The sequence below is a fragment of the Nocardia sp. NPDC059236 genome (assembly GCF_042754085.1).
In the GTDB taxonomy this organism is placed as follows: Bacteria; Actinomycetota; Actinomycetes; order Mycobacteriales; family Mycobacteriaceae; genus Nocardia.
Window position 1 is genome coordinate 115,343 of the sequence record NZ_JBHZAF010000021.1, and the last position, 46,503, is coordinate 161,845.

The 46,503-nt window shown below is 67.4% G+C and carries 61 protein-coding genes, 1 tRNA gene, 1 other RNA gene and 1 pseudogene (1 of these 64 running past the window's edge); 50 read left to right on the top strand and 14 right to left on the bottom strand.

All coding sequences use genetic code 11. From position 1 onward, the window contains the following. From ACFXIV_RS38380 to ACFXIV_RS38390, 3 genes are all read right to left on the bottom strand, one after another. Positions 1-608, bottom strand: the start of a protein-coding gene (locus ACFXIV_RS38380; RefSeq protein WP_379401759.1) for an acyl-CoA synthetase. It extends 1,054 nt beyond the left edge of the window; 608 of the gene's 1,662 nt are visible here — the first part of the coding sequence; the start codon lies at positions 606-608; its stop codon lies off the left edge, out of view. Between the two features lie 229 nt (positions 609-837). Beyond that, positions 838-2,499, bottom strand: a complete 1,662-nt coding sequence (locus ACFXIV_RS38385) for an acyl-CoA synthetase (protein WP_379401758.1) — start codon at positions 2,497-2,499, stop codon at positions 838-840. Positions 2,500-2,851: 352 nt separating this feature from the next. Then, positions 2,852-3,688, bottom strand: coding sequence for an SDR family NAD(P)-dependent oxidoreductase (locus ACFXIV_RS38390; protein WP_379401757.1), 837 nt, complete (start codon positions 3,686-3,688; stop codon positions 2,852-2,854). Between the two features lie 165 nt (positions 3,689-3,853). On the opposite strand from ACFXIV_RS38390, the gene ACFXIV_RS38395 reads away from it, so the two are divergent. Then, complete coding sequence (locus ACFXIV_RS38395) at positions 3,854-4,660, top strand: SDR family oxidoreductase (RefSeq protein ID WP_379401756.1); 807 nt, start codon at positions 3,854-3,856, stop codon at positions 4,658-4,660. Positions 4,661-4,679: 19 nt separating this feature from the next. Here ACFXIV_RS38395 and ACFXIV_RS38400 read toward each other — a convergent pair whose 3' ends face one another. The 3 genes from ACFXIV_RS38400 to ACFXIV_RS38410 form a co-directional block, all read right to left on the bottom strand. Further along, on the bottom strand, positions 4,680-5,591 hold the full coding sequence (locus tag ACFXIV_RS38400; RefSeq protein ID WP_379401755.1) for a serine hydrolase: 912 nt from the start codon (positions 5,589-5,591) through the stop codon (positions 4,680-4,682). Between the two features lie 352 nt (positions 5,592-5,943). Continuing rightward, the gene (locus ACFXIV_RS38405) at positions 5,944-7,194 is read right to left on the bottom strand and encodes an acyl-CoA dehydrogenase family protein (RefSeq protein ID WP_379401754.1); all 1,251 of its coding nucleotides are present in this window, start codon (positions 7,192-7,194) and stop codon (positions 5,944-5,946) included. 78 nt (positions 7,195-7,272) lie between these two features. Continuing rightward, positions 7,273-8,661 (bottom strand): acyl-CoA dehydrogenase family protein, encoded by a 1,389-nt coding sequence (locus ACFXIV_RS38410; RefSeq protein ID WP_379401753.1) that lies wholly within the window; start codon positions 8,659-8,661, stop codon positions 7,273-7,275. Between the two features lie 234 nt (positions 8,662-8,895). Between ACFXIV_RS38410 and ACFXIV_RS38415 the strand changes: the two genes are divergently transcribed. Continuing rightward, positions 8,896-9,156, top strand: a complete 261-nt coding sequence (locus ACFXIV_RS38415) for a hypothetical protein (RefSeq protein WP_379401751.1) — start codon at positions 8,896-8,898, stop codon at positions 9,154-9,156. A gap of 119 nt (positions 9,157-9,275) precedes the next feature. Then, positions 9,276-10,739 carry an ArnT family glycosyltransferase gene (locus tag ACFXIV_RS38420; protein ID WP_379401750.1) on the top strand — a complete coding sequence of 488 codons (1,464 nt, stop codon included), beginning with the start codon at positions 9,276-9,278 and terminating at the stop codon, positions 10,737-10,739. Positions 10,740-10,760: 21 nt separating this feature from the next. Here ACFXIV_RS38420 and hisN read toward each other — a convergent pair whose 3' ends face one another. Then, positions 10,761-11,546 carry a histidinol-phosphatase gene (gene hisN, locus ACFXIV_RS38425; RefSeq protein ID WP_379401748.1) on the bottom strand — a complete coding sequence of 262 codons (786 nt, stop codon included), beginning with the start codon at positions 11,544-11,546 and terminating at the stop codon, positions 10,761-10,763. A 117-nt stretch (positions 11,547-11,663) separates the two neighbouring features. Next, complete coding sequence (locus ACFXIV_RS38430; protein WP_379401746.1) at positions 11,664-12,260, bottom strand: NADPH-dependent FMN reductase; 597 nt, start codon at positions 12,258-12,260, stop codon at positions 11,664-11,666. 144 nt (positions 12,261-12,404) lie between these two features. Between ACFXIV_RS38430 and ACFXIV_RS38435 the strand changes: the two genes are divergently transcribed. The 9 genes from ACFXIV_RS38435 to ACFXIV_RS38475 all read left to right on the top strand — a co-directional run bounded on the left by ACFXIV_RS38435 (position 12,405) and on the right by ACFXIV_RS38475 (position 20,757). After that, on the top strand, positions 12,405-13,262 hold the full coding sequence (locus tag ACFXIV_RS38435) for a helix-turn-helix transcriptional regulator (protein WP_354840551.1): 858 nt from the start codon (positions 12,405-12,407) through the stop codon (positions 13,260-13,262). Positions 13,263-13,455: 193 nt separating this feature from the next. Next, positions 13,456-14,577 (top strand): peptide chain release factor 2, encoded by a 1,122-nt coding sequence (gene prfB, locus ACFXIV_RS38440; RefSeq protein WP_364608567.1) that lies wholly within the window; start codon positions 13,456-13,458, stop codon positions 14,575-14,577. Between the two features lie 3 nt (positions 14,578-14,580). Beyond that, positions 14,581-15,441, top strand: coding sequence for a mechanosensitive ion channel family protein (locus tag ACFXIV_RS38445; RefSeq protein ID WP_354840557.1), 861 nt, complete (start codon positions 14,581-14,583; stop codon positions 15,439-15,441). A 4-nt stretch (positions 15,442-15,445) separates the two neighbouring features. Then, positions 15,446-15,607 carry a hypothetical protein gene (locus ACFXIV_RS38450; protein ID WP_379401745.1) on the top strand — a complete coding sequence of 54 codons (162 nt, stop codon included), beginning with the start codon at positions 15,446-15,448 and terminating at the stop codon, positions 15,605-15,607. Between the two features lie 57 nt (positions 15,608-15,664). Then, positions 15,665-16,354 (top strand): cell division ATP-binding protein FtsE, encoded by a 690-nt coding sequence (gene ftsE, locus ACFXIV_RS38455; RefSeq protein WP_354840562.1) that lies wholly within the window; start codon positions 15,665-15,667, stop codon positions 16,352-16,354. Beyond that, positions 16,354-17,259 carry a permease-like cell division protein FtsX gene (ftsX, locus tag ACFXIV_RS38460; RefSeq protein ID WP_379401744.1) on the top strand — a complete coding sequence of 302 codons (906 nt, stop codon included), beginning with the start codon at positions 16,354-16,356 and terminating at the stop codon, positions 17,257-17,259. Before ftsE ends, ftsX begins: the two co-directional genes overlap by 1 nt. 140 nt (positions 17,260-17,399) lie before the next feature. Continuing rightward, positions 17,400-19,541, top strand: coding sequence for a DNA helicase RecQ (gene recQ / locus ACFXIV_RS38465; RefSeq protein WP_379401743.1), 2,142 nt, complete (start codon positions 17,400-17,402; stop codon positions 19,539-19,541). A 113-nt stretch (positions 19,542-19,654) separates the two neighbouring features. After that, positions 19,655-19,727: transfer RNA gene (locus ACFXIV_RS38470), tRNA-Glu, on the top strand. A 361-nt stretch (positions 19,728-20,088) separates the two neighbouring features. After that, entirely contained in the window at positions 20,089-20,757 is a 669-nt protein-coding gene (locus ACFXIV_RS38475) for a slipin family protein (RefSeq protein WP_379401742.1), read from the top strand. Positions 20,758-20,823: 66 nt separating this feature from the next. On the opposite strand, the gene ACFXIV_RS38480 is transcribed toward ACFXIV_RS38475, so the two are convergent. After that, positions 20,824-21,108: a putative quinol monooxygenase gene (locus ACFXIV_RS38480; protein ID WP_379401741.1), complete on the bottom strand. Its 285-nt coding sequence runs from the start codon at positions 21,106-21,108 to the stop codon at positions 20,824-20,826. Between the two features lie 226 nt (positions 21,109-21,334). On the opposite strand from ACFXIV_RS38480, the gene smpB reads away from it, so the two are divergent. Together smpB and ssrA are read left to right on the top strand one after the other, a co-directional pair. After that, on the top strand, positions 21,335-21,811 hold the full coding sequence (gene smpB, locus ACFXIV_RS38485) for an SsrA-binding protein SmpB (RefSeq protein ID WP_154787106.1): 477 nt from the start codon (positions 21,335-21,337) through the stop codon (positions 21,809-21,811). A gap of 114 nt (positions 21,812-21,925) precedes the next feature. Then, positions 21,926-22,298, top strand: a transfer-messenger RNA (tmRNA) gene (gene ssrA / locus ACFXIV_RS38490). A gap of 37 nt (positions 22,299-22,335) precedes the next feature. Here ssrA and ACFXIV_RS38495 read toward each other — a convergent pair. Further along, complete coding sequence (locus ACFXIV_RS38495; protein ID WP_379401740.1) at positions 22,336-23,508, bottom strand: tyrosine-type recombinase/integrase; 1,173 nt, start codon at positions 23,506-23,508, stop codon at positions 22,336-22,338. A 302-nt stretch (positions 23,509-23,810) separates the two neighbouring features. Next, positions 23,811-24,164: a helix-turn-helix domain-containing protein gene (locus ACFXIV_RS38500; RefSeq protein WP_379421403.1), complete on the bottom strand. Its 354-nt coding sequence runs from the start codon at positions 24,162-24,164 to the stop codon at positions 23,811-23,813. On the opposite strand from ACFXIV_RS38500, the gene ACFXIV_RS38505 reads away from it, so the two are divergent. Both ACFXIV_RS38505 and ACFXIV_RS38510 read left to right on the top strand, forming a co-directional pair. After that, entirely contained in the window at positions 24,122-24,439 is a 318-nt protein-coding gene (locus ACFXIV_RS38505; protein WP_379401739.1) for a helix-turn-helix domain-containing protein, read from the top strand. The two genes, ACFXIV_RS38500 and ACFXIV_RS38505, sit on opposite strands and share 43 nt — an antisense overlap. Continuing rightward, positions 24,436-24,639, top strand: a complete 204-nt coding sequence (locus ACFXIV_RS38510) for a helix-turn-helix transcriptional regulator (RefSeq protein WP_379401738.1) — start codon at positions 24,436-24,438, stop codon at positions 24,637-24,639. The genes ACFXIV_RS38505 and ACFXIV_RS38510 overlap by 4 nt, the downstream gene beginning before the upstream one ends. A gap of 510 nt (positions 24,640-25,149) precedes the next feature. Here the strand turns inward: ACFXIV_RS38510 and ACFXIV_RS38515 are convergent. Then, positions 25,150-25,344 (bottom strand): hypothetical protein, encoded by a 195-nt coding sequence (locus ACFXIV_RS38515; RefSeq protein WP_379421404.1) that lies wholly within the window; start codon positions 25,342-25,344, stop codon positions 25,150-25,152. A 101-nt stretch (positions 25,345-25,445) separates the two neighbouring features. Between ACFXIV_RS38515 and ACFXIV_RS38520 the strand changes: the two genes are divergently transcribed. The 27 genes from ACFXIV_RS38520 to ACFXIV_RS38650 all read left to right on the top strand — a co-directional run bounded on the left by ACFXIV_RS38520 (position 25,446) and on the right by ACFXIV_RS38650 (position 40,165). Next, positions 25,446-25,577, top strand: coding sequence for a hypothetical protein (locus ACFXIV_RS38520; protein ID WP_379421405.1), 132 nt, complete (start codon positions 25,446-25,448; stop codon positions 25,575-25,577). 79 nt (positions 25,578-25,656) lie between these two features. Next, complete coding sequence (locus ACFXIV_RS38525) at positions 25,657-25,968, top strand: hypothetical protein (protein WP_379421406.1); 312 nt, start codon at positions 25,657-25,659, stop codon at positions 25,966-25,968. Between the two features lie 63 nt (positions 25,969-26,031). Next, positions 26,032-26,307: a hypothetical protein gene (locus tag ACFXIV_RS38530; RefSeq protein ID WP_379421407.1), complete on the top strand. Its 276-nt coding sequence runs from the start codon at positions 26,032-26,034 to the stop codon at positions 26,305-26,307. Next, positions 26,304-26,720 carry a hypothetical protein gene (locus tag ACFXIV_RS38535; protein WP_379421408.1) on the top strand — a complete coding sequence of 139 codons (417 nt, stop codon included), beginning with the start codon at positions 26,304-26,306 and terminating at the stop codon, positions 26,718-26,720. The genes ACFXIV_RS38530 and ACFXIV_RS38535 overlap by 4 nt, the downstream gene beginning before the upstream one ends. Further along, the gene (locus ACFXIV_RS38540) at positions 26,717-26,911 is read left to right on the top strand and encodes a hypothetical protein (protein WP_379405250.1); all 195 of its coding nucleotides are present in this window, start codon (positions 26,717-26,719) and stop codon (positions 26,909-26,911) included. Before ACFXIV_RS38535 ends, ACFXIV_RS38540 begins: the two co-directional genes overlap by 4 nt. Continuing rightward, complete coding sequence (locus ACFXIV_RS38545; RefSeq protein ID WP_379405248.1) at positions 26,908-27,459, top strand: WhiB family transcriptional regulator; 552 nt, start codon at positions 26,908-26,910, stop codon at positions 27,457-27,459. The genes ACFXIV_RS38540 and ACFXIV_RS38545 overlap by 4 nt, the downstream gene beginning before the upstream one ends. A gap of 80 nt (positions 27,460-27,539) precedes the next feature. Then, complete coding sequence (locus ACFXIV_RS38550; RefSeq protein WP_379405246.1) at positions 27,540-28,277, top strand: hypothetical protein; 738 nt, start codon at positions 27,540-27,542, stop codon at positions 28,275-28,277. Continuing rightward, positions 28,274-28,870 carry a hypothetical protein gene (locus tag ACFXIV_RS38555; RefSeq protein ID WP_379405244.1) on the top strand — a complete coding sequence of 199 codons (597 nt, stop codon included), beginning with the start codon at positions 28,274-28,276 and terminating at the stop codon, positions 28,868-28,870. The genes ACFXIV_RS38550 and ACFXIV_RS38555 overlap by 4 nt, the downstream gene beginning before the upstream one ends. Positions 28,871-28,927: 57 nt before the next feature. Beyond that, positions 28,928-29,200: a WhiB family transcriptional regulator gene (locus tag ACFXIV_RS38560; protein ID WP_379405242.1), complete on the top strand. Its 273-nt coding sequence runs from the start codon at positions 28,928-28,930 to the stop codon at positions 29,198-29,200. Beyond that, positions 29,197-29,382, top strand: a complete 186-nt coding sequence (locus tag ACFXIV_RS38565; protein ID WP_379405240.1) for a DUF6011 domain-containing protein — start codon at positions 29,197-29,199, stop codon at positions 29,380-29,382. The genes ACFXIV_RS38560 and ACFXIV_RS38565 overlap by 4 nt, the downstream gene beginning before the upstream one ends. Next, the gene (locus ACFXIV_RS38570) at positions 29,379-29,639 is read left to right on the top strand and encodes a hypothetical protein (protein ID WP_379405238.1); all 261 of its coding nucleotides are present in this window, start codon (positions 29,379-29,381) and stop codon (positions 29,637-29,639) included. The genes ACFXIV_RS38565 and ACFXIV_RS38570 overlap by 4 nt, the downstream gene beginning before the upstream one ends. Further along, the gene (locus ACFXIV_RS38575; RefSeq protein WP_379405237.1) at positions 29,640-30,635 is read left to right on the top strand and encodes a hypothetical protein; all 996 of its coding nucleotides are present in this window, start codon (positions 29,640-29,642) and stop codon (positions 30,633-30,635) included. Further along, positions 30,632-30,913 (top strand): hypothetical protein, encoded by a 282-nt coding sequence (locus tag ACFXIV_RS38580; protein WP_379405235.1) that lies wholly within the window; start codon positions 30,632-30,634, stop codon positions 30,911-30,913. Before ACFXIV_RS38575 ends, ACFXIV_RS38580 begins: the two co-directional genes overlap by 4 nt. 2 nt (positions 30,914-30,915) lie before the next feature. Further along, on the top strand, positions 30,916-32,238 hold the full coding sequence (locus ACFXIV_RS38585) for an AAA family ATPase (RefSeq protein WP_379405233.1): 1,323 nt from the start codon (positions 30,916-30,918) through the stop codon (positions 32,236-32,238). A gap of 18 nt (positions 32,239-32,256) precedes the next feature. Further along, complete coding sequence (locus ACFXIV_RS38590; protein WP_379405231.1) at positions 32,257-33,009, top strand: hypothetical protein; 753 nt, start codon at positions 32,257-32,259, stop codon at positions 33,007-33,009. 15 nt (positions 33,010-33,024) lie between these two features. Beyond that, positions 33,025-33,537, top strand: a complete 513-nt coding sequence (locus ACFXIV_RS38595) for a hypothetical protein (protein ID WP_379405229.1) — start codon at positions 33,025-33,027, stop codon at positions 33,535-33,537. Further along, positions 33,530-33,919, top strand: coding sequence for a hypothetical protein (locus tag ACFXIV_RS38600; protein WP_379405227.1), 390 nt, complete (start codon positions 33,530-33,532; stop codon positions 33,917-33,919). Before ACFXIV_RS38595 ends, ACFXIV_RS38600 begins: the two co-directional genes overlap by 8 nt. After that, entirely contained in the window at positions 33,912-34,277 is a 366-nt protein-coding gene (locus ACFXIV_RS38605) for a hypothetical protein (RefSeq protein WP_379405225.1), read from the top strand. Before ACFXIV_RS38600 ends, ACFXIV_RS38605 begins: the two co-directional genes overlap by 8 nt. Then, the gene (locus ACFXIV_RS38610; RefSeq protein ID WP_379405223.1) at positions 34,270-34,680 is read left to right on the top strand and encodes a hypothetical protein; all 411 of its coding nucleotides are present in this window, start codon (positions 34,270-34,272) and stop codon (positions 34,678-34,680) included. Before ACFXIV_RS38605 ends, ACFXIV_RS38610 begins: the two co-directional genes overlap by 8 nt. Beyond that, positions 34,677-35,282, top strand: a complete 606-nt coding sequence (locus tag ACFXIV_RS38615; protein WP_379405221.1) for a hypothetical protein — start codon at positions 34,677-34,679, stop codon at positions 35,280-35,282. Before ACFXIV_RS38610 ends, ACFXIV_RS38615 begins: the two co-directional genes overlap by 4 nt. A gap of 20 nt (positions 35,283-35,302) precedes the next feature. Further along, positions 35,303-36,361: a hypothetical protein gene (locus ACFXIV_RS38620; protein ID WP_379405217.1), complete on the top strand. Its 1,059-nt coding sequence runs from the start codon at positions 35,303-35,305 to the stop codon at positions 36,359-36,361. Next, positions 36,358-36,624, top strand: coding sequence for a hypothetical protein (locus ACFXIV_RS38625; RefSeq protein WP_379405215.1), 267 nt, complete (start codon positions 36,358-36,360; stop codon positions 36,622-36,624). The genes ACFXIV_RS38620 and ACFXIV_RS38625 overlap by 4 nt, the downstream gene beginning before the upstream one ends. A gap of 2 nt (positions 36,625-36,626) precedes the next feature. Continuing rightward, the gene (locus tag ACFXIV_RS38630) at positions 36,627-37,007 is read left to right on the top strand and encodes a DUF6221 family protein (protein WP_379405213.1); all 381 of its coding nucleotides are present in this window, start codon (positions 36,627-36,629) and stop codon (positions 37,005-37,007) included. A 108-nt stretch (positions 37,008-37,115) separates the two neighbouring features. Further along, positions 37,116-37,931 (top strand): TIGR04255 family protein, encoded by an 816-nt coding sequence (locus ACFXIV_RS38635; RefSeq protein WP_379405211.1) that lies wholly within the window; start codon positions 37,116-37,118, stop codon positions 37,929-37,931. Further along, positions 37,928-38,587 carry a hypothetical protein gene (locus ACFXIV_RS38640; RefSeq protein WP_379405209.1) on the top strand — a complete coding sequence of 220 codons (660 nt, stop codon included), beginning with the start codon at positions 37,928-37,930 and terminating at the stop codon, positions 38,585-38,587. The genes ACFXIV_RS38635 and ACFXIV_RS38640 overlap by 4 nt, the downstream gene beginning before the upstream one ends. A 65-nt stretch (positions 38,588-38,652) precedes the next feature. After that, a complete protein-coding gene (locus ACFXIV_RS38645; RefSeq protein ID WP_379405207.1) occupies positions 38,653-39,600 on the top strand; it encodes a hypothetical protein in 948 nt (315 codons plus the stop codon). A 124-nt stretch (positions 39,601-39,724) separates the two neighbouring features. Then, entirely contained in the window at positions 39,725-40,165 is a 441-nt protein-coding gene (locus ACFXIV_RS38650; RefSeq protein ID WP_379405205.1) for a hypothetical protein, read from the top strand. Here the strand turns inward: ACFXIV_RS38650 and ACFXIV_RS38655 are convergent. Together ACFXIV_RS38655 and ACFXIV_RS38660 are read right to left on the bottom strand one after the other, a co-directional pair. After that, positions 40,146-40,571: a hypothetical protein gene (locus tag ACFXIV_RS38655; protein ID WP_379421409.1), complete on the bottom strand. Its 426-nt coding sequence runs from the start codon at positions 40,569-40,571 to the stop codon at positions 40,146-40,148. The two genes, ACFXIV_RS38650 and ACFXIV_RS38655, sit on opposite strands and share 20 nt — an antisense overlap. 130 nt (positions 40,572-40,701) lie before the next feature. Beyond that, positions 40,702-41,106 (bottom strand): hypothetical protein, encoded by a 405-nt coding sequence (locus ACFXIV_RS38660; RefSeq protein ID WP_379421410.1) that lies wholly within the window; start codon positions 41,104-41,106, stop codon positions 40,702-40,704. A gap of 249 nt (positions 41,107-41,355) precedes the next feature. Here ACFXIV_RS38660 and ACFXIV_RS38665 point away from each other — a divergent pair, with 249 nt between their 5' ends. The 7 genes and pseudogenes from ACFXIV_RS38665 to ACFXIV_RS38695 all read left to right on the top strand — a co-directional run. Beyond that, the gene (locus tag ACFXIV_RS38665; RefSeq protein WP_379405729.1) at positions 41,356-41,760 is read left to right on the top strand and encodes a hypothetical protein; all 405 of its coding nucleotides are present in this window, start codon (positions 41,356-41,358) and stop codon (positions 41,758-41,760) included. A gap of 20 nt (positions 41,761-41,780) precedes the next feature. Next, entirely contained in the window at positions 41,781-42,497 is a 717-nt protein-coding gene (locus ACFXIV_RS38670) for a MucR family transcriptional regulator (protein ID WP_379405731.1), read from the top strand. 398 nt (positions 42,498-42,895) lie between these two features. Next, positions 42,896-43,402, top strand: coding sequence for a hypothetical protein (locus ACFXIV_RS38675; RefSeq protein ID WP_379405733.1), 507 nt, complete (start codon positions 42,896-42,898; stop codon positions 43,400-43,402). 2 nt (positions 43,403-43,404) lie between these two features. Then, entirely contained in the window at positions 43,405-43,740 is a 336-nt protein-coding gene (locus ACFXIV_RS38680; RefSeq protein ID WP_379405735.1) for a hypothetical protein, read from the top strand. Between the two features lie 125 nt (positions 43,741-43,865). Beyond that, positions 43,866-44,201, top strand: coding sequence for a hypothetical protein (locus tag ACFXIV_RS38685; RefSeq protein ID WP_379405737.1), 336 nt, complete (start codon positions 43,866-43,868; stop codon positions 44,199-44,201). Between the two features lie 112 nt (positions 44,202-44,313). Continuing rightward, positions 44,314-45,759 (top strand): hypothetical protein, encoded by a 1,446-nt coding sequence (locus ACFXIV_RS38690; RefSeq protein WP_379421411.1) that lies wholly within the window; start codon positions 44,314-44,316, stop codon positions 45,757-45,759. Positions 45,760-45,769: 10 nt separating this feature from the next. Further along, positions 45,770-46,503 (top strand): annotated as a pseudogene (locus tag ACFXIV_RS38695) (hypothetical protein); the annotation flags it as partial.

The following is a 46,503-nucleotide window of genomic DNA, read 5'->3' on the forward strand; positions in this document are numbered from 1 at the left end:
GGCGGGGCCAGCGGCGCGGTGGACTGCCCGGCCGCCACCGACTCGATGGTCGGAATCGACGGGTCGGCATTGTCCTGCTCGTCGACCCAGGTCAGGATGCGCGGAATCTCGGCCGGAATGGCCGACATCAGATCGAAGAACTCGCTGTCGTGCAGCACCGCCTTGACGTTCTCGCGGGCGGCCACATCGGTGAACTGCGGCTTGGCGAAGCCGGTGTTCATCAGCACCGCGCGCACGCCCAGCTTGCCGGCGGCGACCAGGCTCAGCACCATGCCGCGGTGGTCGCGGGCCAGTACCCCGATCACATCGCCGGGGCCCAGGCCCTGGGCGGCGAGGCCGCGCGCGAAGGCATTGGACTGCTGGTCGAGCTGCTCGAAGGTCAGCTCACCGCGCTCGTCGACAATGGCCGCGGACTTGGGATTGGTGTTGGCCGCGTGCACGACCGCGCCCGCGAACGGACCGAACTTCAGCACATTGAGCGCCGAGCGCACCGCGTGATCGGGGCGCAGCGGATTGAAGAGTCCCCCTCGGACCATGGCATTGACGCTGAGCGCCGTATCGCCGGCCTTGCGTAGAACCGTGCCAGCCGATGGAAGGGCAAGTGACATGGGTACAACCTTCCGCGATCCCCCGCCGGACGAGTCGGCCGACGGACCGCAACATCGAGATCCAGTGCGGTGCTAACCCTAGCAAGCGCAGGCAGCCGGGGTGTGGCCGAGGTCTCCGTTACTCGCGGTTACGAATAAACCGCGCAGCTCGTGGTGGGGATCCCAGGATTGCCGCCGTGTCGCGGACGTCATCCGCGCTGTGCCGCCTGCTGACTCGGCGCTGTGCCGCCTACTGACTCGCGACGGGTGGCTCGTACTCCACGAGGACCCGGCGCAGCAGTTTGCCGGTGGCATTGCGCGGCAGATCGTCGAGGAAGAAGACGTCCCGCGGCACCTTGTAGCGGGCCAGATTGGCCTTCACATAGGTCTTGATCTCCTCGGGCGCGAGCTTCACGCCGGGCTCGGGAACGATGAACGCGCGCAGGCGCTTACCGAATTCGACATCGTCCACGCCGACCACGGCCGCATCGAACACGTCGGGGCGCTCCAGCAGCAGGTTCTCGACCTCCTGCGGGAAGACGTTCTCGCCGCCGGAGACGATCATGTCGTCGTCGCGGCCGTCGATGAACAGCAGTCCGCGATCGTCGAAGTGCCCGACGTCGCCGCTGGACATGTACCCGTCGACGACCTCCTTCATCCGCCCGTCGGTGTAGCCCTTGAACGGCGAGCCCGAGCGGATGAAGACTCGGCCCGTCACGTTCTTGGCGAGGACGCGCCGCCCGTCGTCGTCGAAGAGTGCCACCTCGCAGGTGAGCGGCGCTCGTCCCGCCGTCCCCGGCGCGAGGGCCAGATCCTCGGGCCGGGCGACCGAGGCGATCGCGCATTCGGTGGAGCCGTAGAGGTTGTAGAGCACCGGCCCGAACAGCTCGGCCGTGCGCACCGACAGCTCCGGCGACAGCGCCGAACCGGCGAGCACGATCCCGGTCAGCGAGGAGGTGTCGTACTGCTGGCGAATCTCCTTGTCCAGCTCCACCATTCGATGCAGCATGGTCGGCACCGCCACCAGCATGTCGGCGCGGTGCTCGGCGATCAGGCGCAGCGTCCGCTCGGCGTCGAAGCGGCGCGCCATCACCACCTTGTTGCCGAAGGCGCACGCGGTCAGCCAGGTCGCGAACCCGGTGGAGTGGAAGATGGGGGAGACGATGACCATCGTGCCCTGCTGCGGAAAGTCGATGCGGTCCACCATCTGCACCGTCGACAGTGGTCCGGTGCGTTCGCGCGGGGCGCCCTTGGGCAGGCCGGTGGTGCCCGAGGTGAGGATGATGAAGCCGCCCGGCTGCTTCGGCGCGGGCAGCGGCGTCGGTGCGTTGGCCGCGATGAGCTCGTCCAGAGTTTTTGTGCCGGAAGGTATTTCGGTGCCCTCGTCGACCCAGGTCAGTACGCGCGGAAGGTCCTCGGGCAGGGCGTCGAGCAGGCCGAGGAATTCGCTGTCGTGCAACACGACTCGCACGTTCTCGCGCTCGCAGACCTGGGCGAACTGCGGTTTGGCGAATCCGGTGTTCATCAGCGCCAGCCGCGCGCCGAGTTTGCCCAGCGCCGCCATGGTCAGCACCAGGCCCCGGTGATCGCGGGCCAGCACGCCCACAACGGTTCCGGGTTTGACGCCGTTGCGCTGCAATCCGCGCGCCAGCGCGTTCGACTGCTCGTCCAGCTCCCGGTAGGTGAGCTCACCCCGCTCGTCCGCGAGGGCCGGCCGGTCCCCGAACAGGCGCGCCGCGCGCCGTACCGCGGTCGCCGGCGGCCCGAAAACCCTGGCGTCCCTGAGCAATCGGACCGTCCCCACCGGATCGGTGGGATCGCTCAACCCCAGCTCCCGCAAACGCCTCAGGCCCTTGAGCGCCTCACCGGTGTGCGCCATGCGCTGCCGAGCCGAATGCAGAACCGAAGCCATGCGGACCACCTCCGTTGACGAGCCGTCCACCGCCCGGACCCGACGGCGGTAGCGTCACCGTAACAGCGGCTTGTGACGGCCGTTACACAAATTCGGTCACAACAGACACACAGCAACTCTGAGCGGATGGCCCTACTGTGTTCACCTGTTGATAGCTCGCTCGTAATCTGGGTCGCCCAGGCTGCGGGTTCCCCCTTCCCCGAACCGATGAGGTACCCCGTGGAAATTCTCGCCGCACTCGCCAACATCGTCGCCGCCATGAGCACCGGAAGCGCATCGCTGGCCGCGCTGTAATACGTCGCTCACGCGAACAGCCCGCCGACCGATCGGCGGGCTGTTCGCATATCCGGGCTCAGGCCTCGTCGAAGCCGGTGGTCAGGCCCAGGTGGGCGGTGGCGTCCAGCTCGGCGGCGACGGTGGCCAGCTTGCCGCGGATGGCGCCGACCGCATCCGGGCCCAGGGCCAGGCGCAGCGGGGCGTCCGCCTGGCCGACCACCGCGAGGACGGCGGCCGCGGCCTTGCCGGGATCGCCCTGCTGCTGCTGGTCGGAGGCGGGCAGGCCGTCGCGGATGGCGCCCACAGTGCCGGCGTAGTCCGGGATGGCGGAACCGATGGTGAGGGCGGCGGGCTTGGCGAAACCGGTTCGGAATTCCCCGGGTTCGACGATCAGCACCTGGATGCCGAGCGGATTCACCTCGGCGGCAAGGGCTTCACTGGCCAGCTCCAGCGCGCCCTTGGCGGCGCTGTAGGCGCCCACGCCCGCGAAGGACAGGAACCCGCCCATGCTGGTCAGCTGGACGATCGCGCCCGCGTGGCGCTCGCGCATCTGGGGGAGGACCAGCTGGGTCAGTCGCAGCGGGCCGAAGAACATGACCTCCATGGCGTCCCGCAGATCGGCCTCGGTGGTCTCCTCGATCGCGCCGACGATGCCGTAGCCCGCATTGTTGACCAGGACGTCGATTCGCCCGGCCTCCTTCACCGCCCGCTCGGCGGCGGCCGGGTCGCGCACGTCGAGGGTCACCACCTGCACCCGGTCCGGGTGCGCGGCAACCACGTCCGCCATGGTCTCGGGGCGACGCACCGCGGCCACCACCTCGTCCCCGGCGGCCAGCACGGCCAGGGTGAAGGCCGCGCCGAAACCGCTGTTCGCTCCGGTGATCAGCCAGCGGCGCGGGTCTTCTGTACTCATGTCGATCCTTTGCTGCGAGATCAGGCTATGCCCCGGGTCGGGGTCGATGACCAGCTTGCCCGTCGTTGGCCGGGATGTCATGCGCCGGGCCGGAATACGGTTCCACGACTGAGGGTTTGGGCCGATCCGAACTAATTCTCGTGCTGATCGCCGCAGAATCAGAAGATGAGCGACCTCTTCGATTTCTCCGGCCGGACGGTCTTCGTGGCGGGCGGTACCAGCGGCATCAATCTCGTTGTGGCTCACGCCTTCGCGCGGGCGGGGGCCTCGGTGGCGGTGCTCTCGCGCACGCCGGACAAGGTGCGGGCGGCGGTCGACTCGCTCGGCGAGTGCGGGGTCACCGCCCTGGGCTTCGCCGCGGACGTGCGCGACTACGAGGCGGTCGCCGAGGGCCTCGCCGCGACCTGCACCGAGCTCGGGGAGCTGGACGTGCTGGTATCGGGTGCGGCCGGGAACTTCCCCGCCGCAACGGAATCCATGTCGGCCCGGGCCTTCGGCGCGGTCGTGGACATCGATCTCAAGGGCACCTTCAATGTCCTGCGCGCCGCCCGCGAGCACCTGCGCGCGCCCGGGGCCTCGGTCATCACCATCTCCGCGCCGCAGTCGACCGTTCCGATGGCCCTGCAGGCCCATGCCTGCGCCGCCAAGGCCGGCGTGGACATGCTCACCAAAGTCGCGGCGCTGGAATGGGCGGCGGCGGGCATTCGCGTCAATGCGGTGGTCCCCGGCCCGATCGAGGACACCGAGGGCATGTCGCGCCTGGCCCCCACCCCCGAACTGTTCGACCTGGTGGCCAAATCCGTTCCCATGGGCCGCTACGGCACCGCCCAGGAGATCGCCGACTGCTGCCTCTGGCTCGCGTCTCCGCTGGCGTCCTACGTCAACGGCGCGGTCATTCCCGTCGACGGTGGCTGGTCCCTGGGCGGCGCCTCGGAGGTCTTCACCGCCATGCGAAACCTGCTGGCGGGCTGACGCTTCCGCCGCCCGGCGTTCAGTGCCCGCCCGAGGCGATCTGCTTCGGATCGATGAACGACTGCAGCGGCGACAGATGCGTATAGGTGTCGAGCAATGCCCGCCCCAGCGTGGCATGCGCCTCCACCACCGGATTCGTAGCCCCGTAGTTGTCCGCGTCCGGCGCCTGATCGGCGAAGAACGAGAACACCATCAGCGGCGCCCCCGCCGCATCGAACATGATCCCGGTATCGTGCCGCTTGTCATCGGACGCACCGTGTTTGGTGGCGAAGCGGGCCCGCTCATCCGAGGACATGTTGCGCCGGATCCCGTCGGTGTACCCCACCGCCGTCCACGTCATGATCCGCAGCACCGCCTGCGTCGACTCCTTCGACAACAACGTCCCCGACGCCAGCCGGAACAGCAGATCGTTGTTTTCCCGGGCCGTCGTATTCCCCAGATAGAACCGGCTCTCCCCGGGCAACGGCACCACCCGGGTCTCCTTGAAACCCAGCCGATCCAATGTCGCGTTGACCTGTTCCCCCGACACGAACCGCGACAGCAACCGCACCGCGGTGTTATCCGAAACCTGCAACATCGTGGTCAGCAGATTCGCCACCGTGAGCTGATCCCCGAACGCCGCCTGATTCAAATACAGCCCGCTGCCCTCGGCCACCATGTCGGCATCGAGAGTCGTGGTGTCGGACAGCTTGATCCGCCCCGCATCCACCTCACTCATCAGCGCCGTCATCACCGCCAGCTTCTGCACGCTGGCCCCCTCGATGACGAAGTCCGCGTCCTCCTCCACCACCGGAACCGGCTTCCCCGACCCCAAATCACTGACCAGGCAATGCCACCGCCCCCCGGCCACCTTCGTGATCGCCCGATACTGCGCATCGAATGCCGGCCCCACCACCGGCACCCCCGCCCGCGCCGTCCCCGCCCGCATCATCCCCCCAGCGACAATAGCGCCGGCCCCCAATAGCATCCGCCTACTGAATCCACGCACCGGCGAAACCTATCCGCGTAAATCACATTTCAGCAACTGCAACGCCGATACACCCAGCTCGAATCAGAGTATGGCTGCGATAGCCCCGGCCGGCCCGCTGGTGTCCGCCCGCCGACCGCGACGTTGGCCGTGCACATGACGGCCGCGCAAACCCGCACGGGCAGCGCCGACTCCATCCCAGTTATCGGCAGCCTGCTGAAGGCGCTCGGAATCTGACGCGGATCACGGCGTCCGGAACGAGAAAACCGGTGCGAGCCACGAATGCGGCCCGCACCGGTTCTTCTCGGGGGACTTGCTACTTCAGCTTGTCGCTCGACAGTCCGAGGACGCGGCGAGCCACGATGAGCTGCTGGATCTGCTGGGTGCCTTCGAAGATGTCGAGGATCTTCGAGTCGCGGGCCCACTTCTCCAGGAGGGTGCGCTGGGAGTAACCCGTGGTGCCGGCGAGTTCGACGGCCTTGAGGGTGACGTCGGTGCCCATGCGGCCGGCCTTGGCCTTGGACATGGAAGCCTCGAGGGAGTTGGGCTTCTTGTTGTCGGCCATCCACGCGGCGCGCAGCGACAGCAGGTAGGCGGCTTCCCAGTCGGCCTCCAGACGGAGGAACTCCGCGGCGGCGGCGTGCTGGTTGTTGGCCGGCTTGTCGTAGGAGATCTCGATGCCCGCGTCGGTGAGGACGGTGCGGAGCTCCTCGAGGGCGGCGCGGCCGACACCGACGGCCATGCCGGCGACCAGCGGGCGGGTGTTGTCGAACGTCTGCATGACGCCCGCGAAACCCTTCTCCACATTGACTTCCGGCGAGCCCAGGATGTTGTCCTTGGGGATGCGGCAGTCCTCGAGGCGGAGCTCGGCGGTGTCGGAGGCCTTGATGCCCAGCTTGTGCTCGAGGCGGGACACGGTGAGGCCCTTGGCATCCCGCGGCACCACGAACGACTTGATGGCCGCGCGGCCCAGCGACTTGTCGACGGTCGCCCATACCACGATGTGGGTGGCGCGCGAACCGGCGGTCACGAAGATCTTGGTGCCGTTGAGCACCCACTCGTCGCCGTCGAGCACCGCGGTGGTGGACACGGCCGCGGAGTCGGAGCCGAAGGACGGCTCGGTGATGGCCATGGCGGCCCACACCTTGCCGAAACGCGACAGCTGCTCATCGGTGGCGACCGCCGCGATGGCGGCGTTGCCGAGACCCTGGTAGGGGATCGACAGCATGAGGCCGACATCGCCCCACGAGGTCTCCAGCGCGTTCATCAGCGCGGACATATTGCCGCCGTTGGTGTTTCCGAGCAGCTCGGTGGCGTGCGCGTCCTTGGTGGACCCGGCGCCCTCGGTCTTGTCGCCGGCCTTGCGGCCACCGGTGGCGCCGGAGACGTCGGCCGAGCCGGAGTCGGACAGGCCCTCGACCATGGCGGCCATGGTGTCCAGCTCGACCGGGTATTCGTGCTCGGCCAGGTCGTACTTGCGCGACGCGGGACGGAAGATCTCCTGCGCGACCTGGTGGGCCTGGTTGGCGCTGGCCCGCAGCTTCTTGGGGAGTTCGAGATTGATCATGAGGTGGTCTCTCCGTTGAGGTTCAGCCCCGCGACGCGCAGCGTCTCGATTGAGGGTGGCGGCGGGGACGAGGCGGGCTCAGATGAGGACGATGCCTTCGGCCACGCCGACGCCGCGCAGATCGCGGTACCAGCGCTCGACCGGGTGCTCCTTGGTGAAACCGTGGCCGCCGAGCAGCTGCACGCCGTCGAGCCCGATCTGCATGCCCTTGTCGGTGGCCAGCTTCTTGGCCAGCGCGGCCTCGCGGGCGAAGGACAGCCCCTGCTCCGCGCGCGACGCACCCCGCAGCGTCACGAGCCGAAGACCGTCCAGCTCGATCGCCATATTGGCGACCATGAACGCGACCGCCTGGCGGTGCGCGATCGGCTCACCGAACGCCTCACGCTCCTTCACGTACGGAATCACGTAATCCAGCACGGCCTGACCGGTGCCGATGGCCAGCGAGGCCCAGCCCAGCCGGGCCAGCCGCACGGCGTCGGCGTACTCCTCGGCGCGCTGTGCGCCCTCCGAGTCGCCCAGCAGGGCGGTGGCGGGCACGGCCACATTGTTCAGCACCAGCCGGCCCAGGCCCGCGGCGCGCATACCCATGCTCGGGTCCGCCTCGATCACCACACCGTCGGTGTCGGACTCGACGATGAAGAAGGTGGGGCGGCCGTCCAGCTCGGCGGCGACGATGAACAGCTCGGCGTCACCCGCGGCCGGGACCAGGGTCTTCACGCCGTTGAGGCGGAAACCGCTGGGGGAGCGGGTGGCCTTGGTCCGCAGCGCGAACGGATCGAACAGGGCCTGCGGCTCGGCGACGACGACCGAGGCCTGCGGCACGTTCTCACCCGTGAAGGCGCCCAGGTAGGTCTGCTGCTGCGCGTCGGTACCCCACTGCGACAGCGCGATCGCGACACCGCTCGGCGCCAGGATCGGCAGCGCCAGGCCCATGTCGCCGTACGAAAGCGCCTCGGCCACCAGCGAATTGGTGACCGCACCCCGCTCGGACGCCGCGCCCTCGAGCTCCTCGGGCACGTTGATCAGGGTGATACCCAGCTCGGCGGCGCGCTCGAGCAGGTCGCGCGGGGCCTTGGCGGAATTGTCGGCCTCGTACGCGGCCGGGCGCAGGATCTCGCCGGCGAAGTCGCGCACCGTCTCGACGATCATCTGCTGCTCGTCGGTCGGGGTGAGGTCGAAGTAGTCCTTCTTGCGAGACTCGTTGGTGGGCAGCCGCTTCGGAGCGCCACCGCCGGCGACCTTCTCGAACACCCGGGTCGCCGCGCCCAGGGTGCGGAACCCGGTCTTGGTGCCCTCGTAGGTGATTCGTTCGATCGGCTTGCGCAGCTTGTACTTCTCCGCCAGCTCCGATCCCGTGATGGTCGTCATGACCCGCATCGCCGCGCCCATCCAGTCGCGTTTGACCGGGTTGAGGCCAACGGCGGAGGTATCCCGCTTCGTTGCGGTGTCTCGAGTGCTCATAATCACCAGTTTTCTATCGAGGAGGTGGGTGATCCTGCCCAGCAATCTTACTCCTGAGTAAGACTATCTTACTTCAGAGTAAGAACTGGCGTCGAGGATTGTCGAATCGGCAGGTCAGGGCGGTCGTTCGAACTTACCGACCGGTATCACTCGGATCTAGTGAAACAAATACGCTTCAGACGCGCCCGAGGTGGGCTAGGGTGTCGGCGCATAACCCGCTCCTGATGGAGGTTCGTACATATGAAGATTGCGCTCGGAACGGCGGGCATCATTGCCGCCGGTCTCTTCCTCGCCGCCCCCAACGCCAGCGCCGACGTGCAGCTGCAGCCGGTCGATGTGGGCATCACCGGCTCCGGTCTCGGCCTGGGCACCGGATCCGGCACGGGTGGCTGCATCAGCGGCGTCGGCACCGAGCTCGGACTCGGTTCGGTCGGTGTGGGCTCCGCTGCCCCCGGCGGTCCGTTCCTCGACTTCGGCTCGGTCTGCGTCCCGCTCGGCTGAGAGACAACGGCGTAGCGACGCTGAATAGTTAGAGCGTAGCAACGCGCCCGGTGGCGGGACCGCAGCCCGCGCCGGGTACCCCCCAGCACCGGTGGCCCGGAGATGCGACGATACGGGGGATGCGCGAACGGCCGGTCAACGCCTCGGGTGGCGAAACGTACTGGATAGCTGGAACTTTCGCGGTGCTGCTCACCGTGCTCTCCGGACGGTACGGGTACCACCGCGATGAGCTCTACTTTCTGGCCGCGGGACGGCGATTGGACTGGGGCTATCCCGATCAGCCGCCGCTGGTGCCGCTGCTGGCCCGCGCGATGTCGGCCATCGATCCGAATTCCGTACTGCTGCTGCGTCTTCCGGCGACGCTCGCGGCCACCACCGTGGTGATCTGCGCCGGACTCGCCGCCCGCGAACTCGGCGGCGGCCGGGTGGCGCAGGCGGTCGCGGCCGGGACCATGGCGTCGGCGGCCGTGGTGGCCGGCGCCGGGCACACCCTCAGTACGGCGGACATCGATCTCGCGGTGTGGTCGGTATTGATACTGCTGGTCCTGCATCTGCTGCGGCCCGACGCCGACCCGCGATGGTGGCTCGCGATCGGCGCGCTGGCCGGAATCGGGGTGCAGAACAAGGCCCTGATCGTGGTTCCCCTTGCCGCGCTGACCTTCTCACTGCTCCTGGTCGGACCGCGAGAAGTGTTCGCCACCAGGTATTTCCCGCTCGCCGTCGGGACCGCGGCGGTGATCAGCGCGCCCTATGTGGTGTGGCAGGCGCGCAACGGCTGGCCGCAGTGGGCGCTGAGCCGGGCCATCGCGGGCGGCTCCTCGGGCAGCTCGAATTCGCGAATCGGGTTCGTGCTCCTACAATTCGGGCTGATCGGCGTGCTGCTGGTGCCGCTGTGGACGTTCGGCCTGTGGTGGCTGTGGCGGCGCTACCGGGCCTTCGCCGTCGCCTACGCGATGCTGTTCGTCGGCTACCTGGTCATGGTCGGCAAGGCGTACTACCTCGGCGGGATGTATCCGCTGCTGGTGGCCGCGGGCGCCGTCGGACTGGAGGCGCGGCTGAGCGGGCATCGGATACGGCTCGCCGCACTGACTTTCGTCATCGCGTTGAATGCGGTGTTCTCGGCGGTGGTCTTCCTGCCCGTGCTCCCGATGTCCGCCCTCCGGGACCCGTCGGCTCTGCTCGCGATCAACAAGGAGGCGGGGGAGGCCGTCGGCTGGCCGCAGTTCACCGCGCAGATCGCCGATGTCCGAGCGCATTCCGCGCCCGATGCCGACCTGCTCACTGCCAACTACGGTGAGGCCGCCGCCCTCGAACACTTCGGCGGACGCTACAACCTGCCGACCCCGCACAGCGTGCACAACGCGTACTGGTGGTGGGGCCCGCCGCCGGGCGCGCACGAGGTGCTCGTCCTCGGCATGCCCGCCGACCGGGTGAGCCGCTTCTGCGTGGACCCGGAACCGTTGGGGCACTTGGACAATGGCCTGAACGTCCGCAATCTCGAGCAGGGGCGTGTGATCATCCTGTGCCGCACACCCCGCCGTCCCTGGTCCGAGATGTGGCCCGCCATGCGGCAACTCGGCTGAGGCTCGGACCTCCGGCCCGGATCAGGCCTGCAGGGCCGCCAGCACCTGGTCCTGCAGATGCGAATTGGTCGCCACCGCGCTCCCGCCGTGCGGCCCCGGCTTGCCGTCCAGCGCCGTGAAGGTGCCGCCCGCCTCGCGAATGAGAATGTCCAGCGCCGCCATATCCCACAGCGACAGTTCGGGTTCGGTGACGATGTCGACCGCGCCCTCGGCCAGCAGCGTGTACCCGAAGAAGTCGCCGTACCCGCGCACCCGCCACACCTCGTCGGTGAGCGCGATGAGCTTGGCCCGGCGCCCGATTGCCCGCCAGCCCGACAGGCTGGAGATCGCGAGGCTGGCCGCACCCAGTTCGGCGATCGCCGACACCGAGATGGCCCGAGGCTCACCCTGCTCGAAGCTGCTCCACGCGCCGTGACCGGTTGCCGCCCACCAGCGTCGCGCCAGCGCCGGCGCGCTGACCACGCCCACCACCGGCACGCCGTCCTCGAGCAGCGAGATGAGCGAGGCCCACACCGGCACCCCGCGCACGAAGTTCTTGGTCCCGTCGATCGGGTCGATGACCCACTGCCGGCCGCTGAATTCGACGTCCCCGCCGAACTCCTCACCGAGCACCAGGTCCCCCGGCCGCTCGACGGCGAGGATCTCCCGCAGCGTCCGCTCGACCGCCAGATCCGCATCCGACACCGGCGTCAGATCCGGCTTGGAATCGATCTTCAAATCGAGCGCCCCGAACCGCTCACAGGTGATCCCATCGGCCGCGTCGGCCAGCTTCAGCGCGAGTTCCAGGTCAGCGGAGTATCCGGTCACGACCCAGCACGTTAGTCCTCCCCCGTTAACAAGTGGTGTCCCACGTCCCGAACACCGAGTGGCACACCGGTGAGGTGAATTGCCCGTTTTCGTGCTCGCCGGTGTGCCACCCGCCGATCACGCGGGGACGGCGGCGGTACGGGCCGCGGTGAGGGCGGTTGCCCACCAGTGGAGTTGCTCGAGGAGGTGGGTGGCGGAGTCGTCGAATTCGGTGGGGTCGGGGAGGGTGCCGTCGGGGGCGAAGTGCAGGAAGTAGCGGGGGAAGGTGACGGTGGAGCGGACGGTGTGGGCGTTGAGTTCGTTGAAGACCGTGCGCAGGGACTCGATGGCCAGCAGGCCGCCGGTGCTGCCGCCGTAGCCGACGAAGCCGACCGTTTTGCGATCCCACTGCGTGAAGTGCCAATCGATCGCGGTCTTCAGCGAGGCCGGGAAGCTGCGGTTGATATCGGGCGTGACGACCACGAAGGCGTCGGCGCCGGCCAGTCGCTCGGCCAGCTCGGCGGTATTGCCGGGGCGCACCGGGTTCGGGTCCATGAGCGGCGAGACGGCGGGCAGGGCGTGCGGCAGCGGGTAGTCGGCCAGGTCGATGACATCCACCTCGAACTCGCCGTGGGCGCGGGCTCGCTCGGCGAACCAGTTCGCCACCACCGGTCCGAAGCGGCCCTCGCGGACGCTGCCGATGATCACCGCGAGGCGCAGGGGAGTGCTGGTCATTGTGGGTCTCCTTCGAGATTCGCCGCGGCCGGTCGGCCGCTCGGGATCAACTCTGCGAGCCCGGCCGAGCGCTAGGGAGACCACGCTGAGGGTGGTAGTGGCAGGGACACGATAAGAACCGCGCCCGTTGCTAGCGTCGAATACGTGAGTGAGAACGAGCTGGGCCTGTTCCTGCGGCTACGCCGGGAGGCGGTCACGCCCGCCGAAGTGGGCCTGCCGACGGGGCCGCGCCGCCGCACGCCCGGTCTGCGCCGCGCCGAATTGGCCACACTCGCAGGAGTTTCCGTCGAGTACCTGACCCGGCTGGAGCAGGGCCGCGACCGGCACCCGTCCGCGCCCGTGCTGATCGCGTTGGCGGACGCGCTGCGATTGACCCCGGCGCAACGGGTGCACCTGCTCAATTTCGCCAAGGCCGGGGATCCGAACTTCAACTGCCGCGGCGGTTCCGGGCCCAACCGGCGCATCCGCCCGGCCGTGCAGGCCATGCTGGATCAACTCGAACCCGCGCCCGCGGCCATCATGAACCGGCTCAGCGAGATCCTCGCGGTGACCGACGGCTACCGTGCCCTGTTCGGCCCGATCGGCCTGCTCGACGGCGGTCTGCCCGGCAGCTACGCCCGCTACGTCCTGTCCGACCCGCGCGCCCGCGACGCCTACCCGGACTGGGAACACAAGGCCGACAAGGTGGTCGCCACCCTCAAACAGGGCCCCGGCCGTGCCGATCCCCACGTCGATGCCCTCATGGACGAACTGGCCGCCACCGTCGGCCCCGAATTCACCCGCCGCCTCGACACCCTCCCCGGCCTTCCCGACACCAATGGCGTCGGCCGCCTCACCCACCCCGAGGCGGGTCCCCTGCGCCTGGCCTACGAAACCCTGAACCTCTCCGCCGACGACGACCAATTCCTCATGGTCTATCTCCCGGCCGACGACGCCACCGCCACGGCCCTGGACCGCCTCGTCGGCCGCCGCCCAGGCGGACTGCGCGCCGTCGCCGGGTGATTTGTCGGAATAGTGCCTGGTGGCGGGTTCTTGTCCCGTTCGAGAGGTGACCACTGATTTCGCAACGGTCGGGGTAACTCACCGGGTGCGTCCAAAATCGGGTTGGCTCCCAACCGCCGGCACGGGTGCCTAAGTGACTACGGCACTTGGCCGTCCGCTGAAGGCTCGGGGAGGCGGGGTAGCCTTGAACATCGTGCATCCTGACGTCTCCGCTGATCTGGCCGAACTCGACACGACTCTGAAGACCATCGAGTCGGTGCTCGACATCGACGAGCTGGCTCGCCGCATCGACGAGCTGGAGCAGCAGGCGGCCGACCCGGAGCTGTGGAACAACCAGGAACACGCGCAGAGCGTGACCAGTCAGCTCTCCCACGCACAGAGTGAAATGCGCCGGGTGCGCGACCTCCGCCAGCGGCTCGAGGATCTGCCCGTGCTCTACGAGCTCGCCGAGGCGGAAGAGGGTGCAGATCGCACGGCCGCGCTCGCCGACGCCGACTCGGAGCGGGCCAGCCTGCACGCCGATGTCGAGGCCATGGAGGTCCGGACCCTGCTCTCGGGCGAGTACGACAAGCGTGAGGCGCTGGTCAACATTCGCTCCGGCGCGGGCGGCGTGGACGCCGCGGACTGGGCGCAGATGCTCATGCGCATGTACGTGCGCTGGGCCGAGGGCCACAAGTACGCGGTCGAGATCTACGACACCTCGTATGCGGAGGAGGCGGGCATCAAGTCGGCGACCTTCGCGGTCAAGACGCCCTACGCCTACGGCACGCTGTCGGTGGAAATGGGCACGCACCGCCTGGTCCGCATCAGCCCGTTCGACAACCAGGGCCGCCGCCAGACCTCCTTCGCCGAGGTCGAGGTGCTGCCGGTGGTCGAGACCACCGACCACATCGAGATTCCCGAGAACGAGGTCCGGGTCGACGTCTACCGTTCGTCCGGCCCCGGCGGCCAGTCGGTCAACACCACCGACTCGGCGGTTCGCCTCACCCACATCCCGACCGGCATCGTCGTCACCTGTCAGAACGAGAAATCGCAGCTGCAGAACAAGATTTCGGCCATGCGGGTGCTGCAGGCCAAGCTGCTCGAACGCAAGCGCCAGGAAGAACGCGCCCAGATGGACGCGCTCAAGACCAACGAGGGCGCGTCCTGGGGTAACCAGATGCGCTCCTACGTGCTGCACCCGTACCAGATGGTCAAGGATCTCCGCACCGGTTACGAGGTCAACAACCCCTCCGCCGTGCTCGACGGCGACATCGATGCTTTCATCGAATCCGGCATCCGATGGCGCATGCGGGAGCAGGCGACCCAGGGGTAGGGCATGAGTTCGATTCTCGCCGCGGGCACCGGAGCCGATTTCGCGAACTGGCTGCGGTCCAGCGGTCTCGAGATCGTGCTGCTGGTCGTCGGCGCCATGTTGTTCAGTCGCGCCGCGACCTTCGTGCGCGACCGCATCACTCGCAAGATCGACGCCGGCTTCCGCAGCAGCGATTCGCTGGTGCGGTCCGAGGCGGCCAAGCACCGGCATGCGCTGGCGCAGGTCATCACCTGGGTGGTGCTGTCCATCGTCTACTTCCTGGTGTCGCTGGAAGTCTTGCGGCGCTTGGGTTTCGAGCTCGGCGGACTGGTCGCCCCGGCCGCGGTGCTCGGCGCCGCCCTGGGTTTCGGGGCGCAGCGGATCGTGCAGGACCTGCTCGCCGGATTCTTCCTGATCACCGAAAGGCAGTACGGCTTCGGCGATGTCGTGCGCATCGCGGTCACTGGCAATTCGACCGAGGCCGAGGGTACGGTCGAGGACGTCACGCTGCGCATCACGACGCTGCGTAGCGCCGACGGCGAAGTGATAACCGTCCCGAACGGTCAGATCGTGAAAGTGACCAACCTGTCGAAGGATTGGGCGCGCGCCGCCATCGACGTGCCCGTTCCCGCCACCGCCGACATCAACAAGGTCAACGAGATCCTGCGCGAGGTGGGGGCCAAGGCCTTCGCCGATCGCAAGCTCAAAGCACTGCTGCTGGACGAGCCGACCGTCATGGGTGTCGAAGATCTCACCGTCAACCAGATGAACATCAAGATGGTCGCCCGGACGCTGCCGGGCAAACAGTTCGAAGTCGGGCGCGAGCTGCGGGTCCGGGTGGCCGCCGCGTTGCGCCGGGAGGGTCTCAGTGTCGGTGCTGATTAAGAGAATGCGTAAGTCCACGGCGATCCTGATGGCCGTGTGGGTAGCAACATTCGTTCTGTATGTCTTCGTCAAGCCCACCCAACACGAGACCAACAGCACCCCGCCGATCGTGAACACCATGCTCAGCAACTATCTGCCAAACGCTTCCGGGCACGCGGGCCGCTGAGCCCGAGTCCGCGCGGTGTGGTCGGCCGTGGCGGGGTGCTGGCTACACTGGCTCCCCGTGATAACCCTGCGCAACGTCACCAAGTCGTATCAGACCTCGACGCGGCCGGCGCTGGACAACATCTCCGTCGATATCGAAAAAGGCGAGTTCGTCTTCGTTATCGGGCCCTCGGGCTCCGGAAAGTCCACGTTCATGCGGCTGCTGCTCAAGGACGAGAAGCCGACCACCGGTGAGGTGTGGGTCGCCGACTTCCGGGTCGACAGGCTGCCCGGGCGCAAGGTTCCCAAACTGCGCCAGCGCATCGGCTGCGTCTTCCAGGATTTCCGGCTGCTGCAGCAGAAGACCGTGGAACAGAACGTGGCCTTCGCGCTGGAAGTGATTGGCAAATCGCGAGCATTCATCAATCGCTCGGTGCCCGAGGCGCTCGACATGGTCGGCCTCGCCGGCAAGGCCGACCGGCTGCCGGGTGAGCTCTCCGGCGGTGAACAGCAACGGGTGGCGCTCGCGCGCGCCTTCGTGAACCGGCCACTGGTACTGCTGGCCGACGAACCGACCGGCAACCTCGACCCGGAGACCAGCCAGGACATCATGACGCTGCTCGAACGCATCAACCGGACCGGAACCACGGTGGTCATGGCCACCCACGACAACACCATCGTCGACGCCATGCGCCGGCGCGTGGTCGAACTCGACCGCGGGCGCATCGTGCGCGACGACGAGATGGGCGTGTACGGGGTGGGCCGGTAATGCGCGCGGGATTCCTGTTCAGCGAGGTCTTCACCGGCCTGCGCCGCAATGTCACCATGACCATCGCCATGATCCTCACCACCGCGGTGTCGCTGACCATGCTGGGCGGCGGTCTGCTGGCGGTCCGCATGGCGGACAAGATCCAGGACTACTACGTCCAGCGCGTCGAGATCCGGTTGTATCTCGACGATCAGGTCTCCAAGACCGATCCGGACTGCACCGGGCAGCCGTGCGCCTCGCTCATGGCGGATCTGAAGAAGCACGACTATGTGGCGAACGTGCAGTTCGTCAACAGCCAGGACGCGGTGAAGGAGGTCAGGGAGACCACCTTCAAGGATCAGCCCGGGCTCGCCGACGAGGTGAGCAAGGACGGGCTGCCCTCTTCGTTCCGGGTGAAGCTCGACGATGTGACCAAATACCGGTCCATCTATGACGATTTCTCCAAGCGGCCCGGCGTCATGACTGTGCTCAATGACATGGACATCGTGGACCGGCTGGTCAGCTTCTTCGTCGGATTGCGCAATGCGGCCTTCGGTTTGGCGGCGCTGCAGGCGCTGGCCGCGCTGCTGCTGATCGCGAATATGGTTCAGGTGGCGGCGCTGGCCCGCAAGACCGAGGTCGGCATCATGCGGCTGGTCGGCGCCACGCGGTGGTACACGCAGCTGCCGTTCCTGCTGGAGGCGGTGCTGGCCGCGCTGGTGGGATCGGTGCTGGCGGTGGGCGGACTGTTCGTCGCGCAACCGCTGGTGATCAACCGGGCGCTGGGGTCGCTGTTCAACGACCAGGTGCTGCCGCGGATCACGGGCGACGACATCGCGTCCGTCGCGATGATCGTCACACCGATCGGTGTCGGATTCGCCGCTCTCACGGCATATGCCGCGCTTCGGTATTACGTCCGCGAGTGAATGCCACGCTCTTCCTTTTTTGAGGGTGCCTGCATTCATGCAGGCACCCCCAAAGGCTTCTCCACTCCACAGGGTGCGAAGTTCGGGCCATTGGCCCCAACGGCATTCCGGTGTCGGGCGGTGTCCGTAGGATTGCGGGCGTGAGTGCGCCGGAGGTCGAGACCGTAGTCGGAAACCTGGATGACGCCGGAAGCGATCCGGCGCACCAGGTGCTGCGAAAGACGTTCGGGTACGACAGTTTTCGCGGGCCGCAGCGGGACATCGTCGACCAGGTGATCGCCGGTGGCGACGCCTTGGTGCTCATGCCCACCGGCGGCGGCAAATCGCTGTGCTATCAGATTCCGGCGCTGGTGCGGCCGGGCGTGGGCGTGGTGATCTCACCACTCATCGCGCTCATGCAGGACCAGGTGGACGCGCTCAATGCCGTCGGCGTGCGCGCCGGATTCCTGAACTCCACCCAGTTCCCCGACGAACGGCGCACGGTCGAGGCGCAATTCGTGGCGGGTGAGCTGGATGTGCTCTACCTCGCACCGGAGCGGCTGCGGCTGGAGTCCACCGCGCAGTTGCTGGATCGGGGCAAGATCTCGGTCTTCGCCATCGACGAGGCGCACTGTGTCTCGCAATGGGGCCACGACTTCCGGCCCGACTATCTGGGCCTGTCGATGGTGCACGAACGCTGGCCGGACGTGCCGCGCATCGCGCTCACCGCTACCGCGACCGAGGCCACCCGCAAGGAGATCGCCGAGCGGCTCGACCTCACCCGCGCCAAGCACTTCGTGGCCAGCTTCGACCGGCCCAATATCCAGTACCGGATCGAGGCCAAGAATCGGCCCGAACACCAGCTGCTCTCGTTCATCCAGACCGAGCACGCCGGCGATGCGGGCATCGTCTACTGCCTCTCGCGCAATTCGGTCGAGAAGACCGCGGCCTTCCTGACCGCCAATGGTGTAGAAGCCGTGCCGTACCACGCGGGGCTGGACAATCGCACCCGCGCGGCCAACCAGGCGCGGTTCCTGCGCGAGGACGGGCTCGTGGTGGTCGCCACCATCGCGTTCGGCATGGGCATCGACAAGCCGGACGTGCGCTTCGTCGCACACCTGGATCTGCCCAAGTCGGTCGAGGGCTACTACCAGGAGACCGGCCGTGCCGGGCGCGACGGGCAGCCGTCCACCGCCTGGATGGTGTACGGCCTCAGTGATGTTGTGCAGCAACGGAAGATGATCGACTCCTCCGACGGCGACGCCATGCACCGCCGCCAGCTGCAACTGCACCTGGACGCCATGCTCGCGCTCTGCGAAACCGTGCAGTGCCGCCGCGTCCAGCTACTGGCCTACTTCGGTCAGCAGGGTGAGCGCTGCGGCAACTGCGACACCTGCCTCAACGCACCCGAGGCGTGGGACGGCACTGTGCCCGCCCAGAAAGTGCTCTCCACCGTGCTGCGGCTCAAACGCGAACGCGGTCAGAGCTTCGGCGCGGGCCATATTGTGGACATCCTGATCGGCAAGCGCAATCCCAAGGTGGAGCAGCACGCCCACCATGAGCTGAAGGTGTTCGGCATCGGCACCGAGCTGCGCGATATCGAGTGGCGCGGCGTCGTCCGCCAGCTGCTGGCCCAGGGTCTGCTCGCCGTGCACGGCGACTACGGTGTGCTCACCCTCACCGACGCCAGCAACCAGGTGCTGTTCGAGAAGCGCCAGGTCATGTTCCGGCGTGAGCCCGAACGCGCCAAGGCCGCCCGAACCGCCAAGCCCGCCAAGGCATCTCGCCTGGCCGCCGGCGACCTGAGCCAGTCCGACACCGACCTGTTCGAAAAGCTCCGCGCCTGGCGCGCGGCCACCGCCAAGGAGCAGGGCGTCCCCGCCTACGTGGTCTTCCACGACGCCACCCTCCGCGAGATCGCCACCCGCAAACCCGCCACCCTGTCCGACCTCGCGGGCATCTCCGGCATCGGGGAGAACAAGCGCGCCAAATACGGTGAGGGCGTGCTGGAAGTGATCGCCGCCGGCGGTTCGAGCACCGAAGCATCAAGCTCCGCACCGGCTTCCGGCTCCGCGGTCGCCACGCCGACCGGCCGGTCGGCGGCCTCGTCCCAGGGATCTCGGTCCGCGGCCTCGAGTGCGAGCCCGCAATCCGCGGTCCCTGAGCGGCGCTCCCCGCGGTTCGGCGCGGCGCCGGCCGCTGCGCCGAAACCGAGCCCGGCCACCCTCACTCCCGCCGACGAGATCCCCTGGCCCGACGAAGCGCCACCGGACTTCGACGAGCTCCCGCCCGACTACCAGTGATCGGTGTCCGGAAATGACCTCGCGCACGTCCATTAGCAGGCGATTTGGTTGCTGGGCGGCGGCACGATAAGCTTTCGGAGCTGCCGCGGTCCACGGATCGCAGCGAGCGACCTGGTCCCGTCGTCTAGCGGCCTAGGACGCCGCCCTCTCAAGGCGGTAGCGCGGGTTCAAATCCCGTCGGGACTACTGAGAAAGGCCCTTCAGCAAATGCTGAAGGGCCTTTCTGCATCTCAGCGTCCATCCCGAGCCCGAAAATCATTGGCGTGCACCGCGATACCGTGGCTACCGTGGGTCCCGGTCGTTCGAGGGGTGCCCCGGAATCTCCGGATCGTATTCCCCGTTCGAGAGCGGCCACGTCATTCAGGTTGGCGCAGAACAAATCTGCCGGGGTTCGATTCCCTTCACCGGTACGCCTCGCCCGGTCGGGTGCGGTGCCGTGGCCCTGCGGGCTCCCCGACTTCGGTCGGGGGACGCCCCCGCCGCGGTCCCGTGACCGGGCGAGGCGTGTCCGGTCACGCCGAAACCACTGTGGGGGAAGGAGATACACATGTTCACGACGGTCATGGAATACAAGACGGTCATGGAATACCAGCGCACGCTGCGATTCGAGGACGGCACCCTGCGGGAGGTTCTCGGCCCCGGCCGGCACCGCTACAACAAGGAACGCTGCACCCTGGTCACGGTCGATATGCGCCCGCGTCTGCTGCAGGTCGGCGGCCAGGAGCTGCTGACCCGCGACGGTCTGTCGCTGCGCGTCAGCTTCGTCGGCGACTGGGTGGTCACCGATCCGGTGACCTTCATCACCGGCGCCCAGTCCGCGGAGACGGTGCTCTACACGACGGTCCAGGAGGTCGCTCGCGATCTCGTGGCCGCGCACACCCTCGACGAGCTGGTCGCCGACCGCACCCGGCTCGGCGCGGGCACCGAGCGCGTGGCGGCCGCCGTGGAACGCCTCGGCATTCGCGTCGAGAGCCTCCGCGCCAAGGACCTCATGCTCCCGGGCGAGCTCCGTAAGGCCGCCCTCGAAACGGTGCTGGCGCGCGAACGCGGCCGCGCCGAACTCGAGCGCGCCCGCGCCGAGGCTGCCGCCCTGCGCTCGCTGGCCAATACCGCGAAGCTCCTGGCGGACAACCCGGTCCTGCTGCGCCTGCGGACCCTGCAGGTCGCGGCCGCTCCGGGCACCAAGGTCGTCCTCGACTCGCGGGAGAATGTCTGAGCAGTACGAGCAGCGAAGGGCACGGCACCGCCGCGGCCGGAACGTCCCGCTCCGGCCGGGACCGGTTCAGGCCAGCGCGGTCGTGTGGTTCTGCTCCCACACCTGGATGTGCGGCCCGAACTCGCTGAGGAAGGCCTGCACGTGCGGAGTCGAGCCGTGAGCGTCCAGCGCCTGGCGTGAATCCCAGTGCTCGAAGCACAGGAACAGTGACGGGTCGTCCTGGTCGCGGTAGAACTCGTAGGTGTGGCAGCCCGGTTCGGCGAGGGTGGGCGCGGTCAGCGTCAGCATCGCCTGCGCGACCCGGTCGGCTGCCACGGGATCGACCTTGATGCGGATGAAAGCCGTATGCACGGAAGTCCTTTCGAGGAGAGTCGCTGTGAACTGGCTCACGCCAGCGCTGTTCTCATGACTAACACCGGGCCCGCCGGGACGGGCTGGGCGCGTCCCGGCCACCGGAACAAGATGCCAGCCGGCGTGGTTGAACAACGAGGCCCGATTCCGTCACCGTGCGGGTTCGGGACGGAGCATCCGTAAGCTGGTTGGGCAGTCCGGGCAGCGACGGGACGATAGAGGAGAAATGAAGGAAAAGGGGCGCAAGGTCATCGCCAGCAACAAGAAGGCGCGGCACAACTACGCGATCCTCGAGACCTACGAGGCCGGGGTCGCGCTGGTCGGTACCGAGGTGAAGAGCCTGCGCGAGGGCAAGGCCTCGCTGGTCGACGCCTACGCCTCCATCGACGACGGCGAGGTGTGGCTGCGCGGCCTGCACGTACCCGAGTACGGGCACGGCACCTGGACCAACCACGCGCCGCGCCGCACCCGAAAGTTGCTGCTGCACCGCCGCGAGATCGACAAGCTGCTCGGCAAGACCAAGGAGTCGAGCCTGACCCTGGTCCCGCTGTCGATGTACTTCTCCGACGGCAAGGTCAAGGTCGAACTGGCCCTGGCCAAGGGCAAGCAGGACTACGACAAGCGCCAGGACCTGGCCCGACGCGACGCCGAACGCGAGGTCACCCGCGAACTCGGCCGCCGCATCAAGGGCATGCGCGGCTGATCCCGGGAACCCCGGGCTGACGGCGCGTTAATGGAATGAACCAAGGTTTGTTCGGTGTTAGGATAGGTAGCCCGGTGAGAGCCGGGTAGTTCATCTGAATCGGTGAACACAGACGGGGCTGAACGGTTTCGACTGCGTACGTTGATTCAGGGGAAGCGTGTCGGTGCAGGCAGGAGACCACCGTATAAGCGTCGCTGTAACCCTATAAGCGCCGATTCTCATCAGCGCGACTACGCTCTCGCTGCCTAAGCAACGAAGCGTGTCTGTCAGCCCGGGTTCGCCCTCGACCCGGTCCCTGGCATCAGCTAGAGGGCTCTACCGTCCGACGCGGTCGCGGCGCCGGACGGGACACCTAACAGCGACTGGGATCGTCATCTCGGCTTGTTCGCGTGACCGAGAGATCCGAGCAGAGGCATAGCGAACTGCACACGGAGAAGCCCTGAAGATGCGGCGGAGGACCCGGGTTCGATTCCCGGCAGCTCCACTCAAGCCCCCTGATCTGGAATCCAGGTCAGGGGGCTTTTTCATGCGCCGACAATCCTGAGGTGTGGTGCCGTGGGCACATTTTGGGCACGCCGCTCGGCGGCGGCTCGGAAACCCGTGCCCATCCGGTCGGCCACCTCGTCGAGATCGTCGTCGAACAGGTGCCCGTAGTTGTCGAGTGTCATCGTCGCGGACTTGTGCCCGAGCTGACGCTGGATGGTCTTCACATGCGCACCGCTGGCGATCATGAGCGACGCCGCGGTGTGGCGCAGCTGGTGCGCAGTCACGCGGGGGAAGGTCGCCAGGCCGGTCTCGTTACCGTCATCGTCACGCGGCACCGACGCGGCGATGCACCGCCCGACTGCCTTCGAGAACCAGTGGGTTGTCGTCGGCGGGCGGATCGGCGTTCCATCCTCGCGTGACCATATGAGCCCGGTCGGGTTCTTCTGAGCCTTGACCGCCGGGCCCAGGAGCTCGGCGACCTCGACGGGCACCGCGATGGTCCGCTGTTCCCACGTTTTCGTCGTGCCGATCACACTGCGTGAGTTCACCTTCGACGCCGACCGGGCGATGCGGATGCGCCGGCGGTCGAGATCGACGTCTCGCGGGCGCAGGGCGGCCATCTCGCCCCATCGCATGCCGGAATAGGCGAGCAGCATGACGATCTCGGTCCCCTTGCTGCATTCATTCGCGAGGGTGGCCACCTGGTCGTGCGTGAGGTAGACGTGATCGACCGGCACCCGGCGGGGGAGCGGAACGCCCGCGGCCGGGTTCGCGGGGATTCGCCGCTCGTCCACGGCCTCATCGAGGACGGCCAGCAGGACGCCGTGGATGTCCTCGATCGTCGAGGGTGCGCGGTCGATTCCGGCGATCCAGTCCCGAATCTCGGGCCGGACGATCGAGGCGACTTGCCTTGTGCCCCAATATGGTTTGACGTGCACACGCCATATGGACTCGACGCGCTCTGACCACGAGTCCTTGGTGTGCACTTGCCGGGGTAGCCACTTCTCGCCGACGTCGGCGACAGTTGCCCGTCCCATCGATGGCGCGATGTATTCGCCGGTCATCTTCTGGACTTCGACTGTGGCCATGAACTTCTCGGCGTCGATCTTGCGTCGGAAGCCACGCTTCTTGGTCGGCTTGCCGTCCGGTTTCCTGTACCGGACCATGTATCGCTTGCCCTTGCTCGTCTCGTAGGGCTCAACGGTTGCCATGCGGACTACTCCGATCTACTCGATCATCGGTTGTGACAGTTGACCGTTCGGTTGTCGCCTGCTGAATGTTTGCCCAATTTGATTGCTTTACTTCCTTTTTAATGAAGCCGAATGTATGTTCGACCTCATGGCGTTGGGCTGGAGGGGATCTGGCCGGCCAGTCGTGGTGGGTTGGGAAGTAGCGAGGACGTGATCGTGTGGGTATGACGTTCGGGAATGACACCAACAGTCCGCTTGAGATCCCGCGGGTTGCCGAGGGGATTCTTGTGATGGCTGCGGAGCTGGGAGTGCAGCCCAGCCATCTACTCGCGCAAGCTGGCCTGGGCTGCGTCCAGAAATGCGCCCGGGGAGACGCCCAGCAGGCCTGATATTGCTACGAGCTGGTCCAGTGTCATTGCGCGCTCGCAGTTCTCCATGCGTCGAATGGTGTTGGTGCTCAATCCGGTTCGCTCGGCGAACTGTGTTTGCGTGAGGTCCATCCTTGCGCGCTCTGCGCGAAGGTGAGCCGCTACGGCACGTCGGGCCTGATCTACTGTGATGCCCGTTTGGGTGCGTCTGATCTCCATTGTGGTCATTTTGACCCCTGAATGGAGCGATTTCAAGTGCCCCGGTAGTGGAAAACCTGGAGCAAATTTCGCCCCGTTCGGGTTTGACATCGCTCCAATTGGGGCGCAAGATGGCCTGCGTGATGATCAACTACGCGGCACGGATTGCCGCAGGACTCCGAGCCGAAAGGGCCCGCCAGCGCCGCACGCGCAAGTCCATCGCTGCCCAGTCCGGCCTCAGTGTCGGAACGGTAGGCCGATTGGAGAACGGCGAGCGTTCCGCGACAGTTGAGCAGCTGATGGCACTTGCCAGCGCCCTCGATGTTCCGGCGACGGCACTGCTCCCTGAGCTGGCAAACGTCCGGGCGCAGCGCGGTGCGAAATGAGCGACGCCGGGCTCTCTCTAGCCACTTCGGCCGAAGTTGCCGCCACGCTCCGCACCACACCCGCCGCGCTTGCGCAGCTCCGCTACCGCGGCGAAGGCCCCGTGTTTCGAAAGCTCGGTCGTCGAGTGCTCTACCGCTGGGAAGACGTCAACGCATGGGTCGATGCCCAAGCGTCCACGAGCACCGGGCTGGCGTCCTGACCTGCCTGTCGGTGGGTCCTGCCGCCCTTGCGTCATTCAACTAGTTCCCAAATCCCAACGCAGACAGAGAGATTGCAATGGACTTGCTCGCCTGGATTTGCATACTGCTCCACCTGGCCCCGCGGCCGATTCCCGAAACCCTGCCCCTGCAAACCCCGATCGGATCGTGGCCGTTCGGAGCTGACGCGTGACCGGCATGGTGACCTTCGTGACCGTGTGGTCGCTGCTGTTCGGGGCGCTGATTCCGCTGTTCCGCCTGGTGGCCTCGGCGGGTAGGCGGTCGCGGTGAATCACACTCAGCCGTATATGGATGTGGACACCGCCGCGGTCCTCACCGAGGCCGATGTGCGTCGGATCGTACGTGAGGAGATCGCGGATTGGGACCGCCGCGTGGCCTTGGGTGTCGCGGAAAGTCTGGGCGCGACGTTCGGGGAGTTCACTGGTGGTGGAAACCGCGAACAGCTTCCCGTCACGGCGAAGCTGTTCGACGATCTCAAACTCGCGGGGTTGTCAGTCGGCCTGGTTGCGGCTGCGGATCTCCCCCTCGAGCCGGTGGACGGCCGCGATGAGTCCGGACAGTCCGGCCTGGACGCCCCCGAGCGTCCCGTGCTCGGCGATGGCAGCGTCCACCTTGGTCTTGATCTCGTAGGTGATCGGGGACTCGGCGGGATCGACGGTGCTCCAGTCGAAATGCTGGTTGGACATGAGTCTTCTCCTTCACAGGTTGGTGTATCGAGCACCCCAACAGTAGGAGAGCCCCCGGTCGTCGGAGCCGATGACGCTCCGGCGACCGGTGAGGGGGCGTCGTGAATCACACTCGCTCGCATCGTGTCCCGGACACGGCCGCCATCCTCGGCTGGGACTTCATCGCGCTGCTGATCGTCGCCAGCGGCTGGCTGACCGGCATGTGGCTGACCTGCTGGGGAGCGCCGCTGTGATCGACTCGCTCTGCGTCGCAATCGTTGCCATCGCCCTGGGCCTGGCTGGCCTCATCGTCGCGGGCGTGGGTGGTCGGCGATGAGCACCCACACCCCCTGGTACCTCGCCTACGAGGCTGGCGTCGAGGCACACGGACGGCTGCATCAGCCGCTGACCGCGCTGCCACTTCCCGAACCCCTCGAGCCCGAAGAGTTCGCGCTCGTCGCCGACATCCTCGACACCAGCGCGGCCATGGCCGGCCAAATCCTGGTGCCCCGCGTGATCAGGAATATCACCGGCGCTGTTCTGCAGCTGCTCGGCATCAAGTCGTCTCCGAGCCCGGTCTCGGGGTCCGGGTCGCCCGCCGCCGGTGATGACTGCCCGGCGGCGACTGCCCTGTCCAACCCCTGAAATGAAGCATCCCGCGAGCTCCAATCTCGCGGGATGCATTCCAGTGAGCGAAAGGAATGCTACATGGGAAAGCATCGCAAGCAGGGCAACCGTTGGTGGCCCCTGCGCCGCCGCGCCGATATCGCGGCGCAGATCGAGGAGCAGGCGCGCCGCGCCGCGGCCGAGGCGGTGACCGACCCGTTCGCCATCTACGACGAGCGGAACGAGAGGTACGTCGCCGCGGCCAAGGCCGAGCAGCAGTCGCTCGTTCGCGGCGGCGCGCTGAAGTCGGACTTCATGGATCCGGCCTGGACGGGCCGCGCTGGGCTGGCCGACAGCGGACAGGCGGTGACCTGGTGAATCAGGCACCGATCACCGTGGACCACTGGGCCTTTCAGGCCGCGATCCAGCCCGCTGTTTCCGAGTTCATGAATTCGCTCGCGCCGGACGCGCCTGCGCTGTGGTGGCACATGTTGTTCACCTGCGGACACCTCGAGCTGCGCGGAATGGTTGAAGCGGGGCGCTATTCCGATCCGGCGGCCGTCGCTGAACAGTGGGCGGCCCTGCTCGGCCTCGAAGACGAGGAGACTCTGCCGGGCATGCGCATGTTCCGCGGTCGGCTTCCCGGCCTGGATGCGGAGCGCGTCGGGGTCTGGTACATCGCCGACCGCGCTGAGTTCGAGGCGGAAGCCGCCCGGGCGATCGCCGCATCGGACCGCGTCCAGGCGGAAGTGACGCAGGCCGAAGCGCCGGCCGCCTGGGAGGCCAAGTGAGCGCGCCGATTCCGTTCCCCACGCCCGGGCCCGCGTCCGCTGACGCCGTGTCTGTGCTCGACGTCATGGCGGTCACCGTGCTCGACGAGCTGGCGAAAGACCTTGATTTCGAAGGACTTCCGAAGTTCGCCGACCGTGTCCGCAAGGCGATCGAGCTGCTGGCCGTCGGCGCGCGGGAGGTGGCGCGTTGAGCGGAGAGAAGCGTCCGGCCTGCAATGCGCCTGGCGTCGATCCTAGGTTGTGGGACGCCGAGGGCGACAAGCAGGCCGAGTTCGCCGCGAAAGAGATCTGCGTGACGCGGTGCGAGATCCGGCTCGAGTGCGGGACGGCGGCGGCGAAGCGCGGTGAGCGGTGGGGGATCCGCGCGGGCTATCGCGTGAACCGCATCCGGGAGCGAAAACAGCTGCGCGCCTACGTCGGCCTCGATCGCCTGCCGTCGACGGCGGAGACGACGACCGCCAAACCCACCCGGACTGTGACATGCCCGTGCGGGCGCGAGTTCCTCACCCGCTCGCCCCACGCGATCCGGTGCCAGCCCTGCATCAGGGACCTGGTCGACGCTGCCCCGGTCGCTGCGCACCTGAGCAAGCTCCGCGCCGAGTTCGGCTGGACCTATCCGAAGTTCTCGGACCGGACCGGTATCTCACTCGCAGTGCTCAAGTCGATCCCGAACCGCGAGTTCATCCAGCGAGCCAGGGCGGACCGCCTGCTCGACCTGCCACTCGCGGCGGCGGCATGAGCAGCGCACCCGGGCGAGGAGCCCGGCGCGATTCATCAAATCCATCAGCCCGTATGGGCATTCATTCGGGAGGAACACCGGTGAGCGATACCGGGAACACGCAGCGGTCACCGAAAGACGCTGCCGCACAACAGGAGCACGCCACTACGCCGGTCGTATTCCTCGACACCGAGACGACCGGGCTGCACGCTGAGCGCCGCCCGTGGGAAATCGCCATGATCCGCCGCGACGGTGCGGAGCGGCGCGAGATGAGCATGTTCATCTGGGGCGTCGACCTGTCCGGCGCGGAGGCCGAAGCGCTGCGGATCGGCCGCTTCTACCAACGGCACCCGCAGTACCGCGCGCCCCTGGACACGAATAATCCATGGCCGCGCATGATCGCGCTGGATCCGGGCGAGCGGGTCGAGGACGAGCAGTCTGCCGCGTGGATCGTCGAGCGCTGGACGCGCGGCGCGACCGTGTTCGGCGTGAACCCGGGATTCGACCTCGGCACCCTCGCGCCGATGCTGCGCCGCCACGAACTCGCGCCGTCCTGGCACTACACCCCGGTCGACATCAAGACCTTCGCGATGGGCTGGCTGCACGGGCTCTCCACGTACAGCACCGCCCCGGACCTCGACGGGCTCATCGAGCTGACTCCGCTCGGGGCCACCAGGCCGGCGGCGCTGGACCTGCCGTGGAAATCCGGTGAGGTCTCCCAGGCGTGCGACGTCGTGCAGCCCGGCGACGCCGACAAGCACACCGCGCTCGGAGATGCGCTGTGGGTCGAGCGCTGGTGGGACCGGATCACCGGCGCGTCACAAGGCGGTGCGCGATGAGCGAACAGCCGCAGTTCGTCAGCGAAATCCCCCCGCGCCGAGGGCACTACGGAAAACACGACGTTTCCGTTCAATTCGCCCAGGCGCTGCGCAGCAACCCCGGCCAATGGGCAGTTTGGCCGGGTTCGCTCAGCCCCAAAAGCGTGTATGCCATCGCCTCCCGAATCAACCGCGGCCAAAACAAGGCGTTTCCCGTGGGCGAATACGAGGCCGCAGGACGGGAGGGCGTCGTCTACGTCCGCTACATCGGCAGTTCCCACACCGCCTCCAATCCGGGCACAAAACCGGAACCTACGCAGGTCACAGAGTCGGCCAAGGCCTCTACCGAGAGCGATCCACCGAAGCAGCGCCCCGCGCAGAAGGCCGCCGCCCCGAAGCTGATAACGGCCGAGCAGTCTGCGCGAATCGGCGAGCTCATGGCCGCGTTGGGCGTCATCGACGAGGCCGACCAGCGTGACCTCGCGGCCCGCATCCTGGGAAAGCCTGTCCCAGTCCCGGGCAAGCTCACCATCGATGAGGCGGACACTCTCATCGCCGAGCTCGCCGACGCGCTGGCCGCGGAGCGGGCGAAGGCCGAAGGCCGTGCGCAGTGAGTGCACCTTACGTTCCCGACGCCCGCCCGCCGGCCTCGACCGTTGGGCGGTGGCGTGATGTGGCGTGATTACGCGGCGTGCGCTGGTGCCCCCACGGAGGCGTTCTTCCCTCCTGGCCGCAGTACCAATAGGCGTCGACAGGCGTTGGTGCAGAGGTTGATTCAGGTGTGCGAGGGGTGCCCGGTGCGGCGCCGCTGCGCGCAGGCCGCGGTCGACAACGGCGTTAGCCACGGCATCTTCGCTGGCGTCGATCTGGGCGACGGCGTCAACCGCCGGACATTGCACTATCGGCGCACGAAACTGCGCCGCGTCGCTGAGGCGGCGGCGTGACCGCGGTCGAGCTCGGCGACAACGAGCGGATCGCACGCCAGTGCCGCCGCTGTGGCGGCTGGCTCGTATCCGCGGAATCGGCAGCGCGTGGGCTGGGCCCGGTATGTGCACGCCATGAGCGTGAGGACGCCCGCCGGGCCGCGTCCGAAATCCCTCTATTCGATCTGGAGGTGACTCGATGAATTCCGATCTGCCCGCGGGCATTTCGCCCGACGAGGCGCACGACTATCTGGCAGCCATGCTCGACGCCTGCCGCAAGGCAGAGCAGGCCGCCGCCCTCAACAAGATCCGCTACATGCAGCTCGCCCGCCGCTATGGGCTGTCTCTCGCCGAGATCGGCGAGTACCTCGATATGTCGAAATCCGGTGTGTTCCGGGCGTTCCGGAAGGCTGAGGCGTCCGTCGGCGAGGGCGACCAGGTCCTCGGGGGTGTCGCGTAGATGCGCATCCGTTCGATCAAGCCGGAGTTCTGGCGGTCCGACGATATCGACGCACTGGACTGGCATCACCGGCTGGTGTTCATCGGCCTGTGGTCGTACGTGGACGACAACGGCGTCGGCCTCGACAAGCTCGCCTCGATTTGCGCCGACCTGTTCGCGAGCGACATGGAACGAGACCCTAGCGAGACTCTCAATAGAGTCTCGACGGCCCTGAATTTGTTCGTCGAGCGAGGCTTGATTCAGCGCTACTCGGTGGACGGCAAGGCGTTCCTGTTCATCACCGGGTGGTCGAAGCATCAGCGAGTGGTGAACCCGAACAATCCGCGCTATCCGGTCCCTACCAGCGAGAATGCTGTAACTCGCGAGGGTCTCACTACATCCTCGCGAGAATCTAATGAGACCCTCGCGCCTGGAACAGGGGAACAGAGGAACAGAGGAGAAGAGAGTTCTCCTACGGAGAACTCTTGTTCAACGGCTGCGCCGCCGAACGTCACCCCGCCCGCCCGAGGCTCTGGGGCGAAGGCACGGACAAAGCCGGGCGACCCGCGAGGGTTCGCTGACTTCTGGGCCGCATACCCCCGACGGACCGCCAGAGGTGCGGCCGTGAAGGCGTACGCGAAGGCGATCAAGACCACCGACCCCGCCGTCCTCCTGGCCGCCGCCCGCCGCTATGCCGAGGACCCCAACCGCAACGCCGAATTCACCTGCCACGCCGCGACATGGCTCAACCAGGAACGCTGGTCCGACGAACCGCTGCCCACACGAGGCACCGGCAATCGCGGGCCCGCCGCCAATGGTCGCGATCAGAAGATCGCTGACCTCGAGCGTTTCAAGACGAATCCAAATCCCGCAATCCTGAACGCTTTCGGCGGCCCACCCAATACCGGAGTCCCATCCGGTCCCATGCGGCCTCCCAGAGCGCTTCCAGGCGGCAGTGCGCACGCCCCGAAATCGCCTGCCGCATACCAACCCCCACTCCTTGGAGAAGTTTCGTGACCCCCAACCTGCCCACCGCCCCGGGCGACAACCCGCCGCACGGGCTCACCAACGACGAGCTCGTCACGCTCCTGCAGGTCATCACCGCCTACGACAACCGCACCGTCGACAACGCCACCGTCGGCGCCTGGGGCGACGCAGGCCGCCGTCAGCGCTGGACCTTCGGCGAGGCCCTCGACGCGGTCCGCCAGCACTACTCGGCCAACACCGCCTGGCTGATGCCCGGCCACATCACGCAGACCATCCGCCGCAACCGCGGCAAGAACTGGCAGGAGTAGACGTGACCACCGACACCCACATCGCCCCCTACGACGCCACCGCCGAGCGCGCCCTGATCGGGACCGCGCTGCTCGCGCCGGAACGCTGCCGCAACGAGTTCCTGTCGGTCCAGCCTGACGATTGGTTCAACCCCGAGGCACGACACATCGCGATCGTCATTGCCGAGATGATGACCGCCGGCCACCCGGTCGACCAGAACACCGTGCTGGTCGAGGCGCAGAACCGCGGCCTGGTCCCGGCACGGATCAAGCCGCGGACCCTGCTCGACTGCGGCGACTATGCGGGCCTGCCCGAGTCGGCCGGGGTGCACGCCGAACGGATCCGCGCCCTCTCGGCTGCCCGCAAGCTGTCCCAGGTCGGGATGCGGCTCGCGCAGCGCATGGAGACCGCCTGGACCTCGGGTACCGACCCGGCCGACATCGCGGCCGCGATCAGCGAGACCCGCCGCGCGTGCGACGACGCCGAACGCATCGCCACCGCCGTCACCGAACCACCCACGCGCATGGGCGATTTCCTGTCCATCCCCGACACGCACGACTGGCTGGTGCCCAACCTGCTCGAACGCATGGACCGGATCGTGCTCACCGGCGCCGAGGGCGGCGGCAAGTCCGTGCTCTGCTCCCAGATGGCCTGCACCCTCGCCGCCGGACTGCACCCGTTCACCGGGACCGTGCTCGGTTCCGGCCGTCAGGGGATCCGCGTGCTGGTCGTCGACTGCGAGAACTCGCCCGCTCAATCCCGGCGCCGCTACCGCTGGATGACCCGGCAGGTCAACCAGCGCCGCATCCTGTGCGAACTCGCGCCGGTCGACTGGAACGAGTCGATGGCCATCGAGGTCCGGCCCGCCGGTATCGACCTGCTCGGCAGCACCGACACGGCATGGCTCGAGCGTGTCATCACCGACACCGCGCCCGACCTGCTCGTCCTGGGCCCGCTCTACAAGCTGCACCATGAGAACCCGAACGACGAGAAACCCGCGCGCGACATCGCCTGGGTGCTCGACGGGCTGCGCGAACGGCACGGCTTCGCACTACTGACCGAAGCCCACGCGGGCAAGGGCAATGCGGCCGATGGCACCCGCTCGATGGCCCCGATCGGATCGTCGATGTGGCTGCGCTGGCCCGAGTTCGGTTTCGGGCTGCGCCGCTCGGCGAACGACACCAGCAAGGGCCGCGCCGAGCTCGTCGACGTCGTGTCCTGGCGCGGATCCCGCGAAGAACGCCACTGGCCGTCGAGCCTGCAGCACGCCCACATCCTGCCGTGGATGCCCGGCGACCCCGACTACTACGAGCAGCTGCACGCTGCCAACCGCACTGCCGCCTGAACCTCGAGGAGAAGATCCATGTCCAACAACACGCTCGGCCTGATTCCCGTGACCATCGCGCTGCCCGACGACCGCTACGCCGAGGTCATCGGCGAGATGGTCACTGAGCACTTCGCGCTCGTCCCGGCCCTCACCGTCGACGACGCCGGCACCGTCCAGTTCGCCGATTACGGCCGCTCCCTCACCCACATCCCCAGCGGACGCCGGGTCGCGCTCGACAGCTGGTTCGACATGCGCCGCTACGCTCGCGAACTCGAAGCCACCGACATCGACTGGGACGGGCTCGATCCCAGCGCCATCAGCCCCGAGCAGAGCGCGGCCATTCTCGAAGCCCGCAAGCGCGCCATCGGGTCCGCCGACACGAGCGAGTGGCCGTGGCCGAAGTGGGCGGGCGACGAAACCCAGCCCGCGCTGTCACTGCTGGCCACCACACTCGATTCGGCGGTAATGCAGCAGAAGCGATTCGACGCAATCCAGGACATCGAAGCCTCCGTCGCGAAACTCGACGCCGATCTGGGCCGCAAGGTCGGATCCGATCTGCTGGCCGCCTGGTCGGGGCTCTCGGTCAACGAATTCGGTGTCGCCTACCTGCTCGCTGTTCTGCAGCGCATCGACCCCGCCGCCGCGGACCTCGCCGCCCGTCACCTGGTGAACATGTGGGAAGACGGCGGCATCATCGGCGAGCGCGCCTACCTGTGGCGCCAGGAGCTCGCCGACGGCCAACCACTGGCCCTGGAGGGGTTCCCGCACCAGCCGTTCGCCGACCACTGACCCGGGGCCATCCCGATGCCACGTGATCACACCGACCTGTTGCGGAAACTGTGGAACCGCAAACGGTTCCGCGCCCTGCCGCGCAGCGCTCAAGCCCTCTACGTGCAGCTGCTTACCGAAGCGACACTGACCGCCGCCGGAGTGCTGCCGCTCATGGTCGACAAGTGGGCCGCCGCATGTGACGACACCACCGTCGCCGACATCCAGGCCGACCTGAAAGCGCTCCACGCCGCCGGATTCGTGATCGTCGACGACCAGACATTCGAGGTGCTGCTGCGCTGGTACCTCGACCTGGCCGGCCTCACCCGCCACCCAAACCACCTCAAAGGTGCCCTGCGCGCGGCCGACGCCATTGCAAGCCCCGTGTTGCGCAAGGCATTCGGTATCGACCTGCTCGCCCTCGGCCTGACCGGCGAGGCCGAAACATTCGCGATGCGACTCATCGGATCGGGATCCCATCCGGATCCCATCCCGATGCCATCCGAATCCGTACCCAACCCGATCCCGAAGGAGGCTCGCGATGCCTGACCAAGACCTCATCGCCGAAGGCCAACGGCTGCTGCCCGAGCCCGGTGAATTGCTGACCAGCGAGCAGGCTTTCGGCCTGGCGGAGTGGGCAGGGCTCAACCTCGGCCCGCTGCTCGACAAGCTGAGGTGGAACATCCACCTCTTCCACGAATGGCGTGACATCGCGTTGACTCGCAAGACTCAACGCGACGAGGCCCGCGCCGAGCTCGCCGCGTACCGCAAGGCCCTCGCCGCCATCAAGGCTGCCGACCCGGCCCTGTTCGAGGACATCGAGGAGCGCGGCGAGGCGTACGAAACCTACGGCAGCCCCGGACACAACCTCCGTGAGGTGTACGTCGCCGCGGTCGCGCCCCTCGCGGCATGGGAGGCCGGCCGTGGCTGACAACACGAGCCGCGGTCAGCTCGCCGACTTGCGGCACGCACTCATGCGGCAGCTGTGGGATTCGTGGGATTTGAAGGGCGTCGGGCTGACGGTCGACACCCTGGGAGCCGCTAACGCGATTCTCGGAAACGCCGAGCTGCTGGATGCTCTTGCGGCGTACCGCGGCTGGCGTCCACCCGCCCGTGTCGCCGAGCTGGAGCAGGGGTGTGGATACGTCGTCCTTTGCGGCGATTTCGACTACGAGGACGTGCAGCTGGTTGGCGAGAGGGTTTTCGCTGACCTCGAATTCGCCCTCGATACCGCTGACGGAGCGGGCGGCACTGTGTATGAGCTGCGGGAGGTGAACGACCGTGGGTGACAACACGATCCGGGCTCTTCTCGAAGACGTCTGGGATGACGGGAACGCTTCGGGTCTTGACGGATGGGTGGGCCCAGGCCGTGGTACCGAACCCGTTGACGAGCAAGCAATCTCCAACCGCCGCCGAGTCGTCGACAAGGCCCTCCGCGAGCTGGAGACCGAGCAGGAGCGGGCCCGCGACCTCGCCGCCGAGGCGTACCTCGCGTGCGTCGCCGACGTCGCCGCCCACCATGCCTTCGCCACCCTCCTCGCTGCGTTCGGCGTGACGGCCTCGGAAGAGGTGGCCGGCGTGCTGGAGGGGTTCGATCAAGTCATCGCTGTGGCCCTCGCCGCTATGCGTGCGGACCCCGCCACGATGGAGGCCGCACGGAAACGCCTGCGCGCGTTGGGAGTGACCGAATGACCCCCGCCAAGATCCGCGCCGAGGCCATCGAGCGGATGGCACGGGCCGATTACACGGGCTGGCTGGAGCGCGTGCGGGGCAAGTACGCCCAGGACGGCGAGACTTGCCCGCACCTGCCGTGGGATGAGCAACCCGACACCGGCGAATGGGGGCGCGATCGGTGGCGGAGTGACCACGCGCCCAACGCCGACGCCCTCGGCGAAATGCTGACCGCAAGCCCGAAGCGCCGGCGCTCACGCGCCAGCGCGAAAGGCGCGGGCACAGCATTTGAGACCCTGATCGCCCGCGGCCTGGCCGCCGCGCTCGGAGACGACCGCATCGAGCGGCGAGTCCGCAACGGCCGCAAGGACCGCGGCGACATCTCCGGCCTGCGCACCCACGGCGGCGGCCGAATCGTCGTCGAATGCAAGGACTACGGCGGGCGGATCGAGGCCGCTGCCTGGACCGCCGAGGCCGAGGAGGAGCGCGGCCACGATGACGCACTCGCGGGCATCGTCGTCGCGAAACGCATAGGCACCACCAAGTTTGGTGATCAGTACGTGCTCATGCGGATGCGCGACCTCGTCGCGATCCTGACCGGCCGCCGTAACCACATCATCTGACCGAGGAGGCGAAACCCCGTATGGCTATCGAGTGCCCAGCGTGCATGCGGCCCTGCCCGGACGGCTGGGCCCTGTGCGTGCCGTGCTCCGAGCGGCTCGTCGTCGAGCTGCTCGCCGTGCCCGGCCTGGTCGCCGAGTGGACGACCACGCGCGCCGGCCTCGCCCGGGTGAGCGCGGGCCGCTACGGCGGCCGCTCAGCCGAGACCGCGCTCCCCGTGCAGTCCATCGCCCGCGATCTGCCCGAGTGGGCAGAACAAGACGAGGTCGGCGCGACGCTGCGCGGCGACCGCGCCCGGCACCGTCTCGACACCGCCGTCGGCACGTGGGCCCGCCTGGTCGCCGAGGAGCTTCGCGTCGAGATTCCGATCGGCGCGCGCGGCCTGGTGCAGCTCGCCGTCAACGGCCGCACCGGTCGCCTCGACGCGCCGCCGGTCGTCGAGGTGGTGCACTGGCTCGAGGGCGTGGTCGTGTACGGACTCGAGGGCGCGCCCGTCGGGCCGCCTCGGCGGCGGGCACGCGTGAAATCCGGTCGCGGCGCCGACATCCTCGCCGAACCTGCGACGCCCATAGAGCAGGCCGCGGTGTGGCTGGCATGCCATGCGCACGCCCTGCGCACGCACCCCGCGGCGGGCGACGCGCTCGCCGAGATCACCGGCGCTACGGACGGCATGCGGCGCGTGGTCGACCGGGCCGAGCGCCGCTACCGGGGCATGTGCCCAGCATGCTCGGCCGAGCTGCACGCGGGCCCCGGCGAGTCCTACGTCCGGTGCCGAGGATGCTGGGCGCAATACGATGTCGCCGCGATCGAGGCCACCGCGCGGGACTCGGCGGCCGAGCAGCTCTACACCGCCGGCGAGCTACTGCGCGTGCTCCCCGAGCTCGGCGCACCGGTCGCGAAAACCACGCTGTACCGATGGATCCGGACGCACAAGCTCACCGAGCGCGGTTGGGTGGACCGGGCCGGGCGAATCACCAGCACGAAACACAATCCGACCGACACTGCGGTCTACCGGTGCGGCGACGCGCTCGACCTCGCGAAGGGCGGGGCCGAGGACGACGAGGGAGGATCGGCAGCATGACCGACGATGCCCGGAGGACGGTCTACGGCATACGCCCGCACCGGACGATGGCCGAAGCGGACATGGCGCTGGCGAAGCGGCTGGCCGAACTGCCCGTGCCGCAGGAACAGATCGAGCGGATCGTGCAGGAACTCGGCGATAAGCCCAAGTCGGCGCGGCCCATGGCTATCGCGGTATCCATCGAGGAGCAGCAGCACCAGGACGACATGCGGGCGAGGTCGGTTCAGCTTGCATACGAGCGTGGACACCTGCGGAGGAATTGAGCATGCCGACCATCGAGGAGTTCATCGAGGCGCGCCTTGCCGAGCGCGAGGCCGCCGCGAACGAGGCAATCGAGCTCGAAAAGTACTTCACACCAGGCGAGTTCACCGTCGAATATCAGTGGTCCCGGTTCGCGCGGCGGAGCGCCGAGGGCGGCGCGTCGTCGATGTTTGTGCCCGGCGCGACGGGCCCGCGCGAGGTGCTGCGCGAGTGCGCCGCCTGGCGTGCGCTCATCCGCTCGACGGCCCGGCGGATCGCGCAGGGTTGGGGACATCACGACACCGGGGACATGATCGAGGCCGACCTCGCCCCGATCGCCGCCATCTGGGCCGAGCACGAGGACTACCGGCCCGAATGGGCCCTTGAGTGGGGATCGGAAGCATGAGTGATCCCGACAGCTGGTGCGCGTTGGCAGATGTCGCCGACGCGACGGCGAAGAGATCACTTCACTACTCTCTTCACCATTGGCGTGGCGTGAACTAGAGTGTGAAGCATGGCGACACCTGTTAATCCCTTCGCCGACCAAGAGCCCGGCAACATCCCTCTGTCTTCGGCGCCGCTTGTGCGTACGATCGCGCAGATCCGCTTTCCTCACCTCACCCACTTCGCGACCAAGGAGGACGCAGTGGCACAGGGTGTTGCTGCGGCTCTTGCCGACCAATATCCAGTGATGGAGATTGGCCAGGGTGTCTCTGTCGTGATCACCCCGGAAGGGGTCAGCGAGAGTGCCAACACCACACGGATCTGGCGTGTTTCAAGTGCCGACCGCACCTGGCAGATCAGTTTCAGCGGCACCTTCCTGAGCATCGACACTACGAAGTACGTTGCTCGACGCGACTTCGCCCAGCGACTCACCGACGCTTGGCAGGCCCTTAACCAGCAGGTAGCGGTCCCATACATCGAACGGCTTGGAATTCGCTACATCAATCAGGTGGCAGACCGCGACCACCTGAAGCGGCTACCGGAACTTCTTCGGCCTGAGGTACTGGGTATGCCGATCTATCAGGATCCCGATGTCGCGACTCTCACGGCGGCACTAAGTGATGCTCAGTTCGAGTTCCCTGAAGGCGGGGCCTTTCGTGCGCGTTGGGGATTGCTTCCTGCCCGCGCCCAGGTTGATGTCGCACGCCCGCAGTACGACTACTCAACGTGGCTATTGGATATGGACTCGTTCCGCGAGTGGGAGGCGGGGACGCAGAACGGCGAGAATCTGTTTGAGGACGTTTGCGCCCTGGCGCTGAGGGGCTACCAGTTCTTCCGCTGGGCGGTGACCAGCGAGTTCCTCGCAGCCCACGGAGGCCAGCAATGATGACGTCACCAGGTGCGCTCGACGTTCGTGAACTGGTCACCGGGTACCAATTCGATGACCTCGGCACCAGCACCGAGTTCGGGAATCTGCCCAGCACTCGGGCATCCGTTGGCGCAGGTGCGTCCCTTCTCTTTTCGGCTGTCGTCATGCTCGGCGGTTTGGGGGCCACATCGATCGGTGATCAGTACGACCGCGCCGCATCGTTTGCGATGGTGGGGGCAACCAGCCGCGGCGAACTTGGATCGAATCCCGAGCCGGTCGGCGCGAAACCTGTTGAGGGCGCCGAGTCGAGGAGCGATCGCGAAGAGATCGCCTGGATCAAGGCGCACTCTGGGCTCACTTGGGACCAGTTGGGCAAGGTGTTCGGCGTTTCGCGACGTGCCGTGCACATGTGGGCCAACGGTGGGCGACTCAATGAGTCGAATGCGCGACGCCTCCGTTCGTTTTCGGCGATCGTTCGAGATATCGAGGCCGTGATTTCTCCGCAGACACCGGAGATGGTTCGTGCGCGCCTCCTTCAGGTCGAGCCCGACGGCCTGAGCATTGTCGATCGCCTTCGCCGCGACCGCTCGGCGGGGCCGACCTGGGGTGCACCGTTTGGTCCTGAGCGGCTCGTGGATGCGATCCGCGAGCCCCTGCGTACGCAGACGGACTGAGATCGACCACTCGTCGTGTGAAGACTTAAAGATTGCGTGCTCGACATCGTGAACAGGAAAGCGATTTGGATCTCGCACTACAGGCTCTTACCCCTGAACTTGGTGAGCTTTGCCGTGATTGGCGCCAAGGAGATGTGTTCGCAGGCGCGATGACATTCGTCTTCGACTCCATGTGGAAACCCCAGCAAGTCGAGACGATGCACGGCGCGGTGGTCGTCAGCCAGTCATGCGATGCTTCGCAACCTGGGCGCACCCATATTCAACTTGCGCCCGTGGTGCACATACGCGATCCCGATGAAGCAGGCGAGGCGGCATCTGGACGACGAACACAGTACGTCGCCATTCCCCAACTGGGCCAGGGCTTCTTCGCCGACCTTGATGGCATCACAACAGTTTCCAAGTCGGCGCTCGTCTCATTCGAGCGTGTCCAAGGAGTCAAGACTGATCAGGAGATTCGCGAGTTTGCGTTCTCAATCTCCCGGCGTTTCGGCCGGTTTGCCTATCCGGACGATGTCGTCGAGTGCCTGAGGCCGCTCACGAAGGCTCTGCGGTCGAAAGCACGCAGAGAACAGTCCCCGATGGGGAAGGCGCTCGCCAAGGTTCACTCGTTCCGGGTGCACTGCGAAGACTGGTCAGCTTCACCATATGAATTGACTCTCATCGTCATTCTGGAACCGGACGTGGTGCCGTCGGACCCGGATGACATCGAGACATGCCCGGACGACCTGGCCCCACCCGCGACTGAGAAGATCGGAGACCAGATCGCGTGGTATGCCAAATATCTGCAAGACGAAGGCATCGGCCCGACCGAACGATATTTCGCATGGCAGTACCTCGCCGAAGCCTGGGCCATGCAGTGCGAAATGACCGCAGAATCAATGCAACTCACGGCGATCGTCGGCTCAGTCACCGCTGAACTTGCTGCGGTCGATGACTTTCCGTTGTCACGTTTCCTGGTAACAGAGAGCCTGGATCTCGACTACCTGTCTGGTTCGCGGAAAGCCAACGCGTAGTGCTCACGGCTGGCCCGCTGGGCATGCGTAGTCACGAGTGAACGAGCACCATCGCCGGCCGACACGGGGCCGGTTGGGCGTGCATTCAACAGGCGCTCTGTGCCGCAGAGGGAGGATCGGAAGCGTGAGCGAACCGTACAAATATCAGGGGCCCGCGCTGAAGCCTGGCGACAGTGTCGGGTGGGTCGATCGAGATGGCGTCCTGCATGTGGAGGTCATAGGGCCCGGGCATCTTCAGGGTGCCTCGGACCCGCTTTCCGCCACCGTTCAGAGGATCGAGACAATCCTCGGCATGAGTGAGTTGTGGGACTGGGGCAAACCCGCGCGCACCTACGAGGTACAGCCGGACGGGCGCGCGATGCTGCGTGTGATCCTGACCAGCGGCGACCAGGCCAAGGCCGTCACGCCCTGGCACACTGGCCGCGAGCCGATGGACCTCGACGCGGCCGAGATCGCCCGCGACTGCGATATCCCGCTGTCGGAGGTGGCCGGCCGCGAGTTCACCGCGACCGGCGACCAGAGCGGCCTGCACGACTTCGCGCTCGTCAACGATCCGCGCGTTTGATAGCCGGTCGCCGCTGGGGCCGGTTCGCGTCGACGGTCCGGCGGTACCACCGTTTGCCGCCCTTGGTGTCGTCCGGTTCGACGTACTGGCCGCGGGAGATGTAGCCGCGTAGCGTGCCCGTCGCGATGCCGAGGTATGCGGCGACTTCGCTCTGAGTCAGCAAGTCGCCAGGGTCGCCGACCGGCTCGGGTGCCTCGGGTACGAACACCGCCCGCACGATCTCGTCGACGGCCGCCGCGTCGTAGAGCTTCCAATTCCCGCGCTTGGTCGGCAGGGCGGCCGGCCAGCGCGGGTTGGTAACCCAATGTTTCTGCACGGTGTTCAGCGCGCGGTCGTAGCGCTCGGCGATCTCGGCCGTCGTGAGGCCGTTCGCGGCTGGTGTGGCGTCGCTGGTCGGGTCTACCATCGCTGTGTACTCCGTTCGTGAGTAGTCGGTCCGGCCGGCGGGATTCCGATTGAGGGCGCGTGCGCCCCGTCCCGCCGGCCGTTCGCCGTTCAAGGGGCAGGGCCCGGGGGTTCCGGGCCCTGCTGGCTTGCTAGTTCGTGTCGCCCTCGTCGTCCTGGTCGGCGAGGATGATCTCCTCGAGGCGTTCGAGGTCCTCGGTCGCCCGCGTCGCCGCGATGATGGCCGCGCGGAGCATCCACCCCGGGCCGTTTTCGGCGGTGCAGACCCGGTAGATGGTCATTCCGGTCAGCCATTCCTCGACGATCTCGATCAGCATCTGCTTGACGACCTCGCTGCCCTGGGTGTCGCGGATCGCGCCGAGCGCGTTCTCGGCGCTGGCGATCAGGTCGAGCGGGCCGACGACGCCCACGATCCGCGCTTCGAGTTCGATCGGCGGGTACAGCTCGGCGCGGAGTCGCTTGGCGATCCGGTCGTACACCTCGCCTGCGCGGAGCTGGAAGCGGAGTTCGTATGCCTGTCGCTGGATGTTGTCCATTGGTTCTCCTTGGTTCGTTTTCATCGGTCTGCCGGTCGGGTCCGACCCCGTCCGACATGTATTACTATACAGCATGTACGTATCGTTGTACAGCGCTCTCTGTTGAATGAAACGGCAAGGCGGGCCGATGCGAGGGAATCGAGGCTGCGCCAGCGCCTTCTGTAGCGCGCTTTACAAACTCACCTCGCTCGTGCACACTATGTGTGTAGCGCGCTACGCACGGTAGCGCCGAGAGGGGAGTCGGACATCATGAGCATCACCATCGAGCAGCTGCAGAACCTCTGGAACAACGCGAACCCGAACGCGATCATCGACCGCGGCGACGACGCACCCGTCACCAAGGACGACCTGGCCGCCCTCGCCGCCGGCGTGGACACCGACGACAACGGCACCCCCGAGCCCGACCAGTGGCAGATCCTCGCCGACCAGCTCAACGACACCGACACCGCTGCCACCGATCCGTGGCTGGACCAGATCGCTGATGTCACCACCCGGCGCACCGCGGCCCGCGACGCCGCCGACGCCGCCGACGAGGTCTTCAACGCTGTGATCCGGGCAGCAGCGCAAAGCAAGCGGGTCGGGATCACCGCGATCGCCGCCGCCGCCGGGATCTCCCGCGAGCGGGTCTACCAGATCCGCGACGGCCGCCGGTGATCCACGCAGCACGCGAGCTGGTGACCCGAGCCGAGGCAGCGCCCCGGCTCGGGTTCGCCAGCGCAGCATCACTGAAGACGGTCATGGGCACGCAGCGCGCCCGCTGGCCCGCACCGGTCGCCTGCGCACTACCCACGCGCGCCCTGCTGTGGGACTGGCCCGACCTCGCGGCCGTGGCATACGGCCCGCGACCAGCCGGACGGTCCAGGCGCGCCGACGCCGCCGACGACGACGGGCTCGTGACCTGCCTGACGTGCGGACGCAGGTTTCGGTCCCTGGGTCCACACCTGAGCCGTGCCCACCAGCTCACCGCCACTCAGTACCGCACCGAGCACGGGTTGCCCGCCAGCGCCACTCTCATGGCACATGCCAGCCGCGAAACCCTCTCCGAGGCCAGGCATGCCGAGATGGCCGCCGACCCGGACCGGCTGGCCCCGATGCGAGCCGCCACACCGCCACTCGACGAGCTGGCACGACGCTCAGCCTCGGTGCGGGCAGCCACCGACAACCTGCCCGCAGTGCAGCACGCCCGCCGACTCTCCGCCCAGGCCAACAACCCCGCAGCGCAGGCAGCACGCCGCGCGGCAATGCTGGCCAGGGTGCAAGAGGCGGGTTACGCCTCGATCGAGGATGCGGTACACCGCACAGCGCACCTTTCGCGGAACGCCGCTGCCGAAAAGATCGGTGTCGGCCGGACCACGATCACCCGCTGGCGAGTCCGCTACCCAAGCACGTGATGCACGCGCGCCAGGTTGTTGCGCGCAAACCCGCTGGTCGCTTACTGTGGCACTACAAACCGCGACTGACGACCCGACCCCGGAACACGTCAGCCGCGGTTTTTTCATGCCTGTAGCGCGTCAAACCGGACCAATCCGGCAAGCAGTCCAACGAGCACCGATGGCCGGCCGCTGCGCCGGTCGCTCCGCAACCTCGGCCACGCAATGCACCGAGGGACGGCCCGCCTCTACGCAGTCCAGCGGGCCCGCTGCGCGCTACACCCCCCACCCGCACCATCCCGAGGAGTAGCCATGTTCGTCGAAACCCTGTCCGCCGCCGCTCACCTGGTCGACTGGTCGCTCGTCGGCCGCGCCACCGCCAACGTCGTCGGTGCCCTGTTCGGCGCCATCTTCTGACCATGACCAACGAAACCCGCACCCCCGCAACCAAACTCGTGCCATGGCAACGCCGATTGCTCGCGGACTTCCTCCGGACCGACAAGGACCAGGCCAATGATGCTGAAGCACCCGATCCTCGTCCTGCCTCTCACGTGGTGGGCGGACATCCTGGCCATGCTCAGCCACGGACCGCGCTGAACCTGGCCCTGGCCGCCGCCCTCGTCGACATGCGCAAGGGCCACCGCGTGCTCGTCGTCACCGTGAATCGTGACGCGGTCGCCCACCTGCTCGCCGCCGCCCGGCAGTTTCTGCGCACCGGCGAGCGCTTGAACGTCACCAATGGCAGTCAGCAGATCACCTGCCCATCGGGCGGATGGATCCGCTTCCGCTACTACAGCGGTGTCACGCGCGGCTCTCTCCGTGGATTCACTCTCGACCGTGTGCACGTCGACCACTTCAAGCTGTGGGACGAACTCGAGCCAGCCTTGAACAGTGCGGCCGCCGGACCGGCTATCACGCACCACTGACCATGGCCACCCGCAGGACAACGACACAGAAGGGCCTCGGCTGGCGCCACCAGCAACAGCGCGACGCCCTGCTCGCCCGGCACCGCGACGGCGCGCGCTGCTGGTGGTGCGACGAGCCCATGTACCGGGATGCGGCCCGCAACGTCGACGGCGAGAGCCTCGCGGCCGACCACTCGCACGCTCGATCCCAGGGCGGCACCAAGGCCGACCGCCTGCTCCATGGGGTGTGCAACAAGGCCCGCGGCGACGGCTCGCGTGACCACCTGCGTCCGGCGCTCACCCGGACGCGCGGCGGGTGTCCGGGCAACGTCTTGGACTGGGCCCCGGCGAGCCTCTGACCTGCACAAACGCCGAATATGGCTCTGACCTGGGATTATTCCGACCCCCGGGGGGCCTGACTCGATCGCGGTAGTCAGGATCTTTTTTTGTACGGCCCGAAACTTCCGGCGCCGAGGGGGTGGGAATGGACCACGATCTCGCCCCTGGCGGCGCTGAACTGTTCGAATCGCTCAGCGATCCGGCCGATTCGGCCGAGTTGTCCGCACTCGTCCTTGAGGCGGCCCGCATCAAGGACCGGTTGGACCGTCTCGACCGCCTGATCCGCGGCGAAGAGGAGTTGTGGGCCCGCCTGGTGACCGCGCGGGGCGGCGACGACGCCGTCCTCGAGGTCAAGATCGACTCGGCGCTGACCGAGGCCCGGCAGCAGGCGACCGTGTTCCGGCAAATGCTCACCGACATCGGCCGCCAGCGCAGCCAAGCGGGGGGCGCAGGTGGGTATGACCCTCTCGACGATCTCTAGCGAGGACGTCGACGCTCGGTTCGCGGACATCATTGCCGCGGAGTGGCCGAAACTCACCGGGCGACAGACGCCCGAGGCGCTGCTCTACACGCCAGGCGACTTCGACCTCGGTATGCGCGCGGCGGCGCTGGGCAAACTGTCGGGCTCACGCATCCGCATGATGCCGTGGCAGCTGTGGTCCCTCGAAAGGATCATGGCGCGCAACGCCGATGGGACATGGACGCATCCCGAGTGCTGCCTGATCGTGCCCAGACAGAACGGCAAGAGCCTCGTCCTGGCGCTGCGGGTGCTGTACGGGCTGTTCAAGCTCGGCGAGAAGATCATTTTCTCGGCGCACCAGTGGGAGACAGCGAAATCGCTGTGGAAACGCACGTGGGCGATCGTCAAGTCGACCCCGTGGATGGCGAAACGCGTCGAGTCGAAGACCTGCTCGCAGGGTCGCGGCACGATCGTGCTGACCACCGGCGCCGAGGTCGTGTTCACGACCCGGTCGGCACACGCCGGGCGCGGCCTGGACGAGATCGACCTCGAGATTTACGACGAGGCGTACGACCTCACCGAGGCCGACATGGCCGCGCTCAGCCCAACCAAGATGAACGCGGACGATCCGCAGACGATCTACACCTCGAGCGCGGTCAACCAGGCCGATCACCCCAACGGGCAGGTTCTCGCGTCGGTGCGTCGACGGGGCCGTGCCGCCGACGAGACGGGCCTGTTCTTCGCCGAATGGATGGAAGGCGATGGCGACCGTGCAGCCCCCGATACCTGGCGACTGGCGAATCCTTCTTACGGCGTGATCGCGACGGAAAAGAAGCTCGAGGGCGAGCTCAAGAAGTTCGCGACCGAGGCCGGCCGCAAGGTCTTCGATTGCGAGTACCTCGGGCGCGGCGACTGGCCCGTCGACGAGGACGAGGTCGAGCCCGCGGTCGATCTGGACTGGTGGGACCAGCTCGCCGAGACCGATGTCCGTGTGCATGGCCCGCGTGCGCTGGCGATCGAGATGTCGACCGACCGGCAGACGTGCATGATCGCTGCCGCGACCCGGACCAAGGGCCGTGCCGAGCGGATCCGCGTCGAGATCGGCTACTACGGCCCGCCCGCGCCCGTGATCGCCCGCATCGTCGACCTTGTCGAACGCTGGGATCCGTGCGCGGTCGTGATCAACTCCAGCTCCCCGGCGGCGGCGCTGGCCGCGAAGCTCACTGAGGTCGGTATCGAGCCCGAGATCACGCACGCCGGCGCGGCCGCGCAGAGCTGCGGCGGATTTATCGACGACGCGGGCGAGGGCCGGATCTCGCACGCGGGCGACGAGCGGCTGTACAGGGCGCTCGAGACGACACCGACGATCGAGGTCAAGGGCGGCGGCGTCCGCTGGGACTACACCGCACCGTATGCGACTGCCGCGCAGGTCGTTTCGCTGGCCCGCTGGGGCCTGCTGACGCTCGGGAAGATCACCAGCCCTCCCGCCTCGCCCTCGACGGGCACGCGCACCGCGGCCGCCCGGTCGCACCAGTCCACCCGGTCGACCGAGCTCGACGTGTTCGCCGCAGCGTTCTAGGAGGTGACCAGTGCCTACCGAGGTCAAGCCCGCCAAGCCCGTGTTTCGCGAGAAGGGCTACGTTTCCGGGCTCAATTCCAGTAGCGGGCTGGGCAATTTCTCGCAGTGGGAGCAGTTCGAACGCGTTCCCGAGCTGCAGTGGCCGGCCGCGATCGAGATCTACACGCGCATGGAGCGCGAGGACTCCCGCGTCACGTCGCTGTTGTCGGCGATCGGCCTGCCGATCACTGGCGCGAACTGGCATATCGCCGCGGCGGGGGCGAGTGCTGAGGTTACCGAGTTCGTCGCCCGTAACCTCGGCGTGCCGATTCAGGGCGGCGGCGATGTCGCCGCGCCGGCGCGGCGCAAGGGCCGGTTCTCGTGGAAGCAACACCTCGAATACTCGCTGAGCTCACTGCAATTCGGGCACGCGGTGTGCGAGCAGGTCTATCGGGACTACGGCGACGGCCGTATCTGGCTACACAAGCTCGCGCCGCGCCCGCAATCGACGATCTCGGCATGGAACGTCGCCCTCGACGGCGGTCTCGACTCGATCGAGCAGCTGGCACCGGCTACCGGCGGCGGCATGGTCTCCGGGCCGACGCCGCTCACTCTCCCGGTGAGCCGCCTGGTGGTCTATTCGCGAAAGATGGAGCCGGGCAAGTGGATCGGTAAGTCGCTGCTGCGCCCGTCCTACAAGCATTGGCTGCTGAAGGACGAGTTCCTGCGTATCGAGGCCGTCGCCGCCCGCCGTAACGGCGTTGG

Coding starts and splice junctions, on each gene's coding strand:
- ACFXIV_RS38385 (WP_379401758.1), bottom strand. CDS start 2,499: ATGGCTTCGGTTCTGCATTCGGCTCGGCAGCGCATGGCGCACACCGGT.
- ACFXIV_RS38390 (WP_379401757.1), bottom strand. CDS start 3,688: ATGAGTACAGAAGACCCGCGCCGCTGGCTGATCACCGGAGCGAACAGC.
- ACFXIV_RS38395 (WP_379401756.1), top strand. CDS start 3,854: ATGAGCGACCTCTTCGATTTCTCCGGCCGGACGGTCTTCGTGGCGGGC.
- ACFXIV_RS38400 (WP_379401755.1), bottom strand. CDS start 5,591: ATGATGCGGGCGGGGACGGCGCGGGCGGGGGTGCCGGTGGTGGGGCCG.
- ACFXIV_RS38405 (WP_379401754.1), bottom strand. CDS start 7,194: ATGATCAATCTCGAACTCCCCAAGAAGCTGCGGGCCAGCGCCAACCAG.
- ACFXIV_RS38415 (WP_379401751.1), top strand. CDS start 8,896: ATGAAGATTGCGCTCGGAACGGCGGGCATCATTGCCGCCGGTCTCTTC.
- ACFXIV_RS38420 (WP_379401750.1), top strand. CDS start 9,276: ATGCGCGAACGGCCGGTCAACGCCTCGGGTGGCGAAACGTACTGGATA.
- ACFXIV_RS38430 (WP_379401746.1), bottom strand. CDS start 12,260: ATGACCAGCACTCCCCTGCGCCTCGCGGTGATCATCGGCAGCGTCCGC.
- ACFXIV_RS38445 (WP_354840557.1), top strand. CDS start 14,581: ATGAGTTCGATTCTCGCCGCGGGCACCGGAGCCGATTTCGCGAACTGG.
- ACFXIV_RS38450 (WP_379401745.1), top strand. CDS start 15,446: ATGCGTAAGTCCACGGCGATCCTGATGGCCGTGTGGGTAGCAACATTC.
- ftsX (WP_379401744.1), top strand. CDS start 16,354: ATGCGCGCGGGATTCCTGTTCAGCGAGGTCTTCACCGGCCTGCGCCGC.
- ACFXIV_RS38475 (WP_379401742.1), top strand. CDS start 20,089: ATGTTCACGACGGTCATGGAATACAAGACGGTCATGGAATACCAGCGC.
- smpB (WP_154787106.1), top strand. CDS start 21,335: ATGAAGGAAAAGGGGCGCAAGGTCATCGCCAGCAACAAGAAGGCGCGG.
- ACFXIV_RS38495 (WP_379401740.1), bottom strand. CDS start 23,508: ATGGCAACCGTTGAGCCCTACGAGACGAGCAAGGGCAAGCGATACATG.
- ACFXIV_RS38500 (WP_379421403.1), bottom strand. CDS start 24,164: ATGTCAAACCCGAACGGGGCGAAATTTGCTCCAGGTTTTCCACTACCG.
- ACFXIV_RS38510 (WP_379401738.1), top strand. CDS start 24,436: ATGAGCGACGCCGGGCTCTCTCTAGCCACTTCGGCCGAAGTTGCCGCC.
- ACFXIV_RS38515 (WP_379421404.1), bottom strand. CDS start 25,344: ATGTCCAACCAGCATTTCGACTGGAGCACCGTCGATCCCGCCGAGTCC.
- ACFXIV_RS38525 (WP_379421406.1), top strand. CDS start 25,657: ATGAGCACCCACACCCCCTGGTACCTCGCCTACGAGGCTGGCGTCGAG.
- ACFXIV_RS38530 (WP_379421407.1), top strand. CDS start 26,032: ATGGGAAAGCATCGCAAGCAGGGCAACCGTTGGTGGCCCCTGCGCCGC.
- ACFXIV_RS38555 (WP_379405244.1), top strand. CDS start 28,274: ATGAGCGAACAGCCGCAGTTCGTCAGCGAAATCCCCCCGCGCCGAGGG.
- ACFXIV_RS38560 (WP_379405242.1), top strand. CDS start 28,928: ATGTGGCGTGATTACGCGGCGTGCGCTGGTGCCCCCACGGAGGCGTTC.
- ACFXIV_RS38570 (WP_379405238.1), top strand. CDS start 29,379: ATGAATTCCGATCTGCCCGCGGGCATTTCGCCCGACGAGGCGCACGAC.
- ACFXIV_RS38575 (WP_379405237.1), top strand. CDS start 29,640: ATGCGCATCCGTTCGATCAAGCCGGAGTTCTGGCGGTCCGACGATATC.
- ACFXIV_RS38590 (WP_379405231.1), top strand. CDS start 32,257: ATGTCCAACAACACGCTCGGCCTGATTCCCGTGACCATCGCGCTGCCC.
- ACFXIV_RS38595 (WP_379405229.1), top strand. CDS start 33,025: ATGCCACGTGATCACACCGACCTGTTGCGGAAACTGTGGAACCGCAAA.
- ACFXIV_RS38600 (WP_379405227.1), top strand. CDS start 33,530: ATGCCTGACCAAGACCTCATCGCCGAAGGCCAACGGCTGCTGCCCGAG.
- ACFXIV_RS38615 (WP_379405221.1), top strand. CDS start 34,677: ATGACCCCCGCCAAGATCCGCGCCGAGGCCATCGAGCGGATGGCACGG.
- ACFXIV_RS38620 (WP_379405217.1), top strand. CDS start 35,303: ATGGCTATCGAGTGCCCAGCGTGCATGCGGCCCTGCCCGGACGGCTGG.
- ACFXIV_RS38625 (WP_379405215.1), top strand. CDS start 36,358: ATGACCGACGATGCCCGGAGGACGGTCTACGGCATACGCCCGCACCGG.
- ACFXIV_RS38630 (WP_379405213.1), top strand. CDS start 36,627: ATGCCGACCATCGAGGAGTTCATCGAGGCGCGCCTTGCCGAGCGCGAG.
- ACFXIV_RS38635 (WP_379405211.1), top strand. CDS start 37,116: ATGGCGACACCTGTTAATCCCTTCGCCGACCAAGAGCCCGGCAACATC.
- ACFXIV_RS38640 (WP_379405209.1), top strand. CDS start 37,928: ATGATGACGTCACCAGGTGCGCTCGACGTTCGTGAACTGGTCACCGGG.
- ACFXIV_RS38655 (WP_379421409.1), bottom strand. CDS start 40,571: ATGGTAGACCCGACCAGCGACGCCACACCAGCCGCGAACGGCCTCACG.
- ACFXIV_RS38660 (WP_379421410.1), bottom strand. CDS start 41,106: ATGGACAACATCCAGCGACAGGCATACGAACTCCGCTTCCAGCTCCGC.
- ACFXIV_RS38665 (WP_379405729.1), top strand. CDS start 41,356: ATGAGCATCACCATCGAGCAGCTGCAGAACCTCTGGAACAACGCGAAC.
- ACFXIV_RS38675 (WP_379405733.1), top strand. CDS start 42,896: ATGACCAACGAAACCCGCACCCCCGCAACCAAACTCGTGCCATGGCAA.
- ACFXIV_RS38680 (WP_379405735.1), top strand. CDS start 43,405: ATGGCCACCCGCAGGACAACGACACAGAAGGGCCTCGGCTGGCGCCAC.
- ACFXIV_RS38685 (WP_379405737.1), top strand. CDS start 43,866: ATGGACCACGATCTCGCCCCTGGCGGCGCTGAACTGTTCGAATCGCTC.
- ACFXIV_RS38690 (WP_379421411.1), top strand. CDS start 44,314: ATGCGCGCGGCGGCGCTGGGCAAACTGTCGGGCTCACGCATCCGCATG.